The sequence below is a fragment of the Paraburkholderia dipogonis genome (assembly GCF_042680985.1).
Classification (GTDB): Bacteria; Pseudomonadota; Gammaproteobacteria; order Burkholderiales; family Burkholderiaceae; genus Paraburkholderia; species Paraburkholderia phytofirmans.
In genome coordinates this window covers 90,500-148,170 of the sequence record NZ_JBHUFR010000004.1, presented here as the reverse complement: position 1 = coordinate 148,170, position 57,671 = coordinate 90,500, and the positions used below count along the sequence as shown (strand labels likewise).

The 57,671-nt window shown below is 56.2% G+C and carries 46 protein-coding genes, 8 pseudogenes and 1 other annotated feature (1 of these 55 cut by a window edge); of the genes and pseudogenes, 10 read left to right on the top strand and 44 right to left on the bottom strand.

The window, feature by feature from the left end:
* The 10 genes and pseudogenes from ACFSNN_RS04150 to ACFSNN_RS04105 form a co-directional block, all read right to left on the bottom strand.
* Positions 1 to 536 (bottom strand): annotated as a pseudogene (locus ACFSNN_RS04150) (transposase); it reaches 334 nt to the left of the window's first position.
* Positions 139 to 255: a sequence feature (AL1L pseudoknot), on the bottom strand. It overlaps the preceding pseudogene by 117 nt.
* 225 nt (positions 537 to 761) lie before the next feature.
* A pseudogene (locus ACFSNN_RS04145) lies at positions 762 to 1,531 on the bottom strand (enoyl-CoA hydratase).
* A 108-nt stretch (positions 1,532 to 1,639) separates the two neighbouring features.
* Positions 1,640 to 2,519 (bottom strand): annotated as a pseudogene (mmsB, locus tag ACFSNN_RS04140) (3-hydroxyisobutyrate dehydrogenase).
* 16 nt (positions 2,520 to 2,535) lie between these two features.
* Complete coding sequence (locus tag ACFSNN_RS04135) at positions 2,536 to 4,041, bottom strand: CoA-acylating methylmalonate-semialdehyde dehydrogenase (protein WP_134466022.1); 1,506 nt, start codon at positions 4,039 to 4,041, stop codon at positions 2,536 to 2,538.
* Between the two features lie 38 nt (positions 4,042 to 4,079).
* Positions 4,080 to 5,543: an NAD(P)(+) transhydrogenase (Re/Si-specific) subunit beta gene (locus tag ACFSNN_RS04130; RefSeq protein ID WP_134466023.1), complete on the bottom strand. Its 1,464-nt coding sequence runs from the start codon at positions 5,541 to 5,543 to the stop codon at positions 4,080 to 4,082.
* On the bottom strand, positions 5,540 to 5,845 hold the full coding sequence (locus ACFSNN_RS04125; protein WP_134466024.1) for an NAD(P) transhydrogenase subunit alpha part 2: 306 nt from the start codon (positions 5,843 to 5,845) through the stop codon (positions 5,540 to 5,542). The genes ACFSNN_RS04130 and ACFSNN_RS04125 overlap by 4 nt, the downstream gene beginning before the upstream one ends.
* 13 nt (positions 5,846 to 5,858) lie before the next feature.
* Entirely contained in the window at positions 5,859 to 7,016 is a 1,158-nt protein-coding gene (locus ACFSNN_RS04120) for a Re/Si-specific NAD(P)(+) transhydrogenase subunit alpha (protein WP_134466439.1), read from the bottom strand.
* Positions 7,016 to 8,092: a phosphotransferase gene (locus tag ACFSNN_RS04115; protein ID WP_134466025.1), complete on the bottom strand. Its 1,077-nt coding sequence runs from the start codon at positions 8,090 to 8,092 to the stop codon at positions 7,016 to 7,018. The genes ACFSNN_RS04120 and ACFSNN_RS04115 overlap by 1 nt, the downstream gene beginning before the upstream one ends.
* Positions 8,085 to 9,287 (bottom strand): acyl-CoA dehydrogenase family protein, encoded by a 1,203-nt coding sequence (locus tag ACFSNN_RS04110; protein WP_134466440.1) that lies wholly within the window; start codon positions 9,285 to 9,287, stop codon positions 8,085 to 8,087. The genes ACFSNN_RS04115 and ACFSNN_RS04110 overlap by 8 nt, the downstream gene beginning before the upstream one ends.
* Before the next feature lie 25 nt (positions 9,288 to 9,312).
* Positions 9,313 to 10,062 (bottom strand): SDR family NAD(P)-dependent oxidoreductase, encoded by a 750-nt coding sequence (locus ACFSNN_RS04105; RefSeq protein ID WP_134466026.1) that lies wholly within the window; start codon positions 10,060 to 10,062, stop codon positions 9,313 to 9,315.
* A gap of 83 nt (positions 10,063 to 10,145) precedes the next feature.
* Here ACFSNN_RS04105 and ACFSNN_RS04100 point away from each other — a divergent pair, with 83 nt between their 5' ends.
* On the top strand, positions 10,146 to 10,829 hold the full coding sequence (locus ACFSNN_RS04100; protein WP_244323226.1) for a GntR family transcriptional regulator: 684 nt from the start codon (positions 10,146 to 10,148) through the stop codon (positions 10,827 to 10,829).
* Between the two features lie 132 nt (positions 10,830 to 10,961).
* Positions 10,962 to 11,171, top strand: a pseudogene (locus ACFSNN_RS04095) (IS6 family transposase); the annotation flags it as partial.
* Between the two features lie 46 nt (positions 11,172 to 11,217).
* Here ACFSNN_RS04095 and ACFSNN_RS04090 read toward each other — a convergent pair.
* The 4 genes and pseudogenes from ACFSNN_RS04090 to ACFSNN_RS04075 form a co-directional block, all read right to left on the bottom strand.
* Positions 11,218 to 11,589, bottom strand: a pseudogene (locus tag ACFSNN_RS04090) (DDE-type integrase/transposase/recombinase); the annotation flags it as partial.
* Positions 11,590 to 11,764: 175 nt separating this feature from the next.
* Positions 11,765 to 12,502: an IS6 family transposase gene (locus ACFSNN_RS04085; protein WP_166799447.1), complete on the bottom strand. Its 738-nt coding sequence runs from the start codon at positions 12,500 to 12,502 to the stop codon at positions 11,765 to 11,767.
* Positions 12,499 to 12,783, bottom strand: coding sequence for a hypothetical protein (locus ACFSNN_RS04080; RefSeq protein ID WP_377688927.1), 285 nt, complete (start codon positions 12,781 to 12,783; stop codon positions 12,499 to 12,501). The genes ACFSNN_RS04085 and ACFSNN_RS04080 overlap by 4 nt, the downstream gene beginning before the upstream one ends.
* Before the next feature lie 183 nt (positions 12,784 to 12,966).
* Positions 12,967 to 13,092, bottom strand: a pseudogene (locus ACFSNN_RS04075) (peroxiredoxin); the annotation flags it as partial.
* A 176-nt stretch (positions 13,093 to 13,268) separates the two neighbouring features.
* Between ACFSNN_RS04075 and ACFSNN_RS04070 the strand changes: the two are divergent.
* Positions 13,269 to 13,622 (top strand): transposase, encoded by a 354-nt coding sequence (locus ACFSNN_RS04070; protein WP_134466027.1) that lies wholly within the window; start codon positions 13,269 to 13,271, stop codon positions 13,620 to 13,622.
* On the opposite strand, the gene ACFSNN_RS04065 is transcribed toward ACFSNN_RS04070, so the two are convergent.
* Both ACFSNN_RS04065 and ACFSNN_RS04060 read right to left on the bottom strand, forming a co-directional pair.
* Positions 13,594 to 14,331 (bottom strand): IS6 family transposase, encoded by a 738-nt coding sequence (locus tag ACFSNN_RS04065; protein ID WP_134466028.1) that lies wholly within the window; start codon positions 14,329 to 14,331, stop codon positions 13,594 to 13,596. The genes ACFSNN_RS04070 and ACFSNN_RS04065 overlap by 29 nt on opposite strands.
* 854 nt (positions 14,332 to 15,185) lie before the next feature.
* Positions 15,186 to 15,392, bottom strand: a complete 207-nt coding sequence (locus ACFSNN_RS04060; protein WP_166799430.1) for a hypothetical protein — start codon at positions 15,390 to 15,392, stop codon at positions 15,186 to 15,188.
* On the opposite strand from ACFSNN_RS04060, the pseudogene ACFSNN_RS04055 reads away from it, so the two are divergent.
* Positions 15,379 to 15,597 (top strand): annotated as a pseudogene (locus ACFSNN_RS04055) (phage integrase N-terminal SAM-like domain-containing protein); the annotation flags it as partial. The gene ACFSNN_RS04060 and the pseudogene ACFSNN_RS04055 overlap by 14 nt on opposite strands.
* Positions 15,598 to 15,664: 67 nt before the next feature.
* On the opposite strand, the gene ACFSNN_RS04050 reads toward ACFSNN_RS04055, so the two are convergent.
* The 5 genes from ACFSNN_RS04050 to ACFSNN_RS04030 form a co-directional block, all read right to left on the bottom strand.
* Complete coding sequence (locus tag ACFSNN_RS04050) at positions 15,665 to 16,717, bottom strand: NADP-dependent oxidoreductase (RefSeq protein ID WP_134466029.1); 1,053 nt, start codon at positions 16,715 to 16,717, stop codon at positions 15,665 to 15,667.
* 279 nt (positions 16,718 to 16,996) lie between these two features.
* Positions 16,997 to 18,028, bottom strand: a complete 1,032-nt coding sequence (locus tag ACFSNN_RS04045) for a flavin reductase family protein (RefSeq protein ID WP_134466030.1) — start codon at positions 18,026 to 18,028, stop codon at positions 16,997 to 16,999.
* Positions 18,025 to 19,272, bottom strand: a complete 1,248-nt coding sequence (locus ACFSNN_RS04040) for an aromatic ring-hydroxylating oxygenase subunit alpha (protein ID WP_166799448.1) — start codon at positions 19,270 to 19,272, stop codon at positions 18,025 to 18,027. Before ACFSNN_RS04040 ends, ACFSNN_RS04045 begins: the two co-directional genes overlap by 4 nt.
* Positions 19,273 to 19,423: 151 nt before the next feature.
* Positions 19,424 to 21,100, bottom strand: coding sequence for an electron transfer flavoprotein-ubiquinone oxidoreductase (locus tag ACFSNN_RS04035; RefSeq protein WP_377688926.1), 1,677 nt, complete (start codon positions 21,098 to 21,100; stop codon positions 19,424 to 19,426).
* Positions 21,101 to 21,232: 132 nt separating this feature from the next.
* Positions 21,233 to 22,378 (bottom strand): porin, encoded by a 1,146-nt coding sequence (locus ACFSNN_RS04030; RefSeq protein WP_134466032.1) that lies wholly within the window; start codon positions 22,376 to 22,378, stop codon positions 21,233 to 21,235.
* A gap of 400 nt (positions 22,379 to 22,778) precedes the next feature.
* On the opposite strand from ACFSNN_RS04030, the gene ACFSNN_RS04025 reads away from it, so the two are divergent.
* The 5 genes from ACFSNN_RS04025 (at position 22,779) to ACFSNN_RS04005 (ending at position 25,119) form a co-directional block, all read left to right on the top strand.
* Positions 22,779 to 22,967 carry a hemerythrin domain-containing protein gene (locus ACFSNN_RS04025; RefSeq protein WP_134466033.1) on the top strand — a complete coding sequence of 63 codons (189 nt, stop codon included), beginning with the start codon at positions 22,779 to 22,781 and terminating at the stop codon, positions 22,965 to 22,967.
* Between the two features lie 247 nt (positions 22,968 to 23,214).
* Positions 23,215 to 24,270 carry a Rieske 2Fe-2S domain-containing protein gene (locus ACFSNN_RS04020; protein WP_377747698.1) on the top strand — a complete coding sequence of 352 codons (1,056 nt, stop codon included), beginning with the start codon at positions 23,215 to 23,217 and terminating at the stop codon, positions 24,268 to 24,270.
* The gene (locus tag ACFSNN_RS04015) at positions 24,231 to 24,629 is read left to right on the top strand and encodes an SRPBCC family protein (protein ID WP_244323229.1); all 399 of its coding nucleotides are present in this window, start codon (positions 24,231 to 24,233) and stop codon (positions 24,627 to 24,629) included. Before ACFSNN_RS04020 ends, ACFSNN_RS04015 begins: the two co-directional genes overlap by 40 nt.
* Positions 24,626 to 24,832 carry an aromatic-ring-hydroxylating dioxygenase subunit beta gene (locus ACFSNN_RS04010; RefSeq protein WP_279631202.1) on the top strand — a complete coding sequence of 69 codons (207 nt, stop codon included), beginning with the start codon at positions 24,626 to 24,628 and terminating at the stop codon, positions 24,830 to 24,832. Before ACFSNN_RS04015 ends, ACFSNN_RS04010 begins: the two co-directional genes overlap by 4 nt.
* Positions 24,833 to 24,942: 110 nt before the next feature.
* Entirely contained in the window at positions 24,943 to 25,119 is a 177-nt protein-coding gene (locus ACFSNN_RS04005; RefSeq protein ID WP_279631204.1) for an aromatic-ring-hydroxylating dioxygenase subunit beta, read from the top strand.
* A 27-nt stretch (positions 25,120 to 25,146) separates the two neighbouring features.
* Here ACFSNN_RS04005 and ACFSNN_RS04000 read toward each other — a convergent pair whose 3' ends face one another.
* From ACFSNN_RS04000 to ACFSNN_RS03925, 16 genes and pseudogenes are all read right to left on the bottom strand, one after another.
* On the bottom strand, positions 25,147 to 25,461 hold the full coding sequence (locus tag ACFSNN_RS04000; protein ID WP_134466034.1) for a helix-turn-helix domain-containing protein: 315 nt from the start codon (positions 25,459 to 25,461) through the stop codon (positions 25,147 to 25,149).
* 14 nt (positions 25,462 to 25,475) lie between these two features.
* A protein-coding gene (locus tag ACFSNN_RS03995) for an IS3 family transposase (protein ID WP_208949645.1) occupies positions 25,476 to 26,653 on the bottom strand; the annotation gives its coding sequence in 2 pieces (ribosomal slippage) (positions 25,476 to 26,386 and positions 26,386 to 26,653; 1,179 coding nt in all).
* A 270-nt stretch (positions 26,654 to 26,923) separates the two neighbouring features.
* Positions 26,924 to 27,412: a cupin domain-containing protein gene (locus ACFSNN_RS03990; RefSeq protein WP_134466035.1), complete on the bottom strand. Its 489-nt coding sequence runs from the start codon at positions 27,410 to 27,412 to the stop codon at positions 26,924 to 26,926.
* A 744-nt stretch (positions 27,413 to 28,156) separates the two neighbouring features.
* A pseudogene (locus ACFSNN_RS03985) lies at positions 28,157 to 28,536 on the bottom strand (DUF3579 domain-containing protein).
* A gap of 76 nt (positions 28,537 to 28,612) precedes the next feature.
* Entirely contained in the window at positions 28,613 to 29,515 is a 903-nt protein-coding gene (folD, locus tag ACFSNN_RS03980; RefSeq protein WP_134466036.1) for a bifunctional methylenetetrahydrofolate dehydrogenase/methenyltetrahydrofolate cyclohydrolase FolD, read from the bottom strand.
* A 146-nt stretch (positions 29,516 to 29,661) separates the two neighbouring features.
* Positions 29,662 to 30,255, bottom strand: coding sequence for a sarcosine oxidase subunit gamma (locus ACFSNN_RS03975; protein ID WP_134466037.1), 594 nt, complete (start codon positions 30,253 to 30,255; stop codon positions 29,662 to 29,664).
* Positions 30,248 to 33,247, bottom strand: a complete 3,000-nt coding sequence (locus ACFSNN_RS03970; RefSeq protein ID WP_134466038.1) for a sarcosine oxidase subunit alpha family protein — start codon at positions 33,245 to 33,247, stop codon at positions 30,248 to 30,250. The genes ACFSNN_RS03975 and ACFSNN_RS03970 overlap by 8 nt, the downstream gene beginning before the upstream one ends.
* Positions 33,234 to 33,554: a sarcosine oxidase subunit delta gene (locus ACFSNN_RS03965; protein WP_134466039.1), complete on the bottom strand. Its 321-nt coding sequence runs from the start codon at positions 33,552 to 33,554 to the stop codon at positions 33,234 to 33,236. The genes ACFSNN_RS03970 and ACFSNN_RS03965 overlap by 14 nt, the downstream gene beginning before the upstream one ends.
* A gap of 12 nt (positions 33,555 to 33,566) precedes the next feature.
* Complete coding sequence (locus ACFSNN_RS03960; protein ID WP_134466040.1) at positions 33,567 to 34,817, bottom strand: sarcosine oxidase subunit beta family protein; 1,251 nt, start codon at positions 34,815 to 34,817, stop codon at positions 33,567 to 33,569.
* Positions 34,818 to 34,845: 28 nt separating this feature from the next.
* Positions 34,846 to 35,718 carry a formyltetrahydrofolate deformylase gene (purU, locus tag ACFSNN_RS03955; protein WP_134466041.1) on the bottom strand — a complete coding sequence of 291 codons (873 nt, stop codon included), beginning with the start codon at positions 35,716 to 35,718 and terminating at the stop codon, positions 34,846 to 34,848.
* Between the two features lie 274 nt (positions 35,719 to 35,992).
* Positions 35,993 to 36,823, bottom strand: a complete 831-nt coding sequence (locus ACFSNN_RS03950) for a betaine/proline/choline family ABC transporter ATP-binding protein (protein ID WP_134466042.1) — start codon at positions 36,821 to 36,823, stop codon at positions 35,993 to 35,995.
* Positions 36,820 to 37,746 carry an ABC transporter permease gene (locus ACFSNN_RS03945; RefSeq protein ID WP_134466043.1) on the bottom strand — a complete coding sequence of 309 codons (927 nt, stop codon included), beginning with the start codon at positions 37,744 to 37,746 and terminating at the stop codon, positions 36,820 to 36,822. Before ACFSNN_RS03945 ends, ACFSNN_RS03950 begins: the two co-directional genes overlap by 4 nt.
* A 53-nt stretch (positions 37,747 to 37,799) precedes the next feature.
* Complete coding sequence (locus ACFSNN_RS03940; RefSeq protein WP_134466044.1) at positions 37,800 to 38,843, bottom strand: glycine betaine ABC transporter substrate-binding protein; 1,044 nt, start codon at positions 38,841 to 38,843, stop codon at positions 37,800 to 37,802.
* Positions 38,844 to 38,907: 64 nt separating this feature from the next.
* Positions 38,908 to 39,852 carry an electron transfer flavoprotein subunit alpha/FixB family protein gene (locus tag ACFSNN_RS03935; RefSeq protein WP_134466045.1) on the bottom strand — a complete coding sequence of 315 codons (945 nt, stop codon included), beginning with the start codon at positions 39,850 to 39,852 and terminating at the stop codon, positions 38,908 to 38,910.
* Between the two features lie 12 nt (positions 39,853 to 39,864).
* Entirely contained in the window at positions 39,865 to 40,614 is a 750-nt protein-coding gene (locus ACFSNN_RS03930) for an electron transfer flavoprotein subunit beta/FixA family protein (RefSeq protein ID WP_134466046.1), read from the bottom strand.
* A gap of 15 nt (positions 40,615 to 40,629) precedes the next feature.
* Positions 40,630 to 43,098, bottom strand: a complete 2,469-nt coding sequence (locus ACFSNN_RS03925; RefSeq protein WP_208949646.1) for a GcvT family protein — start codon at positions 43,096 to 43,098, stop codon at positions 40,630 to 40,632.
* 342 nt (positions 43,099 to 43,440) lie between these two features.
* Between ACFSNN_RS03925 and ACFSNN_RS03920 the strand changes: the two genes are divergently transcribed.
* A complete protein-coding gene (locus ACFSNN_RS03920) occupies positions 43,441 to 44,316 on the top strand; it encodes a LysR substrate-binding domain-containing protein (RefSeq protein ID WP_166799449.1) in 876 nt (291 codons plus the stop codon).
* Between the two features lie 1,473 nt (positions 44,317 to 45,789).
* Here ACFSNN_RS03920 and fdhA read toward each other — a convergent pair.
* The 7 genes from fdhA to ACFSNN_RS03885 form a co-directional block, all read right to left on the bottom strand.
* Entirely contained in the window at positions 45,790 to 46,992 is a 1,203-nt protein-coding gene (gene fdhA, locus ACFSNN_RS03915) for a formaldehyde dehydrogenase, glutathione-independent (RefSeq protein WP_377688925.1), read from the bottom strand.
* Between the two features lie 332 nt (positions 46,993 to 47,324).
* Complete coding sequence (locus ACFSNN_RS03910) at positions 47,325 to 49,340, bottom strand: CocE/NonD family hydrolase (protein ID WP_134466050.1); 2,016 nt, start codon at positions 49,338 to 49,340, stop codon at positions 47,325 to 47,327.
* Positions 49,341 to 49,374: 34 nt separating this feature from the next.
* A complete protein-coding gene (locus tag ACFSNN_RS03905; protein ID WP_134466051.1) occupies positions 49,375 to 50,574 on the bottom strand; it encodes an MFS transporter in 1,200 nt (399 codons plus the stop codon).
* A 15-nt stretch (positions 50,575 to 50,589) separates the two neighbouring features.
* Complete coding sequence (locus ACFSNN_RS03900; RefSeq protein WP_377779162.1) at positions 50,590 to 51,582, bottom strand: WD40/YVTN/BNR-like repeat-containing protein; 993 nt, start codon at positions 51,580 to 51,582, stop codon at positions 50,590 to 50,592.
* Positions 51,583 to 51,590: 8 nt separating this feature from the next.
* Positions 51,591 to 53,954, bottom strand: coding sequence for an efflux RND transporter permease subunit (locus ACFSNN_RS03895; protein ID WP_208949647.1), 2,364 nt, complete (start codon positions 53,952 to 53,954; stop codon positions 51,591 to 51,593).
* Between the two features lie 51 nt (positions 53,955 to 54,005).
* Positions 54,006 to 55,802 carry a DUF1302 domain-containing protein gene (locus tag ACFSNN_RS03890; protein WP_377688931.1) on the bottom strand — a complete coding sequence of 599 codons (1,797 nt, stop codon included), beginning with the start codon at positions 55,800 to 55,802 and terminating at the stop codon, positions 54,006 to 54,008.
* Positions 55,803 to 55,868: 66 nt separating this feature from the next.
* Positions 55,869 to 57,221: a DUF1329 domain-containing protein gene (locus tag ACFSNN_RS03885; RefSeq protein WP_134466053.1), complete on the bottom strand. Its 1,353-nt coding sequence runs from the start codon at positions 57,219 to 57,221 to the stop codon at positions 55,869 to 55,871.
* Between the last annotated feature and the right edge of the window lie 450 nt (positions 57,222 to 57,671).

Sequence of the window (57,671 nt, the reverse complement as noted above, 5' to 3'; positions counted from 1 at the left end):
GACTTTATCGGCGCCGTAGACCTGCATGTTGGCCCGCCACACACGCTCGATCTCCGGCCGCAGACGTTCATCGCGTATCGCACGAGCGCAGCGCCGCGACGGATCACGAAGCTGCGCGGCATGGCGTCGGTAGCCCGACGGGGCAATCCGCAAGACCTTGCAGATCGGCTCGACCCCGAAGATGTCGCGATGCTGATCGATAAAGGCCTTCAGGACTTGAAACGGCGGTCGAGCTCCGCCTGGGCGAAAAACGCGCTCGCGACCTTGAGAATCTCGTTGGCACGACGCAACTCCTTGACTTCGCGCTCCAAGGCCTTGAGGCGCTCGCGCTCGTCTGAGGTCACGCCATCGCGCTCACCGTGGTCGACCTGGTCGCGCTTGACCCACTCGTGCAGTGTCTGCGGTGTGCAGCCGATCATCGGCGCAATCGATTCGACCGCCGCCCACATCGACGGATGTTCGCTACGCTGCTCGCGCACCAGACGCACTGCGCGCTCCCGGACTTCCGGGGAAAACTTTGTTACCTTCTTGTTCATCGCTCCATTCTCTCAAGAGTTGGAGCCTCCACAAAATCCGGGGCGGTTCAGCGGAGATAACGAGCACTGTATCGTGTGACAACACATTCAAGGAATCTGAACGATTCATCGAAATGATCGCTACACGATTGACCAACCGAAACAGGACAGCGGGCGCTTCAGTGACTTTTCTGTAAGAAAATACAGGCAGCATCGCGTTCAGCTCATTCTATTAGGTGAAATGTATTACGACCAAACCGGTGGACGCTTTTCGAGGAAAGCGTTGACGCCTTCGACCTGATTCGGATGCGAGAACAGGTCGACGAAGCGCTCTCGTTCGACGGACAGTGCCCCAGCACGCGGTACCCCATTGCGTGCCTGATGAATCAGTGCCATGGAGTACCCTACGCCTTGCGGGCTCAGGTTGAGCACACGCACGGCCATAGTCATGGCGGCTTCCAGCGACTTACCCTGGTCTACCACTTCTTCCACCAGACCAATACGCTGTGCCGTTTCCGCATTCACGCGTTCGCCCGTGAGAATCATGCGCTTAGCCCAGCCTTCTCCCACGAGCCACGGCAGTGTCTGTGTGCCACAGCCGGCCGGCAGCAAGCCAACGCCAGGCTCGGGCAGCGCCATTTGTGCATGCTGTTCTGCGATGCGGATATCGCAAGAGAGGACGCATTCAAGCCCCCCACCCATCGCATAGCCATTGATAGCTGCGATCACGACAGGACGTGCGTTTTGAAGCGCTTCGAAAGCGGAGCCGAAGGCGGCCGCTGCGCGCACAGCCGATTCCTTCGAATTCGTTGTAAACTGGTTCAGGTCCGCGCCGGCAGAGAAGAACTTCGCCCCTGCCCCGTGATAACCAGCGCGCGAACCTTTTGGTTGCGGTTCAGATCGCTGATCGTTTCGCGGAGTACGTCGAGGCCTTCAGGAGTGAAAGCGTTTGCAGGAGGACGGCTGAGCGTTATTTGACCAATAGCGCCATCATTGTGAAACGACAGTTCGATCATGGCTAAAGACCGTTAGATAGGATGTAAGCGCTGTAGAAAGCTCCCTGGAATCGTGCGCAGATTCCGGAGCATAGTCACATAGCAACTGAGTAACAGAAGCGCTTTTACTCAATCGTAAAGCTTAACCACTGCCGAGAAGTCGAGCACGCCTCGGCCTTGAGCGCTCAGAGCTTGATACAGCTGCTGTGCCAAGGCTCCCATGAATGCATGGTTGCTTAACGGACTTCGCTGCGTCAGTCGCGAGACCCAGATCTTTGAGCATTAAGTCGGCACCGAAGCCGCCCGAGTATTCGCGCGAAGCTGGTGCTGTTGAGACAACGCCGGGGTACGGGTTACACACCTCCGACGACCACGAACGACCGGTCGAAGTGTTTATGATCGAGCCGAGCACGTGGGGATCGATACCGAGCTTGGCGCCGAGCGCCATTGCCTCCGCCGTACCCGCCATCGTGATACCGAGCACGAGATTGTTGCAGATCCTTGCGACCTGACCCGTACCTACACCGCCGCAGTGGACGATGTTCTTGCCCATGGCCTTCAGCACCGGCATAATCCGGTCGTACTGTTCCTGGGTGCTACCCACCATGAACGTCAGGGTACCTGCCTGCGCACCACCGGTGCCGCCCGAGACGGGAGCGTCTACGACAGAAACGCCAAGCAGTTGTCCTGCTTTTGCGAGTTCGCGGATCGTCTGCGGATCGATAGTCGAACTGTCGATGACCGTCGCCCCTCGAGCGAGATTCGATAACACGCCATCTTTAGCTGTCAGTACCGAGCGCACGTGAGCCGAGGCGGGAAGCATGGCCACGACAATCTCCGCGCGACGGGCAGCAGCACCGATAGAGATTGCGAGCGTAGCGCCTTGCTCGCCAAGCTTGTTCATGGCTTTGGCATTCGAATCGAACACGGTGACATCGTGACCCGCTTTGAGCAGATTCGTAGCCATGTGCGAACCCATATGACCCAGACCGATAAAACCGATTTTCATGTTCGAGCTCTCTTTATTACTTGAGCGAAATGGTCGTGTTCACGCCGTCGTTGACGGTCGAGTCATCGAACCAACGGGCCGTGACGGTCTTCGTCTGCGTGTAAAACTGCACCACTTGCTTGCCGTAAGGGCCGAGGTCGCCCAGTTTGGAACCGCGCGAGCCCGTAAACGAGAAGTACGGGACCGGCACGGGAATCGGAATGTTGATGCCGACCTGACCGACGTCGATTTCGTTCTGGAATTTGCGAGCGGCTGCACCCGACTGGGTAAAGACACCCGTGCCATTACCAAAGGGATTCGCGTTGACCAACGCAATCGCCTCGTCCAGCGTATCCACGGTCAGGACCACGAGCACGGGCCCGAATATCTCCTGTGTGTAGATATCCATGTCAGTCTTGACGTCCGAGAAGATCGTCGGGCCGACAAAGTTGCCCCGCTCGTAGCCCGGCACAACCACGTTGCGGCCGTCGAGGAGGAGCGTGGCACCTTGAGCAACACCGGAGTCAATCAGACGCGTCACGCGATCTTTCGCGGCTTTGCTAACGACGGGACCAACGTCCGCACCCGCTTCGTGACCAGCGTTGACCTTGAGTGTCTTCGCCTTCTCAACAAGCTCGGGCAGCCATTCCTTCGACTGGCCAACGAGGACAACGACCGAGGTTGCCATGCAGCGTTGACCAGCGGCACCAAAGCCGGCCCCAGTCAGTGCGTTCGCCGTCTGTTCGCGATTCGCATCGGGCAGAACCACTGCATGATTCTTTGCACCCATCATGCACTGGGCGCGCTTGCCGTTCTGCGAAGCCAGGTTGTACACGTGTGTGCCGACAGCCGTCGAGCCGACGAACGACACTGCTTTGACGTGCTGGTGCATACACAGTGCGTCTACTGCCGTCTTGCCGCCGTGAATCACGTTCAGCACTCCCTTCGGCACACCGGCCTTGATAGCCAGCTCAACCAGCATCATCGTCGACAGCGGATCTTGCTCCGAGGGCTTGAGAACGAACGTGTTGCCGCACACGATTGCCATCGGGAACATCCACAGCGGAATCATTGCCGGGAAGTTGAATGGTGTGATTCCAGCGCAGACGCCAATTGGTTGTTGCAGCGTGTATGTGTCAACACTGCCAGCGACGTTTTCGGCGAAGCCGCCTTGTTGGAGCGTGCCGACCGACGCCGCATGCTCAACGACTTCGAGGCCGCGGAAGATATCGCCTTCAGCGTCCGGCAAGGTCTTACCTTGCTCTGCGGTCAGGGTCTTTGCGATCTCCGACATCTTCTCGCGAATCAAGGCCTGGAACTTGAGCATGATACGCATGCGCGCACCGATTGCCGTGCTCTTCCACGTCTGGAATGCAGTGTAAGCCGACTCGATCGCTGCATTGATTTCATCTTCAGTTGCAAACGGAACGCGTGCCAATACCTGTTGCGTAGCTGGGTTCACGACGTCACGGAATTCGGTAGTCCGCGATTCAACAAATTCGCCGTTGATCAGGAGTTTCACTGTCGGGATTGCATTGCTCATTCTGTATACTCCATGTCTAATGAGTTGTACTTTTGATTTTAGTGAACGGAGCCGGACACGGACTTCACCATGTCTTCAATCACTTTCTTTGCGTCACCGAACACCATCATCGTCTTGTCCATGTGGAACAGTTCGTTCTCGAGGCCCGCGTAGCCGGAAGCCATCGAACGCTTGTTCACGATGACAGTACGTGCCTTGTAGGCTTCGATGATCGGCATGCCGGCAATCGGCGATTTCGGATCTGTCTTTGCAGCTGGGTTGACAACGTCATTGGCACCGAGAACCAATACTATGTCCGTAGACCCAAACTCGTTATTGATATCGTCCATCTCGTAGACTAAATCGTATGGCACCTCAGCTTCAGCGAGCAGAACATTCATGTGCCCAGGCATACGACCCGCAACGGGGTGAATAGCATAGCGAACTTGTACACCCTGCTCGACCAGTTTGTCGGTCAGTTCTTTGAGTGCGTGCTGAGCGCGAGCGACCGCGAGGCCGTATCCCGGAACGATCACAACGGACTCAGCATTCGAGAGCATGAACGTTGCGTCGTCAGCCGAACCTGACTTGACAGGACGTTGCTCTTTCGAACCGCCATCTGCTGCGCTTCCAGCCTCGGCACCGAAACCGCCGAGAATGACGGAGATGAACGAGCGATTCATTGCCTTACACATGATGTACGATAGGATTGCGCCTGACGAGCCTACGAGTGAGCCCGCGATAATGAGCATCGCATTGTTGAGCGAAAAGCCGATACCGGCCGCGGCCCACCCGGAGTACGAGTTCAGCATTGACACCACAACAGGCATGTCCGCACCGCCAATGGGAATAATGATCAGAACGCCGAGGACAAATGCGATCGCAGTCATGATCAGGAACGACGTCCATTCCTGCGTCAAATAGAACATGGCGCCGAACCCGAGCATTACCAGAGCGAGGATAAGATTCGTCAGGTGCTGACCCGGATAAACGACGGGAGCACCTTGAAAGAGGCGAAATTTATACTTGCCGCTGAGCTTGCCGAACGCGATAACCGAACCAGAGAAAGTTATAGCACCGACAAAGGTACCAATCACGAGTTCAATACGATTCCCGAAAGGCAGGAATCCCTTCGGCATTGATTCCGACGCGAGACCGAATGCTTGAGGTTCCGAGACAACGGCGTAGGCGATACACACTGCCGCGAGACCGATCAGCGAGTGCATGGCAGCGACGAGTTCTGGCATCTTTGTCATTTCGACACGCCTGGCCAGAATAGCACCGATAGTCCCGCCGACAACGAGTGCGGCAAGGAGAAGTGAAAAACCCGTTTGAAGATCCGAGCCGAGGTCCTGCGCTTGCTTGAAAATCAGCGACATCGTAGTGCAGACCGCGACGATCATGCCTGCGATACCGAATGCATTGCCCGCGCGTGCAGAACGCGGATTCGAAAGGCCTTTGAGTGCCTGAATGAAACACACAGAAGCCAGCAGGTACAACAGAGTAACGAGATTTATACTCATTTTTCACCCGCCTTCTTCTTGGCCTTAAACATTTCTAGCATACGGCGCGTGACCAGGAATCCGCCAAACACATTGATGGAAGCGAGGAACACAGCAGTTGTGCCGAAGGCCTTGCCTTGATTGCCGAGAGTCAAGCCCGTAGCAAGCATGGCGCCGACGATAACGATCGCACTAATCGCGTTCGTGACTGCCATCAGAGGTGTGTGCAACGCTGGTGTGACGTTCCATACCACGTGATAACCAACGTAGATCGCGAGGACAAAGATGGTCAAGTTAATGACCGTCTGATTAATCAGTTCCATTTCAAGTCCTCGATCAAGCAGCTCGCAAAGCTGACGAGACACCGTTAGTCAACAATGTGGCGGCCACTATATCGTCATCCATATTGACTTCGAATTTTCCTTCCTTGTTGATTACGATCTTCATGAAATCGAGAACATTTCGCGCATACAAGGCTGACGCATCAGCGGAAACCAATGAAGCCATGTTCGTATAGCCGCAGATCTGTACGCCGCTCTCAGTCACGACGACTTCATCAGCTTCCGCGAGCGGGCAATTTCCGCCGCGACGACCCGTAGCCTGATCGACTACAGGACCACGACCCGCTGCGAGGTCGATGACAACTGAACCCGGTTTCATTGCTAATACGGTCTCTGCAGACAACAAAGTGGGAGCGTCACGGCCCGGAATGAGTGCCGTCGAGATAACGATATCCGCAGCCTTTGCTCGTTCATGCACGAGCTTCGACTGTCGCTCAAGCCACGACTGAGGCATGGAACGCGCATAGCCGCCGGACCCTGCCGCATACTCGCGCTCTTCATCCGTCTCGTAGGGCACGTCGAGAAACTTTGCGCCTAGCGATTCGATCTGCTCTTTCACAGCGGGACGGACGTCCGAGGCTTCAATCACGCAACCAAGACGCTTGGCCGTAGCAATAGCCTGTAAGCCCGCGACACCAGCGCCGAGAATCAAGACCCGTGCTGCTTTGACCGTACCAGCGGCCGTCATGAGCATAGGCATGAAGCGCGGGTACAAGTCTGCCGCGATCAAAACAGCTTTATACCCAGCGATGTTGGCCTGCGAAGACAATACGTCTAGCGACTGCGCACGAGTCGTACGCGGGGCCGCTTCGAGAGCAAACGCCGTGATACCCGCGTTAGCGAGAACAGAAGCACGCTCTTTGTTAGATGGGTCGAGCATGCCCACGAGGAATGAACCAGCTTTCATAAGCTTCAGTTCATCATCGGTTGGAGCTTGTACTTTCAGTACCGCGTCAGATGCGAAAGCTTGCTCCGCACTGCCGATCGTTGATCCCGCTGCAGTGTACTGTTCGTCGGCAAACGAAGCACGCGTCCCCGCGCCCTTTTCGACCGTAACAGAATGACCTTGATCCACATATTTTTTGACCGTCTCAGGCGTCGCTGCTACACGCTGCTCGCGCGCTAGTGTTTCTTTCGGAATTCCGATCTTCATCATTTTCTCGTTGAGGGCGAACGTTGGGCTGCGGCCCATGCGAGTTGCGCAACCTTTACAAAACGATTGCCAACCGTGGCTGCCTCCGCGGACGCAGCGTTACCACGAACCGCTCGCGCCTTTACACCGTGCAAAATCGCAGCAAACTTGAACATGTTGAATACGACGTAGTAGTCGAAGTTCGGTATGTCAGTACGTCTGGTGTCGATGCAATAGTGAGCGACGTATTCGTTTTCATTGGGCAAACCCAACGCCTTCAGATCGAATTCAGCGATACCACCCAGAATGTCGGACGGCAGTCGATACATCATTGCGTTATAGGAAAAGTCAGCAATCGGGTCTCCCAAGGTCGACAGTTCCCAGTCGAGTACTGCGAGCACGCGGGGTTCTTCTGGATGGAAAATCAGATTATCGACACGGAAGTCGCCGTGGATAATAGAAGTCTCATCTCGCTCAGGCAGGTTTTCCTTGAGCCAGAGGATCACGAGATCCATTGCTTGTTCAGAACCTGCATCCGCAGAGTCTTTCTGATATTGAGCCGCCCAGCGGGCAATAGTACGCGAAACAAATCCACCTTCACGACCATAGTCACGGAGTCCTAAGGAAATGAAATCAACTTTATGGAGTCGTGCGAGAACCGTGTTCATCTCCTCCATGTAGAGGTGACGATGTTCATTATCGACGCCTTCAAAAGTCGCGCTCCAGAAAATGCGGCCCTTAACGAGTTCCATGATGAAGAACTCGGATCCAATCACCGAAGCGTCGTCACACTCAGCGTAGATCGTCGGGACCGGGAATCCCGTCTGGCGCAGTGCTTTCATAATCCGCGCTTCACGCTCTACGGCGTGCGCGCCCTTGAGTAGCGTGCCGGGTGGTTTGCGGCGCAGAACGTACTCGTGATTCGGTGTAATCAGGCGGTAAGTCGGATTACTCTGACCGCCCTTGAATTGCTCCACCTTGAGCGGACCCGCGAATTCCGGCACATGCTGTTCCATCCAACGATTTAGAGCAGTGGCATCGAATTTGTGTGCCTCGCGTACAGGGCCAGTACCTCCGAACTTGTTCGCGTCAGACATGAGATTCCCCTTGCGCTGCGAGTACGCTGTGCTTGACCTTCTTAGCCAACGACCACTTGTGAACTTCAGTTGGGCCGTCATAGATACGGAACGCACGAATCTCGCGGAAGAATCGCTCGACGATTGAGTCACGGCTTACACCCGAGCCACCCATGACCTGGACACAGCGATCTGCGACACGGAACAGAGCATCGGAAACGGCAACCTTTGCCATCGAACTTTCGGACGTGCCCAAGCTACCGGTATCGAGTACGCCTGCACACCAGTCGACCATGAGAGCGGCCTGCTGAAGATCGATCACGTTTTCGGCGAGCATGAAACCCACGCCTTCGTGGTCGATCAGCCGTTTGCCGAAGGCATGACGGTTTGTCGCATAGGTAGCCGCAACTTGCTGGGCTCTGATGCCCAGGCCAAGCCAGCGCATGCAGTGCGAGAGGCGCGCGGGACTCAAACGCACTTGCGCGTATTTGAACCCTTCATGTATTTCACCCAGCACGTGATCCGCAGATACACGTAAATCGGTAATCTTGATGCGCGAGTGACCGCCTGGCATGGACATATCAATCGTATCGAGAACTTTGACGACTTGGATCGCCGGATCGGGCAAGTTGACGAGGAACATCGTGGCCTGCACGCGGTCCGTACCGTCGTCAGTCCGAGCCATGACGATGCCTACACGCGCGCCCAGAGCCCCTGTGATAAACGTTTTTTCGCCGTTAATCACCCAGTCCGCGCCATCCTTGACGGCAACCGTTTTCAACATCGACGGGTCCGAACCCGCTCCCTCGGTATCCGCAGGCTCTGTCATGAAAAAGGCGGAGCGCGACTCACCAGTTAGTAGCTGGTCGAGAAACCGCGTTTTCTGTTCCGGGGTCGCGACCTTCCCGAGCAAATACATATTGCCTTCGTCCGGAGCCATCGTATTCACAGCGGTAGATCCGAGGAAGGAGTAGCCCGAAGCTTTGAGTACCGCAGCCGTCTCCAGTTGCGTCAAATGCTCACCCGAGGGCAGCACGTGGGGAGTCATTACTCCGTGCTCACGAGCAAGAGCGCGTAGTTCTGCAACGAGTTCTTCGTCGGGACCGTGAGCACCCTGGCGAGTGTCGGACTCGTAAGGGATAACCACGTCACGTACAAATTTGCTTACTCGCTCCGCTATGGCGCGGCTGCGTTCGGTAGGATAAGGAGTCAACAGCATGGTTTATCGCTCTATTCGTTGGTCAAAGGCTACTTGTCACGTGGCCGCCGTCTACGACGATCACCGAGCCCGTCATGTACGCAGAGGCGTCAGAAGCGAGAAGAAGGACTGGTCCATCGAGATCCTGGAGGCGTCCAAGACGGCGTTGCGGGATGCGCTTGATCATCGCTAGCCCAGCTGGGGTAGACCAAAACTCGGAGTTCAGCTCTGTTTCGATATAACCTGGTGCCAAGGCGTTGACGCGTACGCCGTAGCGCGCCCATTCGAGTGCCAGTACCTTGGTCAACTGAATGACGCCAGCCTTGGATACCGCATAGGGCATGACCGATCCCGCCTGTCTCAGACCCAGGATCGATGCGATGTTGATCACCGTGCCGGATCGCGCTTTGAGGCCTTCCAGCATCTCCTGCGCCAGAAAGAACATCGACTTGAGATTCGTATCGATTACGGAATCCCAATCTGCTTCTGTCTGGGCCGTAGCGGGCTTATCGATCACGATGCCTGCGTTGTTAACCAGTACGTCGATCTCGCCCGCGGTCCGTGCTATGTGCTTGCGTGACTCACTATCGTTGACGTCAGCGACGATGTATGACGCGTTAACGCCGTCATTAACAAAGCCTCTCACCTGTTCTTCGAGCAGAGCTTCACGTCGTCCAGTCAAAATCACCGACGCGCCTTGACGAGCAAATACAGATGCAAAGTGAGCGCCCAGCCCGCTTGTAGCTCCTGTGATCAAGATTCGACGTCCTTGAAAACTGCTGTCTATGCTCATGATGTCGCCTGATATTGTTCATCGAATTTGTAGGGCAATCATAGAGGATAAAATTGTTGCGTTCAACTGCTATGATTCGAGCAATGAACACAGAAGAACAGACCAGCCTAGGGTCCGTACCTATGGACAAACCATCGCGAGCCGCCAGCGACACCGTGTTTTATGGTGTTCTCAGTTGTCTGGAGAAGCAGACCTTCGTCCCCGGACAACGGCTGATAGAAGCAGATTTAGCTACTGCATTTGGTGTGAGCCGAAACTCAATACGCGAAGCACTTCAGCGACTTGTTGCCGAAGGCGTAATCGAACTGCTGAAGCACAAAGGTGCAGTGATTCGGGTACTGGGTTTCAAAGAGACTATGGCCGTGCTAGACGTCGCAGAGTTAATGTCTGGATTGCTCTTGCGTTCGGCGTCAATGAATCGGGAAGCGCAAAAGCCTCGCGATGTATTGGAGCAGAGCCTGCAGGAAATGGTTGATGCGGACACTGTGCGCGATGACCTATCGTTTAATCGCTCTCGACGTCAGTTCTATCGCGCTCTTCTCGACTTGGCTGATAATCGCGAACTGCGCCGCCTATTCCCGATGATCGGCATGCCACTCGTGTATGCGCAATATCGTTTGCCGAGCTTGCAGCAGATACGTATTCAAGACTACAGATTATTTTTAGACGTCGTTCTCCACAACCGGGTAGATGTTGCAGAAGACATCGGACGTCGGCACGTACAAAACGTGCGAGCCTGTATATGCGAAAACTACAGTCGACGTTAATCGACACGGCCACAAGGGGTGCGCATTGCTCTGATGTAATGGACGACTCCCGCCCTTCGGGGGCGGCCTGTGCCGAAGTGGAGAAGTCGTGACGGCATTCAAGTTGAAGGCGGCGCTGGGTAGATTGGTTGGATGAAAAAGAACCCATCGCCGTATCACGGCTTCCGTTTTCCAGCCGCAGACATCAGTTGCGCGGTACGCTGGTACCACCGCTTCAACCTGAGCTTGCGTGACATCGAAGAATTGCTGTTCGAACGCGGGGTCGTGGCCAGCTACGAGTCGGTGCACAACTGGTGCGACCGGTTCGGTGCGATGTTTGCCTACAAGGTGAAAGGGCGTCGTCACGTTGCCCATAGCGAGACAAAGTTTCGGCAGGCGGGGCCACCACTCAGAAAACCGCGAACGGATTTTGGGTGACTTCCGTGAATTTGCGCCAAGCCGTGAATCGAGCTGCGAGATGTTTGCGATAGAGCGAAGCGCGCAGCAGATGCCGCTTCAGCACGAAGTGCTGTCGGATCGGGCCGAAGCTCGCGAGGAAAGCTTGTGTACGATCGCGGTCGCGAAAGCCCCGCATGCGCCGCTCGCGTTCTCGTGTGGGCTGGTGGCTGTTCTCGGCCCGGTTGTTCACGCGAGCGCTGGCTTTGACGAACACGTGCTTGACGTTCGCCAGTTCCGGGATGTCCGCTTTCGCGGCCGGGTAGCTGCGTAGCTGGTCCGTGACGATCTTACGCGGCATCGGACTGGAGCGCAGTCCCCGCCGTTTCGCTCGGGCAATCATCTGCGTGCGACTCATGCCTGCCCAGCAATCCGCGATGAACAGCGTCACAATCACGGGCAGCGACTCATGCGCGACGCCCTCTGGAAGGGTCAGTCCGGCGAGCGGCGCTGTCACGTTGCCGGTCTCGGGACAAAAGATCGGCAGGCGGGGCAATTACTCAGAAAGCGGTGGACGGATTTTGGGTGACGCCGGTGAATTCGCGCCATGCTTCGAATCGCGCAGCGAGCTGTTTGCGATAGAGCGAAGCGCGAAGCAAGTGACGCTTGAGCGCGAAGTGCTGACGGATCGGCCCGAGGCACGACAGGAAAGCTTGCGTGCGCTCGGGCAATCGAAACCCCTTCATGCGCCGCTCGCGTTCACGCGTCGGTTGATGGCTGTTTTCTGCGCGGTTGTTCACGCGTGCGCAGGCCTTGACGAATACATGCTTCACGTGCGCCAGCTCCGGGAGCTCTGCCTTGGCGGCCGGGTAACTGAGTAGTTGGTCGGTGACGATCTTCTTCGGTACTTCGTGGCAGGCTGCCAGTACCCGTTTGAAGAAGCGTTTCGCGGCAGCTTTGTCGCGTCGCTTCTGCAACAGGATGTCGAGTTCGGTGCCGTGCTGGTCAACCGCACGCCACAGCACGTAAGGCTCGCCGCGCAGCGTCACCAACATTTCGTCAAGATGCCATGTCGTACCGCTCTTGCGGCGGGCGGCCTTGACCCGATGCGCGAAACCGGCGCCGAACTTGTCAGTCCACCGGCGAATCGACTCGTGGCTGACGATTACTCCGCGCTCGAACAGCAGTTCCTCAATGTCGCGAAGGCTGAGTTGAAAGCGAAAATACCATCGAACGGCGTGGCTGATGATCGATGCCGGAAACCGGTGACCGTGATAAAGCGATTTCATTTTCTTCATCGCGGCATCTTAGCCCAGTCGCCAACGTGACACAGCCCCGTGCGGGCCTGACGGGAAGATCCGCCGTGCGACTGTTTCACTTGCAGCCGAGTCCCCGTTTCCTGTTGGTAGGCCGCAACAAACTGGGCGTTGAGGGCACGGTACAACTCCCGGGTGGGGTCGTACGAAACGTTCAGCAGTTCATGAGCCGTCGTGCCGTGAACATTTTTCACCGTGATCAGCGTCACGGCAATCACGACTCCCGCCACGGCGGCAAGATTGAGCAACGGCAGACGTTTCATTGTTTCTCCGGCGGGCCCGGCCAACCGGGTCCGTTGCAGGACTGAGGCATTCCGGCAAAGGCGGCGCTTTGCGCACCGTCATCCGGAAACGATTGTCTGCCCGGAACGGACCGTCGAAAACCAATTTCTTGTGATATGCAAAGCGTCGCCGTGATTAGTCGTTGGCTTATCGAAAGCCGATGGTCAGAGTTTCCCCACCAGATCGAGTGAGGGCGTCAGCGTTTCGGCGCCGGGAGTCCATTTCGCCGGGCAAACTTCGCCAGGATGCGAGGCAACGTATTGCGCGGCCTGCACCTTGCGCAGCAGTTCCTTAGGTAGAGTCAGGTTAGTCGGTAGACTGCGTTCCTGTAAACCAAACCGGACCCGTGTTCGCCCCGCAATGTGCTCATCGCCTGCTGTCACAAACCTCAATCGCCTGCCACGGATTCATTGTAAGCGACTCGCGCTGGCCGTCGTAGACGGCCACGAGGATCGGCATCAAAGTGATGTCCATCATTTTCGAAGTGGTGGACACCATTTTGTCAGAGCCAGCACAGAGGCCCGGTAGCCGTAAAGGTCGCCCGAACCATAATCCCGAATTCCGGCATCGCCTGGCGATGGCAGCTTGCGAACCAGGGGTGTCGATCGCCAGGCTGGCCCGTGAGAACGGCTTGAACGCGAACCTCGTGTTCGCGTGGCGGCGTCGGTATCTGGCGGAACAGCAAGCCGAGGCGGTGCAACTCGTTCCGGTGGCGATCCTGAACGAGGCGTCATCGGGGCTCTGTCACGTTGCCGACCGTGTGACGAGATATGGACGAAGACTGCGATGTCTCAGGAAACGGCGGACGGAACTTGGGTAACGCTGGTGAAAAGGCGCCATGCATCAAATCGTGCGGCGAGTTGTTTGCGGTAGAGCGATGCACGTAGCAGGTGCCGCTTGAGCGCGAAGTGTTGCCGGATCGGACCGAAGCACGACAGGAAAACTTGCGTGCGCCCGGGCAGTCGAAAGCCTCGCATCCGGCGCTCGCGTTCGCGCGTAGGCTGATGGCTGTTTTCGGCCCTGTTGTTCACGCGCGCGCAGGCCTTGACGAATACGTGCTTCACGTTAGCGAACTCCGGGAACTCTGTTTTTGCGGCTGGGTAACTGCGTAGCTGGTCGGTGACGATCTTCTTCGGTAGCGCGAGACAGCCTGCCAGCAGGCGTTTGAAAAAGCGCTTTGCTGCAGCCTGGTCGCGTCGATTCTGTAGCAGGATGTCGAGTTCAATGCCGTGCTCGTCGACTACACGCCACAGCACATACGGTTCGCCACGCAGCTTCACGAACATCTCGTCGAGGTGCCACGTTGAACCGGGCTTGCGACGGGCGGCCTTGACCTGACGGGCGAAGCGCGGGCCGAATTTGTCCGTCCACCGACGGATCGATTCATGGCTGACAGTCACGCCGCGCTCGAACAGCAACTCTTCAATGTCGCGCAGGCTCAGTTGAAAACGGAAGAACCAGCGCACTGCCTGGCTGATAACTGCCGCCGGAAAGCGGTGGCCGTGATAGATCGATTTCGCTTTTTTCATCGCGGCATCTTAGTCCACCGGTTCGCCAACGTGACAGAGCCGTCGCCGTTGGCGACGACATGCAGCCCGACGGAACCCGCAATGGTGTGCACCGGAACTGGCGGAGCCAATGCTGCTATTTTTTGACTGAGACTGGGAGCGCCTGCCGGGCTTCTGGAACGAGCAGCGCACGACTGGCGTCAAGCGTCTTGCGCCGCGTGACCGGGAAAGCGACATGACATCCATGTTCGACGCGATCGATGAGGTCACTCCCGCTTGACTTCCGCACTCGAAAAAGATCCTTCGTTGCCCGCTCCATCGCGTCAGTCGCTTCCATGCAGACGCGCTACCTGTCAGAAGCTCCGAGGCCGGCACCCCTACAATCTAATATACATAGTATTACGAAATAAAAGGTGATAATTTTTTATGTCAAATTACGTCGGCATACTAAGTAATTAAAGTTAAAACCGTTGGTTTGCATGATTTTGTTCCCAGCACCTTAAGCGAGTAAAAACGAAGCTGCCCAGCTTACGCCGTTCCCGACTTGATCTGCTTTTGCATCGTCCTACAATGCAGACCGAATGCGCCAGCGGGTTCATCCCGAGCGCGCGAACAGCCCGACCAACGGCTACCAATGCGATTGAAGCACTTGAGGGTTGAGCGACATGACTCCGTTAGACAGCGCTGGGGGTCATCCACAGTCCGGCCCGGGCGTCGGCAAGCCTGCAAAATCGCTTCAATAGTCCGTTAAAGGAACAATTTCATGCAACATCTCTTGAAGCAAATTTGTTCTCACCACGGGTTCGAGCCGGCATTTGTCGATGCCGCAGGAGGAACAAAATGATGAAAACCAACGAAGGCGGTCGTTCGGTTGCTTACGGGCGAACTTCGACGAACGGCCGATGAACGAAACCGCTCGCGCGGTAGAGGGCTGCGCTCCGACGCTGGAGGTCAAAGAGGGGCCGGTCGCGCGGTTTATGTTGGCGAATGAGGCAATCCGCCTCGTTCTTCAACAGGAGCCGCATCATCACCTCCTCCCAACCGACCGTCGGCCCGTTGCGCCAGCGCATGATCGACGACATGCTTATGCGCCAGCTTTCCCCGAAGACGCAAGCCAACTATCTGCGCGTCGTCCGCGAGTTCGCCCGATACCTCGGGCGCTCGCCTGATACCGCCACGGTCGAGGACCTGCGAACCTACCAGCTGCATCTGGTCGATCATGGCACGTCACCGATATCACTGAATGCCGCGATCACCGGGCTGAAGTTCTTCTTCGAGACCACGCTCCGGTTCAGACACGACGCAACGAAAGGACTGATCGGATGACGATCAGAAAGACCCCATGCGATCCCAGTCATTCCGGCGACACGCGGACGAAAGACTTGCCGACACCGTCTCCCCGAAAAAGACCGATAAGTGCCGCAGGGCAATTTTCCAACCCTTCGACAATGGTCTCGCGATGCATGAGCCGACCCTGTCTAATCCACCCTACCACTTCCTCCTGAGCAGCAGGATATTCCGCGTGGTAATCGACACAGTAGGTGCCTTTCATTACCGCGCGCTGCAGGCAAATGTTAAAGTAGTTCTTGGGCCCCCAGTTCGGCTTGTCTCCGCTTGCATTGTAGACAGCGGTTGCGCCGCAGAGAAGAACGGTCGCGCCAAGCGAGAGGTTATCAAGGACGGACTCCAAGATTGGGCCGCCGACATTGTCGAAGAATATGTCCACTCCCCCCGGACAAAGTCGCTTCAATTCGGTCGCAGGGTCACTCGCGCGGTAGTTAATGGCGTGATCAAAATTGCACTCGGATGTCAGCCAAGCGCATTTATCATCGGTGCCGGCCAGGCCGATCACCGTGGCACCATCCATTTTGGCGATCTGTCCAGCAATGGAACCAACCGAACCTCCCGCACCCGATACAACATAGTTTCGACCCGGTATCGGCGGCGCGTCCCTCTTCACGCCGAAATAGGCCGTCATCGTTGAGACCCCCAGGATGCCAATAGGGTAGGTCAGCGGCAACTCCGGATCATGACCGCGAATGGGCATGACCTGGTCGCCATACGGGAGCTGATCAAGCAAGATCGTTTGTCCGTCGGTGATGGCGTAATTTTGCCAGCCGTACATGCCCGAGACGATGCTACCTGCCGCGATTCCGGGACTTCGAGAGTCCACGACGCGTCCCACGCCCATTGCGGGGATGAGCGCACCAGGAGCCATCGGCACGAACCCGAACCAGTTCACCATCCAGCCGCGAATGATCGGATCGATCAGCGTGTAGAGAACTTCGATTAGCGCTTGCCCCTCCTTGAGAGGGGGTACCGCCTCCTCGATCAATCTAAAATCCGCCGCCTTCAGCATTCCTGCCGGAAGTTGGGCCATTATTACTCGTCGATTTTTCATCACCATTGATCTTCTCGGTCGAGAGCCAAGCAAAGTGGTAGAGCGTAATGCGGCCACCGCGCAGCAGGTGAAAGCGAACCACGCGAGCGTCCCGAAAATGCTCGCGAGATGATGGCGACACCTCGAACGGTCCACGTCATAACGTCAGCGTTCCTGTCTCGGCGTCGGTCGCCTGTCCCGTGCATGTGAACCGCACCGGGATCGCGGTGAGATACGAGTAGATGAACGCATAGCTTAGGCAAGAGGATTTATCACCACAGCAACTTGTCACGAATGGCGACTCACTCAGTATTCGACGGTGACGTCAGACAAAGGAATGGAACAACACGTGAGTACGAAGCCGTCCTCAATCTCTTCGTCGGTAATGCCGCCGTTATGATGCATCTCCACCGATCCATCGAGCTTTCTGAGCTTGCAGGTTCCGCAGACCCCGGAACGGCATGCGTTGGGAATCCTGGGCCCATTCGGCAACGCGTGAACGGCGTCAAGAATTGTCGTTCCCGGGTCGCATTTGACGTCCAATCCGGACTCAGACAAACGGACTCTGGTTACCCCAACGCACGGAGGGACATGTACAGGCGCTTGTTCGGGTAGCTCAAAGCTCTCTTGATGGAAGCGCTCCGGACGCGCACCAGTCTCCAGGAAAGAAAGACGCATCGCCGCCATGAATGACTCGGGACCGCAACAAAACACTCGTCGAGAGGTCCAATCCGGCACCGCGCGATCAAGCAAGTCCCGACAAAGTCGCCCCTTCGTGACGACAGCGTTATCGCCTATCGACGTGAAAAAGTGTGGGGTGATACCAGGAGATGAGCGCGCGATTTCCAGCAACTCGTTCCGAAATAGAATGTCGCTAGGCGTTCGCGCGAACTGAAGGAACTGGATGTCAGAACTTAGCCTCCGAGCACGGATCGCGCGAGCCATCGAAATAAGTGGGGTGATGCCCACCCCACCTGCGACGAATAGTAAGGCTTCCGACTCTTGCTTCGGCAACGTAAAGTCGCCGGTCGGGTGTGAAACCTCAATTGTTGCGCCGACTGTAATGTTTTCGTGAAGCCAGGTCGAAACGGTACCGCCGGGCGAATGCTTAACCGTGATTTCAAACTGCTCTTCCTGCGGACATTGCGGCGCTGAGGATACCGTGTAGCAACGGTATGCTTTCTCGCCCGCGATCTCGAATCCCAAGGTAACGTACTGGCCCGCAGTGAAACTGAACGGATCATGAGGCCGCGCTAACGAAAACTGGAATGTCTTAACGTTCCAGTTCTCAGAGGTGATACGAGTGCAGGTTGCCTCGGTGAAAGCGCTACCGCTCATGCTTGAAGGCACTCCAACGGAATGAACTTCGCCGCGGCATTCAACTCTTCTTTCAGCGTGGTCAAGTACCAATCGAGAAACTCCGTCACGCCACGTTCGACCAAAGGAGAATAAGGACCTGGACGATATCCCTTTGAGTTAATCCCCTGCTGATTGGTCTCGACGAGCCGTTGGTCCTGCGCATTTGTCGCCTTCCAAACGGCGGTCAAATTGTCGAGATCGTAGTCTTCTCCTTCGACTGCATCGCCGTTTACCAACCACCATGTCGTGACCTGCGTCTCGGTAGCGCTCAGTGGCAAGACTCGGAATGCAATCGCGTGGTCAGAAAGCACGTGGTTCCACGTGTTAGGGAAACGCAACAAGCGAAGAGAACCGACGTCCTGATCCTCGATTGAACCCAAGAGCTTCTTGCAAGCGAGCTCTCCACTCATCGTAAACGATAGACCTCGCTCCATCGCGACACGAACCATGCGATAGCCCTCATCGGTCTCTATCGGTTTGAAGGGCAAACCAGCCGCTTCCCAACGTGCCTCGTCCGCCGCGCATTTTTCAGCGTATTCGCCGCCGAAGCGGGGATCCGTCGGGCCGTCGAACTCAGAGATCGTGCGAAGAAGCTCCGGATGGCTTCCCGTGCAGTGGTAGCACTCCCGGTTATTCTCGAGGACAAGTTTCCAGTTGCCCTTCTCGACAATGGTCGACTCGAACGCAATCTTTGCGTTCCCCAGTCCATGAGGTTTGATATACGGCGACACTTGTTCTCGGAAGTGATCGAACGGGGCGGGCTTCTCTGCAAGGGAAATGAAAATATAGCCGTCAAGCGACTCACAATGCACAGGGTTCAAAGAGAACTCGGCGGTATCAAACGCCTCGCCCATTTCCTTCGCAAAAAGCAACTTCCCGTCGAGCCCGTATGTCCATTGGTGGTAAGGACAAACCAGAGTCGCCGAAGCACCCTTTTCACCCGAGCAAAGTCTGGAGCCGCGATGACGGCATGTGTTGTAAAAGGCTCGAATCGCTTTCGTCTTGTCGCGAATGACCACAATAGAGCTGCGCCCAACCTCTACGGTGAACCAGTTGCCCACGTTGGGGATTTGCGCAGCAACGCCGGCGAAAAGCCATTGTTTTTCCCAAATGAGCTCCAAATCGCGCTCAAAAACAGCCGGGTCATTGTAAAACGGCTGCGGCAGCGAACGTCCCGGCTGGCGGGACTTGATGAGGGACTCGAGTTGATTGTTCGGGAGCATGATGTGTCTCAAGTGTTTTGGGCTACGCCAAAAGAGATGGCGACGTTGTGATTTGAAACTCTTCGATGCCTCCACGCAAGCCACGATATCTAATGGCGTGCATGAATTTATGGATGTCATGCTCATTCGAGCTAGCTTCAGCGATGTTGCGTCACATCGCGCTGTAATTCGGCCCTCCGCCCCCCTCTGGAGGGGTCCAGACAATGTTCTGGCTGGGATCCTTGATGTCACACGTCTTGCAATGGACACAGTTCTGGGCGTTGATATGGAGTTTTTCCCGTCCTTTCTTGTCCTTCAGATATTCATACACCGCAGCCGGGCAATAGCGCGCTTCGGGACCCGCGAACGTCGCGAGGTTCAGCTTCTGTGGAACCTCTGCGTCTTTCAACGTCAGATGGGGAGGTTGGCTCTCGGCATGATTCACGTTCGCGATGAAGACCGACGAGAGACGGTCAAATGTAATCTTGTTGTCAGGCTTGGGATAGTCGATCGGACTGTAATTGGCGGCGGCCTGGAGCCTTCGGTGATCTTCGCCCGAGTGTTGAATGGTCCAAGGGAATCTTCCGCCCATGAGCTTTTGCTCAAGCGCTACCATCGCACCACCCAGGTACAGGCCCTTGCTCATCCATTGCTTGAAGTTGCGAGCCCTATGCAGTTCATCCTTCAGCCACGAGCGCCCAAAAGCCGCCGGATAGCTGGTGAGTTCATCCAAGGACCGACCGGCACAAATGGCTTCAAAAGCGGCCTCCGCCGCCAGCATTCCAGTCTTGATTGCGGCATGGCTGCCTTTGATCCGGGACGCATTTAGGAACCCAGCCTCGCAGCCGGCCAATGCGCCACCAGGGAAAGTCAGTTTTGGCAGTGAACACAGGCCACCGGCGGCTATCGCCCTTGCGCCATAGGACACGCGCTTGCCGCCCTCGAGGAACCACCGGATGGCTGGATGAGTCTTGTATTGCTGTAATTCTTGGAAAGGCGATAAATAGGGATTGGCGTAGCCCAGGCCCACGACAAATCCGACCGCAACGAGGTTGTCCTCCAGGTGATAAAGAAACGATCCCCCGTATGTTTTGGAATCAAGCGGCCAACCGGCAGTGTGGACGACGAGCCCCGCTTTATGCACTGTCGGGTTAACCTCCCAGAGCTCCTTTATACCGAGACCGTACACCTGTGGCTGAGAGGCCGCCCTGAGATTGAATTTCTCCTCTAGTTGCCGGCCAAGACTCCCCCGAGCTCCCTCACAAAACAGCGTATATTTCGCACTCAGTTCCATTCCCAACTGGAACCCGGCAGTCGGAAAACCGTCCTTTCCCAAACCGACATTGCCCGTCGCAACACCCTTCACAGCGCCGTCTTCGTCATAAAGAATCTCGGCAGCCGCATATCCTGGAAAAACGTCGACGCCCAGCTGAACTGCTTGCTCTCCGAGCCATCTTGCCACCTTTCCAAGACTGATCACGTAATTGCCGTCATTCTTGAAGCAACCGGGCAAAAGTGCGTGCGGCACGCGAAACGCTTTCTCCCGCGATAAAAACAGGAATCTATCCTCCGTAACCTCGACCTCGAGGGGAGCACCCAGCGCTTTCCAATTGGGTATCAACTCTGACAAAGCGCGCGGATCCATGACCGCGCCGGACAAAATATGCGCCCCGATCTCGGAACCTTTCTCGAGGACGCAAACGCTGATTTCTTGATTCGCCTCTTTTGCTAACTGCTTCAAACGAATTGCTGCCGCCAGTCCAGCCGGACCGCCCCCAACGATGACGATATCGTAATCCATCGATTCGCGCGGGCCGAACCTTGAGACAAGATCTTCATATACTTCCATCTGATTTCCACCACATTTAGCGAGGCAAAAACAAAGCAGTTCCCCCGTTTAAAGAGGAACTGCCGAACTCGGCAAATCCTGCGCTGTCCGCTGGCTCGTATGACGGCGCCGCAGTCCGCAGAAGCCGGCAGCTTAGAAAAGATGTTTCATACCAATACGCGCGACAAATTGCTTATTCGTTGAAGACGAATTATCCGCTCCCGAAATGTACGCATTATCGAGAAACGTTCCCGTCGAAGCTGAGACTTTCTGATACACGATCTGCGCATAGACATCCGTGCGTTTCGAGAGATAATAATCCGCCACCAAGCCCGCCATGTGCCATTTCGGCTTCGAATTTTCGTTACTGGCGTCATATCGCCCGTTGGTATACGTGTACATCGCACCAGCAAAGAAACTAGGAGTAAAAAAATACTGTGCATTGACCTCGAAATTATTGAATGTAAGCGAATTAACCGTGATTCCAGCGGGGAAATTTGACGGGGTTATATATCCGTTTCCCAGTGGACTTTCAATTTTGGAGTGAGTGTAGGTGAAGCCGAGCGACGCCAACCCGATCTTGTAGTTAATGCCGACCCCGAATTCCCGTTGGCTCGAAGCAAAGAAGCTGGCGTCATTAGCCGCAACGGCTCCTGTGGCTCCGATCCCGATATTGTCGACGTCTATATAGGCCACACCAATGGTGAACGGCCCTCCGGAATAACTCGCGCCTACGCTCATCGCACGGTTGTTGGAGAACTGCCCCGCCGTGTTACTAAAGCCGTACAAACCGCCGAACTTGAATCCTCCTATGTTCGGACTCGTGTATTTGACGGAATTGCTTAAGCGAAACGAATTGTCGGTGTTGTCGTTATCGAACGGATGCGCGAAAAGGTAACCAGCCCAGTTGCCATTCGCGGTCGTTGGTGCGACATAGTCGACAACTGAGTCGTATTGCCGGCCAAGCGTAATCGAGCCATAAGAGTCTTGCGCGACGCCAACGAACGCTTGACGTCCAAACATCCGTCCACCTTGATTGGCACGGCCGCTATTGAGATCGAAGCCGTTTTCGAGGACGAAGTTCGTCTTGACCCCCGCGCCGAGATCTTCCGAACCCTTGAGGCCCCAACGACTCCCGTACCCATACCCGGACGCCATCTCGAAGTTGTGGTGACCGCCGGTGTTGTTCGTATAGTTGAGGCCTTCGTCGATGACCCCATACAAGGTCACGCTCGACTGGGCGTAGGCCGCCGACATCCATACGGTCGTCAAGGCAAGAGCAAGCAGGGACTTCTTCATCTCAACCTCCAAATACACCCGTCCACGTCATTGTTTTGTTAACTTCCGGCTGACCGCGTCGCCTGAAGTCCCTTGATGTAATGCAATCGGGAGCCTAAGAAGCCGAAAAATCTTCTGCAAACGAAAGAATGTCATGTCTTGCATTCCAAAAAACATCCAAGGGGCTAGGGTTTCGATAAACATGAGGCGTGACGGTAATTGGACGCGTCTGGGTTGTCGATTTATGCGGATCGGGTTTTTGTGCGACGAAGCAACACCACGGCCTCAGATGGGACTAAAGGGGATTCGGGGAGTTTGTCGCGAACATTGTCAGTTCGATCGCAATCCTTAGCGCTTTACTTCCACGCCGACCTGTCATCGTGATTTTTTGTCAATAAAAAAAGCTGCCCTCGTGCATGCGATGCTCCACGCTAACGATGAGCCGATCCCTGCGATCATGGAAAAGCTCTCGCATCACGTCGAGAGCCACTTCGCGCTCGAGGCGCGACTCATGAAGCAATACGCGTTTCCGGCTCGTGAATGCCACATCGAGGAACATGAGAACGTGCTCGCATCGGTACGGGAAGTGAGTGTTCTGGTTGCAGCGTGAGACACGGGGGTGGCGGTTGCGCTCGCAGAAGCGCTCGCCGACTGGTTTCCTGGTCACTCCGATTACATGGATTCGGCCCTCGCCGCGTGGGTCTTAAAAAAGACAGCGGGCGGCGCCCCTCTGGTGCTGCGTCGAATGAGATCGCACGCCGCGCAGGTGCGCCTCGCATAAATCCCCGGTGAACCATCAATCAATTGCATAAAGACCGACAGTCGCGGTGCGATCGTCGAAGCTGAAAGGAGAGACCATGTCTATCAAACGAACGGAACAACAGTGGCGCGAGTTCGCCACCGGTTGCCTTGACTTCCGCCCGGAAGAAAACGTCTACCGAGTAGCGGGGGCGATGTTTACCGAGCCCGAACTCTTCGATCTCGAGATGGAGATGATCTTGGAGAAGAACTGGATCTACGCTTGCCACGAGAGTGAAATCAGCCGACCGAACGACTACGTCACAATGCAGGCGAGTCGTCAACCCCTCATCATCACGTGTGACGCCAAAGCCCAGTTGAATGCGCTCGTCAATGCCTGCGCACACCGGGGCGCAACGCTCACGCGCCTTTCGCGCGGGCATCAGTCGACCTTTGTATGCTCATTTCACGCATGGACGTTCCGCTCCGATGGCAAGCTTCTGAAGGTCAAGGCGCCCTCAGAGTATCCATCGGGATTCGACATTACGCACCGCGACCTGAAGAAGGCGCGCGTTGCAAGCTACAGGGGCTTCGTGTTCGTCAATCTTGATACCGAAGGCACACATTCGCTCGAGGATTGTCTGGGTGACGCAAGGATGTTTCTCGACCTGATGGTGGCGCAGTCGCCCACGGGTGAGCTCGAAGTACTGCCCGGCAAAGGTCACTACACGTATCAAGGGAACTGGAAACTACAGAACGAGAACGGTCTCGACGGCTATCACGTGAGCACCGTCCGCTACAACTACGTCGCGACCGTCACGCACCGCATGGAGATTAACGCGAAAGAGGGCTCGGATGTCAACAACTCACTTGACTACCGCAAGCTTGGCGCGGGCGACTCAAACACGGACGACGGTTGGTTCTCGTTTAAAAACGGCCACAGCGTTCTGTTCAGCGATATGCCGAACCCCGAAGTGCGTCCGGGCTACGCGACCATCATGCCGCGTCTGGTCGAGGAGCACGGTGAAAAGAAGGCCTCGTGGATGATGAAACGGCTGCGCAATCTGAATCTCTATCCGAGCCTCTTCTTCATGGATCAGATCAGCTCGCAGTTGCGTATCATCCGGCCTGTCGCGTGGACAAGACGGAAATCATCAGTCAGTGCATCGGCGTAAAGGGGGAGTCCGACAAGGATCGCGAAAGCCGGATCCGCCAATTTGAGGATTTCTTCAACGTGTCGGGCATGGGCACGCCTGACGACCTCTCCGAATTCCGCGAAGCACAGCGCGGCTTCCAAGGCCGAATGGAAGAGTGGAACGATATCTCACGTGGTTGCGACAGATGGATCACGGGGAGCACGCCGAACGCCGAAACACTCGGCATCAGCCCTGTCCTTACGGGCGCCGAATTGACGCACGAGGGTCTATACGTCAATCAGCACGGTGCATGGCGCGATGCACTCGTGATGGGACTTGATGCGCGAATCGAAAATGCACGAGGCATTGCGCAGGCGAATGAAGGAGAGCAGCAATGACGGTGGACGTTCTCAAAAGCGTGGAGCAGTTCCTGTACCGCAAAGCGGACTTGTGCGACAAGCGGCAGTGGGTTGACTATCTTGAACTGTTCGACCCAAAGTCGGAGTTCCATATTCCGCAGTGGGAATCGGAACATGTCTACACGACCGATCCGAAGCGCAGTATGTCGCTCATTCACTACGCGACGCGAGCGGGGTCTTGAAGACGGCGTATTCCGCCTTGGGACAGGCAAGTCAGCCGCCTCGTCCCCGATGCCGCGCACGCTGCATCAGGTGATGCAATGTAATTGTACGACCGCTCGACGACGGCGAGTTGGAAGCCACTGCCAAGTGGGCGACACATGGTTATCGGTTCGGGACATCGTCGTACTTCTTCGGTGATTCGACCCATCGCCTGAAGCCTTCGGGTTCGAGTTGGATCATCATGAAGAAACATATTGTGTTGCTTAACGACAAGATCGACTCGGTCCTTGACTTCTATCACGTGTAGTCAGATCAGGAAGGGGCGCGATCAGGCTCAGCTTTCTCGCCTTCTCCGCGTGTCCCGGGGAAGTTCTTGGAATCGTGAGAAGAAGTACGCCGAGAACCGCCCCAAATGCCCGAATCCCAGAGCAAGTGCTGTGTCCGTGATGCTTGCCGAGGCGTCCCCCAAAAGTCGCGCACGCGCGGCGTCAAGTCGCAAATTGCGAAGCAATTTCATTGGCGGCACACCGTGATGGCGATGGCAAAGTATGTTGAGCGCGCGGGAGCTCATGCTTGCGGCACGTGCAAGATCTTCCAGCGAGATGGGCGCACACAGCCTTGAATCGATGTAGGCAAGCACGGCGTCCATCTCCCGTGTAGTGGTCAAGTTATTTTGGACAGGCCGATAGGTTCTTTCACTATCGGTTTCGCCTCGTAGGCAGCGGGCGACAGATAGCCCAAGGTCGAATGTAGACGTACGGCATTGTAGAAGCCGACGATGTACTGGTTGATGTCGCGCCGTGCCTCGTCGTGGTTGGCGTACTGACGCTGCCACACGCGCTCCATTTTCAGGTTCAGGAAGAACCGTTCCATCACCGAGTTGTCCCAGCAATTTCCCTTTCGACTCATGCTACAAACCACGTGATGCCGCTTCAGCAAGGCTTGGTACTCGTCACTCGCATATTGACTGCCCCTGTCCGAATGTAGGACCAGGCCCGGCGCTGGCCGGCGTTGCTGCAACGCCATTGTCAGTGCCGACATGACCAGTCCGGCCGGCATGTTGGGCGACATGGCCCAGCCGACGACCTTGCGTGAGAACAGGTCCAGCACGACCGCCAGATACAGCCAGCCCTGCGCCGTGCGGATATACGTGATATCAGAAACCCACGCACGATTAGGCTCGTCCACGTCAAACCGCCGGTCGAGCACGTTTGCGGCCACAGCTAGCGTATGCCTGCTGTCGGTCGTCGAGACGAACTTGCGCTTCCAGCTCGTGCGCAGGCCCGCTTCGCGCATCAGTGCACGCACGCGATAGCGACCAATATGCAGCCCTTGCTGCCGCAGCGCATGCATCACACGCCGGCTGCCATAGCTCGCGCCGCTGGCGGCGAATGCTGCCTTGACGTGGGTCCGCTCCTGCAGACTCTTTGCACTCGGCTTTGCGCGCCGGTGTGCATAGTAGCCAGAGCGGCTCACCTGCAAAACCCGGCAGGCGTGACTGACCGATACGGCCTCCTGTTGCAAGTGATTTACCACGCGGTAAGTCACTTCAGTTCCCGGGCAAAGAAGGCCGACGCTTTTTTTAGCAGCGCGTTGTCCTCTCGCAATTGCCGGTTCTCAGCTTCAAGTTGCCGGATGCGCTGCTGTTCCGCAGTCAGCGGTTTGCCCTCACCGGGGCCACCGGCACGTTCCGCATCGTACTGCGCCACCCACCGCCGTACGGCCGTCTCAACAAGGTCCATCGACCGGCTGACTTCACTGACCGATAAACCCTGGTCTCGTACCATCCGTACCACTTCCAGCTTGAAGCTGGCGTCAAATTGTCGGCGCCTTCTTGTCATCTATTGTTTTTCCTCGTCGATTCAGGATTGTCCTCCTATCGACCTGCCCGAGGAAATTAGACCATCACACCGAAGACCGTTCGCTCGAATGCCCCCATGCAGAGGAGGCTGGCCCGATGGGCGGGTCTCAACCACAAGCGGCTTCGGCTCGGCCCGATGTGCGAGCAGGAAGAACGCGAGGTTGCGCTCGAAGTGATCGAGCCATACAGAATGCAAGCCGCCGTCGTCTGGCATCGATAGGTTGTTAAGAAGCGACTGGATGATGAAGTCCTACTGCGAGCCGAGCGAGCGAGGAAGTAGCCCCGCCATTAAATCTACCTTCTCGTCCGGCAGCAGGCTTCTCACATCGCCCAACAATTTGTCAGGCACGCGCACGATAAGCTGCTGCGTACCAGCGAGCCAGCGAAGCCGGCAGTTTTGCCTGGGTGCGAGCACTGCCGTGCGGCCTTCAGGCACGCGGATTGAGCGACCATCGCACTCGAACTCGGCTTCGCCTGAAAGCGACGTATGCACCAAAGTAAAGCCGTCAAACGAGCACGGTGTGATTTCAATCTGCGCGCCATAGGACAAGGAATAGACCTTTAACTGATTGAGCTCACCTTTGAACAGCGCGGCGTTCGGTGCGCCCTGCTTCCAGTTAAAAACGTGCTCGGAGAACTCTCGGGCGACGTGCTCGTGCGCTTCAGCGCGCGAATCGGACCGAAAGACGCAATTCCGGTAAAGCCCGGAAAGCACCTTCGCTTTTGGGGAGAGGGACATCGTTTCTCCAGGTGCGGCTCTTTTACATCACCGGCCGCCTCTAGCATTCATCATATGACGCGTTGCAAATCCGCCCGGTTAAGAGCATGAGCCGATAGGTGTGCGGCGCCGCTAAAAGATTGAGCACGAATTCTGTTGTTGAGGCTCACCCCACTGTACTTTTTCGTCAAAGCCAAAACCTAAAACGTCATCACTTTAGCGCCAACTTTCACCGCTTCTTTCCGAACACAGCCCCGAGTTCTTGGCTCAGGCGTAACGAGACAGACAACATTTCGGTGAACAAGGACCGAGATGCAACGGCGGTTCGCTTCCCATGCCGATGTTCCTCGAGTGTTCGGGATCCACCTGCGATGGAATCTGAATCGCCGCCCCGTTCATGCTCGTCAAACATGTGCAAATGCTCGACCGTTTTGACAAAGATCATCTTCGGGTTTGCGCAACCCTTGCCGGCGTGAATCCTCGGATTTGCCGCGCGAGTTCATCATGCAAGAAGCGTGCTCGCGATGCGCATTTTCGTCCGCGAGTGAGAAGATGCGTCAGTCAATAGTTCGTTGCGATTGCATCGCCCGTACGAGCTTCGTACCGCGAGGGTCATTGCGATGTCCACGCGGCCATCGCAGCAGCAGAGGAGCATTGGTCACACCTAGGACAGGCCGTGTTCCGCGGCGTGGAACCGTGATTCAGGCGACCGCCGTACGCACCGGCGTGGCCCCGAAATCCCGGCGGCGCACCAAACTAAGATGACTACCCAAGCAAGTCTGCGCACAAATCGCGAACCGTTCCCCGTGGGAGAACTTCGCTTCGTGTCTCCATGGCGAAATGCAGCGGCAGTTCGCACGCCTCGGTCACCACGAGGTCATTTTCCTTCGCAAATTTCAGCGCAAAGTCGAAGGCCATCGCCTCAATTTCGCGCAGCCGTTAATCCCGGATCAAGGCCTTGATGCCACCGATTATCGTCGGACGCGCTTACAAGGAATACTGCATGTTGGCGTTCGGCCACTCGCCTTGGCACCGAACCCGGACATCACACCGCACAGACGCTCTGACCAGTCGCGTGGTCGAGACTTGCTCTCACTTTTAGTGATGCGTTGAATGAAGTACTCAATAGGAGAAGATACGGCCATGTCTTTTGTCTAGTTGGCGGCGGGCGCATGCACAGGCGAATGTACACGCGTGGCGCTCGGGGCCACAAGAGATGACTTACGCCTTGACCGCTTCCGAATGAACCAAGGCGACATCATCCGGACCCGGGTGAGCGCTTCGCTCAGCGGATTCTAGTGTATTGACGAGCAGCATTGTGATCGTCATCGGCCCTACTCCACCCGGAACGGGTGTGACGTAGCCGGCCACTTTGCTAACAGATGCGAAGTCGACATCGCCGCAAAGCTTGCCCTCGTCCGTTTTGTTCATGCCGACGTCGATAATCGTGGCACATGGCTTGACCATATCGCCTGTCAGTATGTTGCGCTTACCAACCGCAGCGACAACGATATCCGCGTTCCGAGTGTGATAGGCCAAGTCCGCCGTTTTGCTGTGACATACGGTGACGGTCGCACCGGCTTCCAGGAGGAGCAGCGCCATCGGCTTTCCGACGATGTTCGAGCGGCCAATTACGACTGCATTTTTTCCAGTGATCGCAATCTGATACGCCTCAAGCATTTTCATTACGCCATATGGGGTACACGGCCGAAACTGGGGCATCCCGGTCATCAGCGAGCCAGCATTTGCGACGTGAAATCCGTCCACGTCCTTTGACGCCGAGATTGTCTCAATGACGTTGTGGCTGTTAATGTGGCGAGGCAGCGGAAGCTGAACAAGAATGCCGTGGATATTCGGGTCCGCGTTCAGTTCTTCAATTCGCGCCAGAAGCTGCGCCTCTCTGACATCGGCCGGCAAGCGTTCGAGGTTGGAAGACAGACCGTTCTGCTCGCACGCTTTCACCTTGTTGCGAACATAGACAGCACTGGCGGGGTCATCGCCGACCAGAATAACGGCGAGACCCGGCGTGGTGCCTTTCGCTTTCAGCACACGGGCGCGACGTGCCACTTCCTCACGCAGCGCCTTCGACACCGCAAGCCCATCGATGATCTTTGCTTGATTCATATTCGACTCAACACGTGATGAATAAACTCTAAAAGTGTGTACGCCCTAGTGTCCGAATGAGAGTAATTGGATGCGACGAAACCGCACCTGGTTTACGCTAGGTCGCGCCTCGTCTTACACTAGGGACCGGGTGCCTGGTCGGCGCCCTACGCGGCGACGTGCCTGTACTCGTTTGACTCAGCTACTAGCCACTTCAAAATGTATTCCACATAGCCGATATCGACGTACAAGATATATTCTCGCGTGGCTCGATGGATCAGGATTGCGGGCAGGCTCGCAAATCTCGTAGTCACCGCGTGCCCAATCGGAAAGCTACCTGTGTCCATGTCGATCGAACAGCCTTGAGCGATAAACGCGGCTGCGTTCGATCCGGAGACGCGTACACCGAACCGGCTATCGGATACAAGCGTGACCGCGGCAAACTTCCCCTCCAGCGCGCTCTTCAACGCATTCTCGTACTGCGCTTCATTCTCCAACGCACAGAAGCAGAGATACTCGTTCGGCCCGGCCCATATCACGGTGACATCTCCGTTGGAAACTGTCCTGGAGGGTGCAGGCAGCTGCACACCCAGATTCTCCCCCGCCGTAGAAACGAAAGCTGCATCCGACTGGCGGCCCTGCACTCGCAAAATGCCAGAGAGAGGCAACTCGGTGATCTGCAGCGTCGATGTTTGAATCGGAAACACACATTTATCGACGTACTCATGGGAAAAAGTCGATCTTGCGTTGAACTTAACCATTGAGACGTTCTCCCTTTGGATCAAAATGCGCCGTCGGAACAACGCGAGCGATGGTCATCTTTCCCTTTGCATAGATATTCACAGTCTCACCGAGCCTCGATGCACCGTTGCGTAAGATGCCCATCCCAATCGATTTGTGCAGCGTCGGGCTGAGACACGATGACGTGACGTAACCTTGCGACGGGCTCGGCATCTTCGGATTTGCTTCATTCACAAAATGACCACCGACGGGCAGCTTGATGTTCGGGTCAAGCGACTCAAGTCCGACGTACTCTAGGCGATCTGTACCCCTGTCCGCTGGCCGCTGAAGAGACCTGCGTCCAATGAAGTCATCAGCCTTTTTCTCTATGATCTTCGCCCAACCGATGTCCAGTGGATTCGAATTTCCGTCAGTATCGGCGCCAATGTGTATATAGCCTTTCTCAGTTCGAAGTACTTCGAGCGCCTCAATGCCGTAGGGCGTAATGCCATAGCGCTCTCCGACCTCAGCAATCGCGTCCCAAAGTGACTTGCCGTATCGGTTGGCGATGGAGATTTCGTACGTGACCTCGCCCGTGAAACTCGCGCGCAGAATCCGAACCGGAACTCCGGCAAGCGTTCCAACCCGGAAATGCATATGCGGGAAGTTTTGGGCATCGAAATCGATGTTCGAATTCAGGTCCTGCATGACCACTCGCGCCATCGGGCCGGAGACGGTCACGTTGGCCCATTGAGACGTGACGTTATTCACGAAGACACGAAGTTCAGGCCACTCACACTGCAGCAACTCCTCCATCAGCAGGAAGACCCTACCGACAGCCGCGCTAGTCGCGTGGACAAGGAAGTGATCGTTAGCAAGACGGACGACCACGCCGTCGTCGATGAGCACGCCGTTTTCGTTCGTGAGCATCGCGTAGCGAGCAGCGCCTACCTTCAGCGTCGCAAGATTGTTTACGTACATCCGGTTCAGAAACGTCGCCGCGTCAGGCCCCTTCACTTCGAGCTTACCTAACGGAGAGCCGTCAAACATGCCGACGCCGTTGCGCACCGCGAGCGCTTCACGCTTTGTTGCCGCAGCCACATCTTCGTTGCCACGGAGGTAGCACTCGGGACGCCGCCAGCCATAGTCAGCGAAGCTCGCACGAGCTGCGACGTGGGATGAAGAAGCGTGCAGGGCCTGCCATGGCGCATACAGCTCGCCACGGGTGTTACCAGCGAACGCGCCAATCGTCACCGGTTGGTAAGGCGGGCGAAAACGGGTCGTACCAACTTTCTCGATGGGCTGTTCGCTCAACTCGGCCATCACCGCCAAAATGTTGAAGTTGCTCGACTTTCCTTGGTCAATGCTCATACCCCCTGTGGTGTATCGCTTGACATGCTCCACCGATCGGAAGTTTTCCCGCATGGCCAAATCGACGTCCGAGACCTTCACGTCATACTGGAAGTCCAGCCACTGCTTGTCCATCGGCGCACTACGTGTGTACCAATAGGGCTCGATCCTAAGCGATTCCTCCGCTACCGCGTGCGTCCTCAGCGGAAGCTGACTTGCGGCGACCTTGCTCCCGAGTCGCTCGACAACCGCTTCGCCGGCTTGGATGCCTTGCTGGATGCACAGCGGGAGAGGGAACGTGCCGTTCGCTGCGCCGATCACTTGCACGTCCTGCGAACACGCACTCGGCACCAGGCATGCAAGCGCCTCATCATATGTGAGTGCGCCACCCGCCTGGCTGAAAAGGTGAATAGTCGGAGTCCATCCGCTTGACATGGCGACCAGATCGCACTGGATGGTCGTTGTTTCTCTATCAAGCTTTCCTCCGCCCCTGTGAGCCGCTATCTTCAACGCCCTCACCCTGCGCGTTCCGACCACATCGCGGATGCCGTGGCCGACGTAGTGACGAATGCCCAGCTTCGTCAGATCGCGCACGAGTTCGTCGGCGACCTTCGCTCGCGTATCTACCACGCAAACCTTCTTCACACCAACTTTGCTTAAATCGAGCGCGGTTCGATACGCGTCGTCGTTGTTCGTCGCAATAACGACATTCTTTCCGGGAACAACACCAAAGCGGTTCACGTACATACGCACCGCTGAGGCGAGCATAATTCCCGGACGATCGTTGTTCGCAAACACCAGCGGCCGCTCGATTGCACCGGTCGCGAGAATCACAGTCTTCGTGCGAATTCGCCAAAGGCGCTCGCGGAGGCGCCCTTCCTGTCCCTTCGGTCCCAGATGATTGGCCACGCGCTGCGCGGCCGCAAGGAAATTGCCCTCGTAGTAGCCGCTCACGTTCGTGCGGGGAAGCAACTGAACGTTGGGGAGTGCCTCAAGCTGAGCAACGGTAGCTTGAACCCATTTAGCTCCCGGTTGACCGTCGATGCGAAAACGCTCTCCGAGTAGCGAGCCACCAAACTGATCCCGGTCATCGGCAACGATGACGCGGAGGCCGGCTTGACCTGCAATCAGGGCAGCCACAAGGCCGGCGGGGCCGCCACCAACGATCAGCAGATCGCAATGAACGTTCTGTTTCAGGTACTCCTGCGCATCAGGCTCCTTCGGCGCTTTGCCCAGGCCAGCAATCGGCCGAACAAAGCGCTCGTAGAAATGCCAGTTCGGCCACATCATCGATTTGTAGTAGAACGAGGCCGGCAGCACTTTCGAGAATTTGTCCATCACACTCAGCACATCGTGCTGCGCGCTCGGCCATGCGTTCTGGCTCGAAGCCTTAAGGCCCGGATAAAGCGGCATCATCGTCGATCGAACATTGGGTTCGTCGAATTGGCCTGATTCGAGCTGCATAAGACCGTTGGTTTCCTCAACCCAACCACCCATGATTCCGCGAGGTCTGTGCAGTTTGAAACTGCGACCCACAATCGCAACTCCATTCGAAAGCAACGCCGCAGCGAGCGTATCGCCTTCCAGCCCCTCATAGGACTTCCCGTCGAACGTGAACTGCACTTTGCGCTGTTGCTCACCTGCGAGTTTTCCGAAAGGGGTAACACGCTCAAGCGGCTTCATGAACGCCTCCCGCGACCCGCTTTTCGCTATCCGAGTGGCGAGGCACTTCAGCGAAGGTAAAAACTCGAATCAGGCTGTGAGTGACGGTATCACGTTCGACTCCGAACCACTGCCGGCAGCCGAACGTGTGTCGCCAGCGCTCGAGGGAGGCGCCGCGAATGTTCTCGCGCGTGAAGAGGTAGCCAGCCCATTGCGAATCGTTGAGTTCATGCGGAGCGCTCGGACGAACTCGCTCATAAGGTCCGCCGAAGGTGAACTCGTCTTCGTCTCGGGTGCTGCCGCAGTGAGGACACAGAATGCGTAACATGGTTTCTCTAATTTAGTGATCGACGCCGGCTGCTGCGGCCTCATTGACAAAGCGACCAGTCTGGAAGCGTTCTATACCGAAAGGTTCAATGAGCGGATGGGGTTGGTCGTTAGCAACTGTGTAGGCCAGCGTTTCTCCGCCAACAGGAATCGCTTTGAAACCACCCGTACCCCAACCCGTACTGATATACAACGCCGTAACCGGAGTCTTCCCGATGATCGGGCTAGTGTCCGGCGAGATGTCGACGATGCCCGCCCACTGGCGCATGAGCTTGAGCCGACTGAAGGCGGGAAACAGATTTAGCGTCGAACTCAATGTGTCTTCCAGCGCTGGAAGCGTCCCCCGCTGACCGTACGATGGATAAGCATCCGCGCGACCACCTATGAGGATTTCGCCACGATCTGACTGACTGACGTAGCAATGAACAAGAGGTGACACAACCAGGCCATCTAGAACTGGCTTGATCGGCTCACTCACCATCGCTTGTAAAGCCACGCTCGTGATGGGCAAAGTGATGCCCGCCATCTTCGCCAATACTGTCGAATGACCTGCAACCGCAAAGACCACCTTGTCGGCCTCAATCGAACCACGGTTCGTTTCAACGCCACGAACGCGATTGCCAGCCATTCGTACGCCGGAGACCTCGCAGTTCTGGATTATGTCGACCCCAAGCGCATCGGCACCTCGTGCGTATCCCCACGCAACTGCGTCATGTCGCGCTACCCCTGCCCGTCGTTGTATAAAACCGCCGTAGATTGGAAACCGAGCGCTCCGACTCGTGTCCAGAGGGGACATGAATTCTTTGACCTGGTGAACATCGAGCATCTCCGCATCGATCCCCTGAAGCTGAATCGAGTTCGACCAACGTTCCAAGCCATCCATCTGGCCCGGGCTGTGAGCAAGGGTCACAGCACCATGCTGGCTCAGCATGACGTTGTAGTTCAACTCCTTGCTCAAGCCCTCGTAGAGGTCCAACGACCGGTCGAAGAAATCCGTGCTCTCCCGATAGAAGTAGTTCGACCGGATTGCAGTCGTGTTACGACCGGTGTTGCCTCCGCCGAGCCAGCCCTTCTCGAGGACTGCGACATCGGTAATGCCGTGATTCTTTGCCAGGTAATAGGCAGTTGCGAGACCTTGACCGCCGCCGCCCACGATAACGACGTCATAACGCGATTTCGGCTCGCGGGAGCGCCACGCCTGGGGCCAGTTGCGGTGCCCCGAGAGTGCATGCTTCGCGAGTGACCAGAATGAGTAATGTTCCAAGCGCGACCTCGTCGTCTAAATTGGATGGTCACAGAACAACCGTACGATGGCCGTTCAGGAAGATTCGACCTTCGCTGAACAGCCGAACCGCATGCGCGAGCGCAACGGCCTCAGTATCGTGGCCGACCAGGACCATGTCGTCTGCCGAGTACGTGTGGTCGATCTGTTTCACTTCTTGAGCGATGATCGGACCCTCATCCAGATCGCTTGTTACAAAGTGAGCAGTGGCGCCTATCACTTTCACGCCGCGTTCGTGCGCTTGGTGATATGGACGCGCGCCTTTGAACCCGGGCAGGAAAGAATGATGAATGTTGATTGCGCGACCTTCGAGTCGGCGACTCATGTCATCGGAGAGAATCTGCATATAGCGAGCGAGGACCAACAGTTCACTTTTGGTCTCTGCGAAGAGTTCGAGGATCTGAGCCTCCTGCTGGGGCTTCGTCTGCGCCGTGATTGGGAAATGATGGAACGGAATGCGGTACCATTCGACGAGGCTTCGGCAATCGTCGTGGTTTGAGACTACACCGACGATATCGATTGCCAAGGCGCCCGCCCGCCACTTTGTCAGGATCAGGTTGAGACAGTGGTCGTACTTCGAAACTGCGATCAAGACTTTGGGCCGGTAATTCGCTGGCCGCAGTGTGAACGTCATCTCGAGTTCTTTGGCGATACGGTTGATCTTCTCGCGAACTTCGCCGAGCGGAGCCTTCATCGCGTGGTCGTTGAAGACCATCCGCGCGAAGAATTTCTTCGTCTCGGGGTCTCCATAGTGAAATGACTCGGTAACAAAAACTCCTTGTTCATAGAGCAGCCCCGCCACCTTGGCCAATATGCCCAGGCGGTCGGGACATTCAAACGAGAAGAGATAATTCGAGTGCTTATGCTCTGCTGCGGTAGACATGGACGATCCCAGAATCGAAATGATGAAAACTGTTTTTCAGCAGGTCGCCGCGCGGCCCTGTTTTGCATAGTTGCCCCCACGTTGCCCGGGCAGGTTTTCTTTGGCACGGCGAATAGGGTTGGGTGGACCAACAAAGGCCGCCCAGACCACCGAGGACTGGGCGCGAACGTCTTCGGTATCGGCCAGAAGGACGAACCGAAGCACTGAGAGACTGCACCCACCCGTTACCGCTTCACACATTGGAAAGTGGCCAGCGCCGGCAAGACGGCGACCATTACGCCGCGTTGCTCTTTGTGAAGAAGCGGCGCACATACTCGTTCGCCGGACGACTGCGAATCTCGTCCGGACTCCCGACTTGCACGACCTCTCCGTCCTTCATGATGGCGATACGAGAACCGAGCTTCATCGCCTCATCAATATCATGTGTGATGAAGATGATGGTTTTTTTCAGATCCGACTGCATTTCCAGCAGCAGGTCCTGAAGATCGCAACGGATGAGTGGATCAAGGGCCGAGAACGCCTCGTCCATAAGCAACACGTCCGGATCTGACACCAGTGCGCGTGCAAGTCCCACGCGCTGACGCATGCCTCCCGACAGTTCGTCAGGAAACTTGTCTGCGTAGCCCTTGAGGCCCATACGGCCATCCAGCCATTTATTCGCGTCTTCGATTGAATCCGACTTCGTATCACCGCGCAGCAGACGTCCGAAGATGATGTTCTCCATGACGGTCTTGTGGGGCAACAACGCAAAGCTCTGAAACACCATTCCTACTCTGTGCCGGCGGACCGAACGCAGTTCCACTCGCGACAATTTAAGGATGTCTCTTTCTCGGAACAAGAGCTGTCCGGAAGTCGGTTCGATCAACCGGTTGAAATGCCGTACGAGCGTTGACTTTCCGGACCCCGAGAGACCCATGATCACAAAGATCTCGCCTTCGACGATGTCCAGTGAAACATCCCGCACAGCCACAGTGCAGTGTGTTTTCTCAAGGATATCCTGCCGCGAGGATCCTCCTTTCGCCGCCTCGTGAGCGGACCGAACGCTTCGCTCGTCGCGACCGAAGATTTTGTACAGATTTCGCAGTTCGAGAATAGTTGCGCTCATGCCCGCACCTCATGCCCGTGCTCACCGGAAGTGGATGATTTCGCCTTCCTCGCCGAGCTTGCTTTAGCAACGCGCAGACGCTCGCGACGCGATCTACCGTAGGCTTGCGTTACCCGGTCAAACACCACAGCGAGCATCACAATGGCGAGCCCTGCCTGCACGCCCTGCCCCATGTCCAGATTGTTGATGCTCGACAGCACGTCTTCACCGAGGCCTTTTGCTCCGATCATCGAAGCAATCACAACCATAGCGAGCGACATCATCACCGCCTGATTCAGACCAGCCATGATCGAGGGCCGGGCAAGCGGCAATTCGACGCTAAAGAGCTGTTGCAGGGGGGTCGCTCCAAACGCTTGCGACGCCTCCAGAACGTCTTCCGGCAGTTGCCGCAGCCCCAGCTCTGTTAGCCTCATAAGAGGAGGCAGAGCATACACCGTCGTGGCAAGGACAGCCGGCACGCGACCCAACCCAAACAGCATCAGCACGGGAATGAGGTACACGAATGAGGGAAGCGTTTGCATCATGTCGAGAATCGGGTTCATGGCTCGACGCAACGTTTTCGATTTCCCCATCGCAATGCCCGTCGGCACACCAATCATGACAGTCACGAGCACGGATACGAGCATTATGGACACGGTTGCCATCAGCTTGTCCCACAAGCCTAGACAACCGATGGCATACGTCAGCGCCATCATGACAAGAGTGGTCCCAATTCTTCGACTGCCAATCCACGTCAGGGCTCCCAGCAGCAGCAGCACAACTAGTGGGGGCAACGCCAAGAGGGTGTGCTCTACCGGATTCAAAACCCACGAGAGAAGCCATACACTCACCTGATGGAACTGGTCGGCATACTTTTGCACGATCTGTGTGAACCCGCGATTGATTGCGTCTGCGAGGTTCACTGGAATAAAAATGTCCTTCACTGCGCTGCCTCCACTTTCCACTGGCCACAGCAACGTGGCCAGCAGAGCTACGCTTATTTCGAAATTGACGCTTCAACCTTTTGCGCTACGCTTGCAGGAACCCAGGTAGCAAGTTCCTGAGGATTCGATTTTATGTATTGAACCGCCAACGTCCTGGGATCAACCTTGGAAGAACCCATGCTCGACAGCGCCTGACTAACTGCTGACATCGGCAACGACATTTTGCTTAAGAAGTCGGTGATCGAGGGGTCACCATTGGCGAATGGTGTCGAGACGAGAATCTTGAGATTTGTTATAGGAGACGCGCTAGGACACGGGTTTGCGTCCTTGCTATTGTTGATAGTCTTCCAACATGCTTCGTTGAACGCCGGCTCATCAAGCCGAATCGACGGATAACGAGCGAGCAACGTCGAGGGCTGGAAGTAATAGTAAAGAATGGGTTTGCCTCGCTCGTAGGCCGACGAGATGGTCGCATCCATGGCGGCGCCCGTTCCAGGGTGCGTATTCGAATACTCCTTGTCAAGCTGATACGCTTTCAGCTTTTGGGTATTGTCGGACTCGCATTGCCATCCAATCGGACAGTTCAAGAAGCTGCCCTTTGATGGATCCTCGGGGTCGATAAAAATCTTACTGTAGCTCTGCAATTGCGATACGGACTTGAGGTCCGCCGCGATGGGCTTGAGGCCTCGCTTCGGATCCCCCTTGACGACATACTCGGGAACGTAGAACCCCTCCACACTACCTCCCTTCACCAAGTCGCCAATGACTTTGATCTTTCCCTCCTTCGCAGCCGCTTCGATCGCAGACGTGCGCCCGTTCCAGTACTCGACGAACACTTGCAAATCATTTGTTGCGACAGCGCCCGTCGTGATCGAGTTCGAGCCTCCAACCGTCTCAGTCTTGCATCCATACCCCTTCTCGACGACGTACCTAGCGATTTCGGTGAAGAATTTTCCGCTATCCCAGCCAACTTCAGCAAATCGAATCGGTTTGCCCGAGCTACACCAGGCGGATGTGGTGGCCGCGGACGCGGAAAAGGAAACCCCGGCCAAGCCTAACGTGACCGCAGCACAAACCAGCAGCTTCTGACAGTTCATAGATGCCTCGTGTGTTTCAACTGACTATTTCCAACCAACCTGCTACCGGCATTCGTCTTTCCCATTAAGCCGTGGCGAGCCACTGGGGAATCACCTCGAACAGATCGCCGACAAGACCGACGTCTGCTACGCCGAAGATAGGTGCGTCCGGATCGGAGTTCACGGCGACGATAAGTTTTGAATCGCGCATTCCCGCAAGGTGTTGAATCGCTCCGGACAAACCGATCGCGACATAGACGTCGGGCGCAACGATCTTTCCCGTTTGTCCGACCTGATGGTCGTTGGGCGCGAAGCCCGAATCCACGGCGGCACGAGAGGCGCCGAGGGCAGCGCCCAGTTTGTCTGCTAGCGGGTTGAGTACTGTTTCGTAATTTTCCTTGCTACCCAATCCGCGCCCCCCGGACACGATGATCTTGGCCGAAGCGAGATCGGGCCGGTCGGACGTGTCGGTAAAGCGCTCCTTGACACGACTTCTGTTCGGGTGCTCGACAGCCGGGCTTGCTTGGATTTCAACTTCAGTTTCCGATGCTGGCGCAGGCGCAAAGGCTGCAGAACGAACGGTCAGCACCTTCACTTTGTCGTGTGCTTCGACGCGTAAAATCACGTTACCTGCATATGTCGGTCGTTCGAACGTTGACTCACCACACACGGCGGTCACATCTGAAAACTGCGCGACGTCAAGCTTTGCCGCGACGCGCGGAGCCACGCTTTTGCCGAAGTTGCTGGAACTGAAGAGATAGTGCGTATATTCGTTCGGCTCCGGTGCCAGAATGGTCGCTGCCACACTCTCCGGATTCCGGTCCGCGAGACAGTCGGACGAAGCGACAAAAACACGCTCACATCCGGTTCTCGAGGCCGCCTCCAGACTGGAATCGAACTGATGCCCCGCCAAAAACAGGTGCACCTCGCAGTTGGCGTGAGCCGCAATCTGGCGCGCCGCCGTGATGGCATTGAAGGTTGAAGGAAGCAATACGTCGTCGGCCACGTCCGCGACTACAAGAATTGACATGGTATGTCTCCTTTAGTTTGATGCCGTCTCTTGACGCAGGCGCGCAACTAGGGCCGCCACGTCCAAGACAATCTCACCTGGCTTTCTGGCGGGCGGCTCTTCGACATTGACCGTCGTGAATTTAGGTGCGATGTCTACGCCGAGGCTCGCCGCATCCAGCGTGTCGAGCGGCTTCTTCTTCGCTTTCATAAGGTTGGGCAGCGTGACGTATCGAGGCTCGTTCAATCGCAAGTCTGCGGTGATTACGGCCGGAAGGGACACTTCGACCGTCTCACGACCATCGTCCGTTTCGCGGGTGACCAGCATCCGGTCCCCGTCTCGCTCAATTGCCGATGCGCACGTCGCTTGCGGGACGTCCAGGAGCGCTGCCAGCAACTGCCCCGTCTGGTTAGCGTCGTCGTCGATCGCCTGCTTACCGAGCATAACGACCTCGGGGGACTCTTTCCCGACAATCGATTTGACGAGCTTTGCAACGGCGAGTGGTTGCAGTTCCGCATCCGTCTGCACAAGAATTCCCCGGTCGGCGCCCATTGCAAGCGCGGTGCGCAACGCATCCTGAGAAGCAACCGGGCCGCACGAGACGACAACGACTTCAGTGGCGACACCTCGCTCTTTCAAGCGGATGGCCGCTTCGACAGCAATCTCGTCGAACGGGTTGATCGTCATCTTGATGTTCGAGAGGTCAACGCCAGTCTTATCGCTCCGCACGCGAACCTTCACGTTTGGGTCAGCGACCCGTTTCACACAGACCAAAATCTTCATCGGATTCTCCTTCCCTTACTTCGGCGCGCGCATACGTGCGCCAGTCGGATCGTATGGGATCTCAGGCAGGAGACATGCTCGCCGCTTTTCCCCGAGAACGTGGATTTCATATTTCGCATTGGGATCGATTTCCGAAGTCTCGATGTAGCCCATAGCGAGGCTCTTCTTGACCGTGTGGCCATATCCACCGGACGTGGTGAACCCCACGACTTTCTCATCGAGCCAGATAGGCTCAAAGCCGGTTGCGTCAGCGTCAGTAGCCGCCACCTCGAGCAAAACCAGCTTGTGCGGAGGTTGCTCGTCTTTGGCACGCAAGGCCACCTCGCGACCAATGAATTCCGCCTTGCCAAAGTCGACAAAATGCGCAAGGTCGTTCATGAAAGGGCTGTATTCCGGCGCGAACTCTCTCGACCAGATTCCAAATCCCTTCTCAAGACGCATGGATAGCAAAGCCCAGACGCCATATTCACGAAGACCGAGGTCCGCTCCCAGTGCGAAGAGCTCTTGGTACAGGCTGCGGACATAGGAAGTCTCGCAGTAGAGTTCATAGCCGTACTCACCAGTCAACGAGATGCGCGCCATCGTCACCGGAACGACGACCGCTTCCGCAGATGTGACGGAAAGGAACGGCTTCGACCTTTCAAATGCGTCTGTGCCGACCAAACGCTTAATAAGTGCAGGCGCATTCGGCCCCGCAACTGCCAGCATTGAGAGCGCATCACTACGGTTCTGAACAGATACCGACCCATCAGAGGGCAGATGGTCTTCAAACCATCTCATGTGCCATTCTTGCAGGTACCCCGAGCCGGTGATCAAGAAGGTGTCTTCGGCCGGCCTCAGAATAGTGAGATCGCCCATGAGACGTCCCGATTCGGCAAGCATGGGCGCCAATCGAGCCCGCCCCACCGCCGGAATCTTCGATGCAAACATGCGGTCGAGCCATGCGAGTGCACCGGGTCCCGTCACCTCATATTTCGCATATGCGCTCGCATCAAACAGACCCACGTTGTTGCGAACGTTGGCACACTCTGCGGCAACGACATCGAACGCATTCGAGCGCTTGAACGTCGGCGTTTCGTATGGTGGCTCGCCGGGTGACGCGAACCACAGCGGAGTCTCAAGTCCGTAGCTGACGCCGAACACGGCGTTTTTCTGCTTCTGAAGGTCGAAGAGCGGCGTCGTCTTCATCGGACGCCCAGCCGGCCACTGCTCGTTCGGGCGCGCGAGGTAGAACCGGTGTTCGTAAAATTCTTTGGCTTTGGCCGTCACGTAGTTTTGCGTCAGCTTCGGAAAGCGCGCTACGTCGAACCCATAGACGTTGTCTTGCGGCTCGCCGTGAATCATCCACTGCGCGAGTGCGAGTCCCATGCCGCCGCCTTGACTGAAGCCAGCCATACAGCCACAGGCCGCCCAGTAATTGCGCTTGCCACGCACGGGGCCCACCAGCGGATTACCGTCAGGCGTAAAAGTGAACGGGCCGTTCACGATGCGCTTAATTCCTGCATTTCCTACGCTTGGGAAACGCTCGAACCCCTTGATGAGTTCGTTTTCGAGCTTCTCCAAGTTTGGTTGAAGCAGGTCAGTCTCGCCATAGTCCCAAGGCGTTCCGGCGAGCGACCATGGAGTCGCATTCTTCTCGTACACCCCGAAGAGGACCCCGTTGTGCTCTTGGCGCATGTAGATCTCGCCGTCCAGATCGACGACGACGGGGATTTCCTTCCCGAATTGCTGGAGTTCGGGAATCGCCTCGGTAATCAGGTAGTGATGCTCCATCGGAATAAGAGGCAGTTTCACGCCCGCCATCATCCCAACCTCGCGCGCCCATAGACCTGCCGCGTTGACTACATGCTCGGCGTGGATTACGCCTTTATCCGTGTAGACATCCCAAGAACTATCTGGGCGCTGCTCCAACCGTTCGACCTTGGTCTGTTGGTGAATCTCGGCGCCTTGTTTCTTTGCCGCCCGCGCGTAAGCGTGAGTCGCGCCGTACGGGTCAAGATGCCCGTCGTCGGGCATCCAAAGTCCGCCGACGACGTCCGTCGTATCAATGAGCGGACAAAGCGAGGCAATCTCGGACGGCGTAATCAGTTCGCTGTTGATGCCCATGAAACGATGCCGCGACCATTCCGTTCGCAGAAAGTCCCAGCGCTCGGGCGTCGCGGCGATCGTAATGCCACCCGGCACATGCAGTCCGACATCCTGATCACCTGCTTGCTGGATTTCCTTGTACAGCGCGATCGTGTACGCCTGCAGTCGCACTACGTTCGGATCACTGTTAATCGCGTGAAAGCCTGCCGCAGCATGCCACGTAGATCCAGCGGTCAAAACCTTACGTTCGAGCAAGGCGACGTCTTTCCAGCCGAACTTCGTGAGGTGATAGAGAACGGAGCAGCCAACTACGCCACCGCCGATCACGACAGCCTGATAGTGAGATTTCATTTTTCCGCCACGATGGAACAGTTTGACATCCTCGACCTGCAACACCGTGTGTCGCCTCCTGCCACGACAGGTGCAAGCCGCAATAGCGCTAACTTAGGCAGCCAGAAATGATGGGGAAACCCAAAAGAGTTGAGTCTTTGGATGCAAATATTCATGCAACAGCGCTTTGCCAACCAAGGCCCTGATATGTCGGGGAATTTCCAAGTGCCCTGCCGACCTTGAATCGGAGCAGCTTAGGGTATGCCCTTATCCACGAGTTGGCGCAGTTTCTAGCCCGCAAATTTTGAATGCATTAAATTAAGGTTGCTGGCGCAGTAGGCCAGCGATTCGAATGCAGAAACTCCTGGAGAACACGAGGTGCCCACGCCGCGCAAACGACTACCGCCGTTGAATACGATCTCTGCCTTCGAGGCGTCCGCGCGTCTGCTGAGCTTCACGAAGGCGGCCGAAGAACTCCACCTCTCACAGGGCGCTGTGAGCCGGCAAATTCAGGTACTGGAAGAGCGGATGGGGGTGCCGCTCTTCAATCGAAGGCATAAGGAAATTCAGCTGACGCGTGCCGGACTGATCTTTCAGCAGGCCATCGCTCAGAGCCTGAACACCATCCGGCGCGCAGTGACGATGATCGAGGCGTTGGACACCAGTTCCGTAACGATCGCAGCAAGCAATGCAATGGCGAACTTTTGGTTGATGCCGGCCATTTTTGAGTTCCGCAGTCAGCATCCCACGATTGATATCCGCGTCCTGGCCAGCAACACACCTGTCGACCCATGGCAGGAACCGGTCGATCTCGCGATCAGATATGGCGACGGGCACTGGCCGAACCTCATGAAAGTCAGGCTTTTCGAGGAGGAAATTTTTCCTGTCTGCGCCCCGTCCTACGCGCAGCGGCATGAAATCAAAAGCCTCCAGGACTTAGTTTCTTGCGAGCTGATTGAATACGATTCCGACACTGCTGAGTCGAACTCGTGGGACACTTGGCTCGAGAAATCCGGCGTAAAACCTAGCGCAGTGCGGAAAAACCTGACCCTGTCGAACTATGACCTGGTCTATCGGGCAGCTTGCAGCGGGAAAGGTATTGCTCTGGCATGGGCCTACGGCGTTCCCCAAGAAGACCGCGAAAATCTCCTCGTGCGCCCGCTCGACGTCTCAGTGAAAACTGGATTGAGCGAATACATCATCTACGCGGAGGAGCTCAGCCGACCGGCTCAGACCTTCCTAGAATGGCTAATCGACTTTGGGAAGCGAAGCATCTGGACATGACGCGTCAAGCGTCGCTCACTGAATGGCGGTGTTGAACGCCCGGGCGGCGCGGCACTGCGCATGGTTCTAAGCGGCGCCCAGTCGGTGGCGATGCCGTCGAGCTTCAGTTGTGGTTTTCGTGTCATTCTACGCAATGACCACGTGACGCGATATGTTAGCGCGATACCGCCGCACAAACGGGCCTCCCGCGGCTCGATGTGTGCTTCGATAACGAATCCGCGATAACGCCCGACAATGTGATGTTCCATCGATTGACTCCACCGTTTTTCGAGCAGTGGTCTCTGCAGCTCGGAACTGCAGATCTCCAATCCTTTCAAGAACGCCTGAATCGATCGGGTGGATCCGATCCGGATCGCCTTCAGGCATCTGTTCGTTGGTACAGAGTCCGGCGGCGAGCGTGCGGACACGATTCACGGCGTCGTTGGCACCGCAAAACTCCTCGGTCTCGTCCGCGAGGCGTATCTGCGCTACGTGCTCGTATTGCCGACCATGCGTATAATCTCATCGATGAACTCACACCATGGGTCGTCGTCAATCGGCTCCGCGCCCCAGTGTGAAGATCGCAATCTCCAGTCAAGCCGTTGCTGGCGCTACGCTTGCCAATTAACAAGAATCCGGGATCCCCATCGCGGGTCTTTCGGGTTCTGGTGGAAAGATGCACCAGTTTCCATCTCGATGACGATAAAAGAACATCGCCTTCGAGCCTGTGCCATTGTCTGCGACAACACAAGCGTACCGTCCAATCCTGGATCGTCCATAGTGGCTGACTCTGAAGCCTCGCTCAGGGTCTGGCGACAGCCAATCTCGGACCATTACCCTCAACGATCGTTCTGCTCTTTCCATTACCCTTCTCCACCTATCTCGACTTCATCGTGCTTTTAGAAACGGCTCTAAGGGAGTAGTAGGCGTTGTTCATCCGCAACGCAGCCGACCGGCGGCGCGACCACTTCAAATAACGGCACATCCTCCATGCGTGAAGTATCCCCAACAGCACTGTCCGTCGATGATCCGCCACCGCAGTCCCGGCGGAAAAGTCGGTTGATACAGTCGTCCACTGTTGCGTCCAGCATTCACTTGCTGTGCACTAAACTAGCCAGCCTGAACGACGACATCTACGCGGTGACGAGGACGCGCTTACTGATGAGCCGGAATGTCCAGCGAAACGCAGCGCTGGTGGAGGAGATCGCTGCGACGTCCAGCGCTCCGAGCGCAAGGACGCGAACATTACTTGACGGTAAGTTTTTTGACTCGTTCGCTCATTGCTTCCACCCTTTGACGTCCGGGCCGGCTGGCACCTTTTTTTCTTCCTCGCCGACTGAGAAGGGCTCACGTTATCAACCGTCCGTTTGCGGCGTGCGCCCGGCGAGGCGACTCTACGGGCCGAGTATGATGAAACGAAACGGGGCCGGCCTTTCGACCGGCCCAGAGGCCCGCTACCGTATCCCTTTGCCGGCTATCGGTGCCGTCAATGGATCAGGCAGCGTCTCTCAGGCCGCCGTGCGGATCGATGACGAACTTCTTTGGTACGCCGGAATCGAATTCGGCGTAGCCACTAGGTGCCTGATCTAACGCAATGACGGTCACGTTCACGACCTCGGCAATATTCAGCCGATCCCACAGAATCGCTTGCATAAGATTTTTGTTGTACTTCATGACCGGGGTCTGGCCAGTGAAGAACGAGTGTGACTTTGCCCAGCCGAGACCGAAGCGCACTGACAGGCTTCCGTGCTTCGCTTCGGCATCGACCGCGCCGGGGTCGTCCGTTACATACAGGCCAGGGATGCCGATCTTGCCGGCCGCACGGGTGACTTCCATGAGCGAATTTAGAACAGTAGCAGGTGCTTCGACTTGCGAACCTGAATGTCCATGGCCGCGCGCTTCGAAGCCAACGCAGTCAATCGCGCAGTCGACCTCCGGCTCTCCGAGCAACGTCGCGATCTGGTCTGCGAGGGAGGCGTCTTCGGAAAGGTCTACGGTCTCGAACCCCACGCGCCGTGCGTGCTCGAGCCGCGCCGGATTAACGTCGCCAACAATGGTGACGGCGGCCCCCAGCAGCCGTGCAGAGGCTGCAGCAGCCAGCCCGACCGGGCCGGCGCCGGCGACATATACAGTCGATCCGGGCTCGACGCCGGCGGTTACCGCACCGTGATAGCCGGTCGGCAAGATGTCCGACAGGCAAGTGAGGTCTCGAATCTTGGCCATCGCACGATCGCGGTCGGGGAATTTAAGCAAGTTGAAGTCGGCATACGGCACCATCACATACTCGGACTGACCTCCAATCCAGCCACCCATGTCAACATATCCGTAAGCGCCCCCCGCGCGCGCGGGATTCACGCCGAGACACACACCAGTGTTTTGCGCCTTGCACATAGGACAACGGCCGCATGCTACGTTGAACGGGACGGAAACCAGATCACCTTTCTTCAAAGTCAGAACATCGGATCCGACTTCAAGTACCTCACCCGTGATCTCATGCCCGAGAACGAGTCCAGCAGGAGCGGTCGTTCGACCGCGAACCATGTGCTGATCGGATCCACAGATATTGGTGGCAATCACCCGAAGAATGACGCCGTGGCTGGCTTTGCGACCAGCGGGATCGACGAGCTCCGGAAAAGCGATACTGCGAACCTCGACTTTTCCCGGCCCGATATAAACAACTCCACGATTACCTGACATGCTGTCTCCCAATGTCATGCGGTTAGAACAGAGCGGTCAGATCGACGCGCCGTAAGTCACACGTAATAAGTCATCACGCCGCGTAAGTGATACCCCCATCCTCGGACTTTACTTTCAATGCGGCGATTCCCGGCCCTTGGTGCCTTTGACCAACCTATATCCAAATCTTGGTGCCGCCACGGTTTGCAGCGGACGCAATCAGTGCGATGCTAGACCGCTGGCTACTTGCCGACTTGTCAACGCCAACGACTGCGACTAATACATATGTCGGTAAGAAACACACAGTCGCTCCTACAAATACCAAAAACGCTCTACACGAAAATTGTCTTTCCCTATGCGGATGTCCTCGGAACGCGTCGATGCCAGTTTCGTCGGTGAACTTCCTCGTCACCAAGCTTCGCAACTTGTGACGCATCGATCATGAAGTTTTCAGCATCGCTTGAAAGAGACAAGGATGTGTTCACTTCAATTTTCCAGTCGCCACGACTTAGCCTGTTCGTGGACGAAAGCCTTGCCTCAACCGATTGAGGGTCGTCATGAAGTGCCGCGTACGACTCCTGGACAAGCTGATCGGTACACAAGCCATGATCAGTGAAGACCGTCTGACCAAGATCGTTACGTATCTCTACCGTAACGCGGCCGGCCCCCATGTCCTCACTTATTGTTCGAGTTAGGCTCGGCGCGCGAACGCCTTCCATGTCGACCTCTGAAAAAGCAGGCGCATCTTCGAATGGACAAGTGATGGCTCCGCCGATGAATACCGGTAAATGCAGATGCTGCCGACCTGGTCGCAGCGTCACCGCTGAGCAAGTGGAATTCGGCCACAACAGCGGAAAGCTGCCCGTCGATAGTGCGAGCCGCAGTTTGTACCCCATTGGAATAGTTACTCCGACGTCATCCATCGCCAAAAGAATGTCAGTGCCTTGCTCAGTGTCGAGACTTTCCCGGTCACTCTTCTCTAAGCTGGGTCGTACGCGTGTCGCACCGTACGTGAGCAGTGTTGCCGCGCCATCCGGAGCTACCGCGCTTAATTTAGCCACAAGCTGCGCGGACTGCTGACTCGCTGCGATTCGTAATTCGAGCATCACTGCGCCGGCCAAGGTGAGCGCCTCAGCCAGAACAGGCGTATCGAAGCACATTGATACGGCGTCGTCGCGACGCTGATCAGCGTGTCCCTCCGGACCGCCGAACACCACGCAAAACTTTCCTAGTTGCGTGCCAGTCGTGACAGGCGTCTGGACGCGAATCTCCGAAGCGAGCTCCTGCTCACCTAGGGTCATCACACCTGCTTGGGTCAACGAGAATGTCATGCAGGTGTTTTCCGCCGGAGGGAAAGTTGAAGCCCTTGTCCAAAACCCTGGCCGGCTACTGTAGGCCGGCGCCGGCGCAAGTACGTCTGGTATGTAGAAGGTCGCCTTCGGCTCGTCCATGATGCCGTTGTCTAGGTCTTTCAGCCAGTAGTCCCACCAACGCACCATTTCCAGCACAAAGTCAATCGCCGGAGCCGGAGTGCCCAGATGTGGGTACGCATGAATCCAAGGGCCGATGAGCGCCTTGGTGGGACAACCTAGATTCGCCAGCATCTTGGCGATACTATTTCTGTAACCATCGCCCCACCCGCCAACGCAGTAGACAGCGGCCTTGATCGATTGGTAATCTTCAGAGACTGAGCCGTGCTTCCAGTAGTCATCGCGGTTTTGATGACCGAGCCAGTTCTCAAGCATCAGTGGAACGTTATTTAGTCGATCCAACCACTGTTCCTGCCATCCGTCGCCCACGAGGAGCGGGTCCGCTGGCATGGCCAAATAGCTCATCATCATGCCGCCGTAGGCAACGTTCTCGAGCAGCAGATTTCCACCCTTGAAATGCACATCTTCCGCGTAACGATCGACGGTGGAGCAGACCGTCACAATTGCACTGAGCCCTATCGGCTGACGCGCCGCCACCTGTAACGCACTGAACCCACCCCATGACATGCCCAGCATTCCGACGCGACCGGTGCACCACTCTTGAGTGCGAATCCATTCAATGACTTCGAGCGCGTCGTCTTGCTCCTGTACAAGGTACTCGTCCAAAAGATGCCCATCCGACTCACCGGTTCCTCGTATGTCGACCCGCAAGCAAGCGTAACCGTGCGAGGCCAATAGCGGATGGGTCTGTTCGTCCACGAATGCAGTCCCATCTCGCTTTCGGTACGGAAGATATTCGAGGATAGAGGGCACCGGTTGTAGGTGCGCATTTTCTGGCAACCACATTCGTGCCGATAGACGCGTTCCATCGCTTAGCGTAATCCAGAAGTGGGGTACTTCCCGGACAAAGCAGAATCGTTTGCCTGCAGCATTATTCATCACGTTTTCCGGATTTCTTTCGATTATCAGCAATCTACGACTTTAAAGCTTTCACTTCTCGCGGGATACCGGCTAACGCGTCTCGCGAAGATCTGAAATCTTGTGATCGCCTATCTGCAACCATAAGTGCGGGCACAACAATCACGGCACCGGCAATATTGATCAGCAGGCATACCAACCCTACATTTCCCATCGAGAGGTGCGTCGTTAGCGTGCCTATCAGCCCTGCGCCCAAGGCGTAAGGAATAAGTGAGTATCCTTGAAGGGCCGCCACAACCCTACCCTGCGGATCTAAGGCTGCAGCAGCGCCGTATGCATACGAATTGAAGAACATCGTCACAGCGCCGTAAAGCACCATACCAGCGCCGTAACCCGTGACACCGTGACTCGCGAGGATCAGATAGTCCGCAGTCCCTGCGAGGACAGTCCCAGTTACCAATGGCACCGTCCGCCCCGCAGTTGTCCCAAGTGCGACCGCCAGCAGCGCGCCCACGGTAGCCGCTGCGGTCGACAATGCGAAGACCCAGCCTATTCCGCTGGAAGACAGTCCTATTGTCACAGCCGCTTGTTCCGAATAGGCGTAACAGCCACCAAACATCGCGTACACGAGCGTCATAGAAACAAAGAGGCAGCCAATTGGCACACGCCGATCGCGCAAACTCTCATTTACTGCGGTGTCAGCAACGACTTTCGTCCTCGGAAGCGCAGTAACAGCCAATGTCATCGCGAAAACTGTCAACGCAATCGCCGAAAACAGCGAATCGCTTCCAAACCTCTCTTGCACCAGCGGTAATGCATAGAGAATTGCCGCAAATGCAAGCGACATGATTGTATAGACGCGTCCGTAGATGCGCTCTGAGTCGCCGGTTCCAGCAACGACCGCCGATACTACGGTCAGCATGCAGCCGCCGCCAATGCCTGCGCCGATTTGATAGGCGATCAATGCGGCCGGTCGCGTCTCGAGGCCGCACATGCCCCAGCAAATTCCCGCAAGCATTCCGCCTGCTATAGCCGTGCCTCTCCACGGAATCCGCTTCAATAGGAAAGAGGTTAAGCATGCCGCCATTGCAATCGCCCATATATGGATTCCTCCGATCCACCCTGCGCCTGCTAGCGGCAGTCCTGGTTTCTTCGCCAGCGCGCCGACAACATACGGAAGAGCATAGGCGCCCATCAACGCGGTCATCATGCTAGCCGTCAAGGAGATAAGGCCACCATTGTGAAGTTTTTGCACGACGAGTCTCCTTGACTAGTTCCGTTGCGATTCCTGCAATCCGTCCTTACTGAACAGGACCGCTTTCCCATTCTTATCGAACACCGCAGCGGTAAAACTCGATCGAGACGGCGAACGCGTTACTGTAAAAATGCAGTCACCACCTGACGAGGTAATAACGGTACCGTCCAGTCCGACACCAACGATTTTCGTCCCGTCGGCGACGAGTCGTGTGATCGATGAATTAGTCGAACTACTACAGCGCCGCCACGACTCTCCCGAATCTCGCGACTGGTAAACCGATCCTCTCAGCCCGGCAACGTAGTATGTCCCGGACGGTGACGCGAGCCCAGTCCATAGGCTGCCCGTATAGCCCGTCTGTTGCCGCTTCCACGTTTCACCAGCATCAGAGGAAACGAATACCACCCCCTGCTCTGCGGTCACAAGGAGGCCCCGTTGAGATCCTGTGCCGGCAACGCTATAAAGATTCAGGCGATCCTGATTTTTTCCGGGACCGGACGGCAGCGCAAAATTGGTCCAGTGTGCGCCGCCGTCGTCTGTACGCAATGCAAGCGACCACAGTCCAACGGCAATGCCATGCCTCGAATCGATGAACGCAACAGAAAAGAGCGGTTGATCCGTCGTTGTATCCACGCGCTGACGCAACCATGTCTCGCCGCCATCGTTGGTGTGCAGGACTATACCCTCATGTCCGACCGCCCACCCTTCTCGCGCGTTCACGAACGCGACGTCGTTCAACGTCGCGCGAGTGGGAACGACGCGCGCCTGGCGGAAAGTCCTTCCCTCGTCATCGGAAAGTAGAATGATGCCGTGTTCCCCAACTGTCACAATTCGCGTTTCTGCCCGAGTGGCTCCTAGTATCACCGAATGCCCCGGGTCGACCCACGCGCGAGCTTGTTGCAATGGGTATTCCGGCAGTACGCCCGTCGAATGAGCTTTCGGAAGCAACGTCATCGCACACAGCGCGAGCGAAACCCGAAGCAAAACCCTGTGAATTTTTCCGTACATGATCGTTTTCAATGAATTAGGATCCCCGGGACGCGAACTGGCTTGCGTCTCGGGAACATTCGTTCGAGCGTGACGACCAACGCCGGCAGGACAGTCATCGCCATGCCGGCATTGACCACGAACATGAATGCCATCAACTGCCCCATGTCAGCTTGGAACTTCAGGGACGAGAAGCTCCAAGTGATCACCCCCGCAGCAAGTGTGAGGGCTGTAAATACAGTCGCGACTCCCACCTCCAGTATGGAGGATTCGACTGCGGTGACGATGTCGTCCCCTGCTGCAAGATGAAGCTGGAGCCGGTTGTAGATGTAGAAGGCGTAATCAACACCGATTCCGACGGCGAGCACCATCACAGGAAGCGTCGCCTCCGTTAGACCAATCTGCGCCTCCTTCATGAACCAATAGCCAACGAAGGTTGCAACGGTCAGAGGAGCGCAACAGGCAATCATTGCACGCCAGTCCCGGTAGGCCAGGAAAACGAGCACGAGAATCGCAGCGTAGACATACAGCATCATCGGCAATTCGGCCTTGCTGACGGCATCATTTGCCGCCGCAATCACTCCGATATTTCCTCCCGCGAGACGGATTGACACATTGCTCAGATGGTTCTGATGACGATATCTCTCGACGGCCGCGATAACATTGTTAATCGTTGACGCCTTGTGATCACTTAGATACAGATGGACGGCAGTCATCGAGCAGTCTTTCGTCATATACCCACGACTGCGGTTGATCTCGGCGCTTAGCGCAGCGTAGTTGTCCGCCGCAAGCGGGACCACAGACATCTTCGGATATCCCTCGTTATACCCCTCGCTGTAGCTCTTCAACATCTGGGCATAAGAGTCGGTTGAGACCACCCCTGGGACCCGTTGCATCTGTGCGGTAAAGTCATCTTCAAACAGACCCACGTTAGCGTTCGAGCAGGCATCAGGTCGCGGTTCCTCAAAAACGACGCTCATCCAGTCGAGACCGACAGCGTAGTTTGAGGCAATCGACACCGCATCACGGTTGAATCTCGACGACTCTCTCAGTTCAGGCGCGCCGGGCTGCAGGGTCCCTACGATTCGATCTCTGCTTTCCCACGCGGAAAGTCCGAGCAACCCGACAGCGAGAAGAACCGTTATGAATGCGTTGCGCGGACGCGCAACTCGCGCGATACCTCGGAGCCACCCGGATCGCCTTTCTCGAGCCGCGAGCGCTGCTTTCGCAAACTGCGTGCTGAAAGCGCAGTATGAGGCGGCCACAGGAAGCATCACCAGATTCGTCACGATCTTGAACGCCACGCCGATCGATGCCGTCACAGCGAGTTCCCTGACGACCGGTATGGGCACGAACAAAAGCGTGATGAAGGAAACAAAAGCCGTGCTTAGCGCCAACGTCCCCGGAATCAAGAGGCCCTTGAAACTATGCTGGGAGGCGGCGAGCGTGGTCTGTCCTTCAGAGACTTCCCTAATGATGAAATTGATTTGCTGGATGCCGTGGGACACGCCGATCGCAAACACAAGAAACGGCACCAGAACGCCTAGCGGGTCAAGTCCATATCCCAGCAGTTGCAAGCTGCCGAACTGCCATACCAACGAAGTAAGCGAGCATCCGATTGCTAACAGCGTGAAACGAAGCGAGTGGCAATACCAATAAACCGACACTGCCGTCAAAATAAGGGCTATCGCGCAAAATAGCACCACCGCCGATGCACCGTCCGCAATGTCACCGGTCTGCTTTGCGAAGCCGATGATCTGGATTTCATATTGCGAATCCTCGAATGGCTGTCGGATCTTTTTCTCCAACAACCGGTTGAAGTCGATGTAGTCGAGAGATCCTCCCTGCACGTTCGTTTCGTTGATGTCGGCTGTCACCATTGCGCTAGACCCGTCCCGGGAAACGAGGACTCCATCGAACCCGCCGTTTGTGGTCGATGTCCGGATCTGCGAGATAATGCGCGCAGTCAAGCGATTCGGAGTAACCGTCCCACTGATTAGCGGTTCGGCCCGAAACCCCTCCTCATCGATCTCGTTGACAAAGGTGTTGGGCGTCCACAAGGATCGAACACTGCCCCGATCTACTCCCGGGAGGAAGGCTACCGCCTGAGTCACCCGATAAAGACGTTCGAGTCCCGAAGTCGTCCAAATAAGGCCTTTGCGATTTCTGACAACCACCGTGACTCGGTTCGCACCAAAAAGGTCGTTTCGGTACTTCTTGAACGTCAGGATGTACTCGTGATTCAGCGGCATCTGTTTATCGAAGCCCGCATCCATCTTGAGTTGAACCGCAAAGGACGCCATGAACACAGAAAGGGCAGCAATTACCAGCAAGACCGCTTTGCGGTTCTCAAATACAAGATGCTCAAGGAAGCTAACCACTTTGTTTAACACCTGATCGTCTCCTGATCAACATTCTGAGGCTTTTGCCCTATCAAGAGCGAACTAGAAGTTTCTTGTCGCGAAGAGTCCAACAAAGTTTCGGTCCGCATAAGGTTGCCCAACCGTGTTGTGTCCGCCCCAAAACGCTGTGTAGTTCAATCCTGCTTGCCAGATTGTGGGATTCTGATTGAAGAGTATGTAGAGGTTTGCAGATTTCGCCCCTTGGGAGTAATTCGCACTCAACGACGGTGTGTATCCGTATACTCCGTACGTAAAGGTGACGCCTGGAGTGACCTGCCAACCCGGAATCACGGTGCCGTCGTACGTAAGGTTAAAATCCAGTGTGACGCCACCCGAGTTTGCGGTTCCTTTTCCGGTGAGAACCTGATAGCCCAATGCCTGATTCTGTGTCAGCCACGTCCAGTATCCAGCTGCCGGAACCTGAATCACAGGAATGCCGTTGATTGTGTTCGAGATTTGACCGTCCGAGCTCACACCCGGGTAATAAATCCACGAAGCTTCAGCGGTCAACAAAGCGGCGTCGGCACCGATAAGCTTCAGGAAAGGATAAGCACTACGAGTCAGACTTAGCTGTCCATTAATCGTATACTGGAAGCGCTTCTTGTCGACCCAGCCGTTGCATGCAATACCCCCAACAGCGTTCGTGTTCGCGTCGAGCGGCCCTCCAGCGCCGAAGCATCCAGTGAGTGCCACTGCGTCATGCGGACGGAAAGACAACTCGTTCCCAATCGCCCAATCGCCCAGCGCGAAGTTAGCACTTAAGCCGAACAGCTGCCTGTTGTTCAGGTACGAAAATTTCCCTGTACCGTCAGCTTGCGATGAAAAGACCGGGTTCTTGTCGGTATAGTTTTCGTAATAAAAGCCGAAATTGATGTCAACACTTCTTGGCTGGTAGCTCAATTTGAAGCCAAACTGGGGGCGATACTTGTTAGGCAGTTCAGTGTTTACCGGGATACCGATCGAGTTATAAGGAGGTCCCGCGTAGGTCCCGTTCACGAGCCCCTGGTTAACATTATTGACGGTGTTCGTATCTTGAGAGGAACCTCCGGCGATCGTTCCGGCGTTGATGCCTCCAGCATTGAAATTATTCGTATTGGCCGTCGCCGGCCATGCCCCTCTGCCGAAGCTATTTGACGTCGACCAGTAGCTACCAACGGGCGGGAATTTATTGCTATTCCATTGAAACTGATAGTAGGCTTCCGTGGCGAATCCAGCCGGCAAATTAGAAGCGAAGCTGATCATCGGGGCCGGTAGAAGCGCTTGCTTCAATTGCGTGCCCGGTATTAAAAGCTTCTGCACGTCCAGTGAGTTGGTTGCGTTGATGCCCCCAAAGGCGAAATAACTTTCGCCCCAGTTGATAACCTGGTTGCCCACGCGGATATGCGCAGACTGGTCTCCGATCCTGAAGTCCTTTTCTGCCCAAAGGTCGAGAATCTGCGCGTTCTGAACGATCTGTCCTTTCGCATCAGCACTAAGTGCGGTTCGTTGCGTGCTGCTCGCGAGAAAATCGTACATGCCTGTACCTCGAAGCATGAACTTATACCCTTCCGCCGGCATCGTGAGCAATAGCTCACTAGTCGCACTGACGTATCCAGTATACGCCTGCCCCTTTCGGTAGTTCAGATCTCCGGCGTCGCCATTCGCCCACTGTGCGACATTAGCGGCGCTACCGCATCCGTTCGCTGTCGGGTCTCCGGTGAGGGAGCAGCTCGGGCTCTTTGTTCGTATGCCTAATCCAGCCGTCAGATTGGTGACCCACGAGCCCTGAAGATCACTCAATCCAGTGTCAAAGTTGTATGCGCTCGCGGATACACTTGTGAGCCCGGCGAGGCAACCCATGATCATCCTGGTGGGCCGAGAACGGATTTTCATTTTAATTTCCCGCGTAGTGGGTGGCGACGTGGCTTATCGTTCACTGATGTTCTTCAGATTGTCCGACGTATAGAAATCGTCCTTGAATTTTGGGTCGTCGGACTCAGCAAACCAATGCGTGTCGGAGCCCGATCCAATTGTCGAGACGTCCGACACGTAGCGGCCGTTTGCGATGTCGTATTGGACGAAAGCCTCGGTGTCGCATGTTCCGCCAAGCTCCCATACAGGAATCGAATAACCCTCCTTCACCTTCCACAGCTTTCCTTGAGCGTCGTAATCCTCGCCCGCCAGAATTAGGCCGGAATCCTCATCGATGTAAAAAACCTTCTTCACTGCAAGATGTCGTGCGTCCGGCTTAAGCGTTGCTTCAACAATAAAGACCCGATGCATCTCGTAACGGCGCGAGCCGGGGTCTACCCCCTCCGGCTTGAATACGGCCTCATACTTCGCGGCGAAGTTATACATCCCGAAGTTGTTATACGGGACGATCAGTTCTTTTTTCCCAACCAGTTTCCAATTGAATCGATCAAGCCCGCCGGTAAAGAGGGAAGTCTCGTCGATCGTGTACTCGTTTTCGAAACCGATCTGGGGCGCGTCGTAAGAGTATGACGGCATCCGTCGAACGCGGCGTTGCCCGGTGAAGTAATAGTATGTGTCGTTAGGCTTATCGAAATAGTAGCGTTGCACCAGCCCCTGACCTGCAAGCGCCGCAGGCGTATTATACTGAGAGAAGAGCCCGTATTGCATGTCCACCTTGTCCGCCGGAGTGGCGCCCTTCTTTCCCCACGGGTAGTACACGCTGTCCTTCGATTCCGCGATAATCCATTGAGAACTACCCGGTCGTGGCGATACGGCGGTGATCATCTTTTGCCAGCTCATACCCACGCCGCGATAACGCATTAGGTGATTCCATATTGCCTGAGCCCCATTCTTAGGGTCGGGAAACGGCAGTCCCGGCAACGTGGCCGATTGCAGATACTCGCCATTTTTGTCGAGCGTTGCGTTCGATGCATTGGTCTTCATGTTCGCCTGCATCCACTCCGGAAAACCGCACTCGCGGTGACTGGGATAGACGTCCATGCGATAGCCCGGCCTGGTTTTGAAGAGCTCTACCTGTCCGGGTGAAAGACTAGCCACATATTTATCCACATTGCCGGATGTCACCGTGTAGAGCGGTTTCTCATCTTTATGTGCCCAGAACTGCTCCCGCACCTTGCCGTACGACCAGCCTGCCGGAGGGGGCTGAATACCGGAAAATGCGGGCACTAGCCCGTCGGAACTCGCCCCTTTTTCAGCGCCTGCTGTTTGAGCCTGGGCACAGTTAGAGAGCGCGGCGACGCCAAACAGTGCCACGGAGATGACGCTTAATACCTTTGAGACTTTCATCGACTACCACTCCCTTGAAATTTGGACCTCGTAGGACCGGCCTCGCTCCGACCATCTACTCCATTTTTTTATAATTTCACGACGTCAAAAGTGCCTCTGCAACGCAGTTTTTCTGGTTCTTAGCATGAGAAAATTCATGCAGGCAAGCGCTAACGCCTCAGGCGTCTTCCCGATAGGGGACATCCCGTAGACGTTCGCCAGCAGCGAACGTGTGAACTTGAGCGCTCTACAGACTATCCCTTAGTCTGCTCGGAACGTTCGTAAGGTTTTTGCATGCATCACTGACTCAAGCCACGGGGCCTCTGCCTGCGCGAACTACCGCACTTGCGAGCGCAGTTGCTTGCATGCTGAAAAAATCACCTTGTATTCTTGCCGCGAAATGTCGGCGCGTCGGGATCCGATGCCGAGCCCACATGCGCCATGTACACGCTCACGGCGCAATAGAGCCAA

Coding starts and splice junctions, on each gene's coding strand:
- ACFSNN_RS03940 (WP_134466044.1), bottom strand. CDS start 38,843: ATGAACTGTCAGAAGCTGCTGGTTTGTGCTGCGGTCACGTTAGGCTTG.
- ACFSNN_RS04025 (WP_134466033.1), top strand. CDS start 22,779: ATGCTCCACGCTAACGATGAGCCGATCCCTGCGATCATGGAAAAGCTC.
- ACFSNN_RS04040 (WP_166799448.1), bottom strand. CDS start 19,272: ATGCTCCCGAACAATCAACTCGAGTCCCTCATCAAGTCCCGCCAGCCG.
- folD (WP_134466036.1), bottom strand. CDS start 29,515: ATGAATCAAGCAAAGATCATCGATGGGCTTGCGGTGTCGAAGGCGCTG.
- ACFSNN_RS04085 (WP_166799447.1), bottom strand. CDS start 12,502: ATGAAGAAAATGAAATCGCTTTATCACGGTCACCGGTTTCCGGCATCG.
- ACFSNN_RS03965 (WP_134466039.1), bottom strand. CDS start 33,554: ATGTTACGCATTCTGTGTCCTCACTGCGGCAGCACCCGAGACGAAGAC.
- purU (WP_134466041.1), bottom strand. CDS start 35,718: ATGTCTACCGCAGCAGAGCATAAGCACTCGAATTATCTCTTCTCGTTT.
- ACFSNN_RS04125 (WP_134466024.1), bottom strand. CDS start 5,845: ATGGAACTGATTAATCAGACGGTCATTAACTTGACCATCTTTGTCCTC.
- ACFSNN_RS04070 (WP_134466027.1), top strand. CDS start 13,269: ATGTCCATCATTTTCGAAGTGGTGGACACCATTTTGTCAGAGCCAGCA.
- ACFSNN_RS03890 (WP_377688931.1), bottom strand. CDS start 55,802: ATGGGTTGCCTCGCCGGGCTCACAAGTGTATCCGCGAGCGCATACAAC.
- ACFSNN_RS03990 (WP_134466035.1), bottom strand. CDS start 27,412: ATGTCCCTCTCCCCAAAAGCGAAGGTGCTTTCCGGGCTTTACCGGAAT.
- ACFSNN_RS03970 (WP_134466038.1), bottom strand. CDS start 33,247: ATGAAGCCGCTTGAGCGTGTTACCCCTTTCGGAAAACTCGCAGGTGAG.
- ACFSNN_RS03885 (WP_134466053.1), bottom strand. CDS start 57,221: ATGAAAGTCTCAAAGGTATTAAGCGTCATCTCCGTGGCACTGTTTGGC.
- ACFSNN_RS04000 (WP_134466034.1), bottom strand. CDS start 25,461: ATGGACGCCGTGCTTGCCTACATCGATTCAAGGCTGTGTGCGCCCATC.
- ACFSNN_RS04130 (WP_134466023.1), bottom strand. CDS start 5,543: ATGAGTATAAATCTCGTTACTCTGTTGTACCTGCTGGCTTCTGTGTGT.
- ACFSNN_RS04135 (WP_134466022.1), bottom strand. CDS start 4,041: ATGAGCAATGCAATCCCGACAGTGAAACTCCTGATCAACGGCGAATTT.
- ACFSNN_RS04080 (WP_377688927.1), bottom strand. CDS start 12,783: ATGAAACGTCTGCCGTTGCTCAATCTTGCCGCCGTGGCGGGAGTCGTG.
- ACFSNN_RS03950 (WP_134466042.1), bottom strand. CDS start 36,823: ATGAGCGCAACTATTCTCGAACTGCGAAATCTGTACAAAATCTTCGGT.
- ACFSNN_RS04030 (WP_134466032.1), bottom strand. CDS start 22,378: ATGAAGAAGTCCCTGCTTGCTCTTGCCTTGACGACCGTATGGATGTCG.
- ACFSNN_RS04050 (WP_134466029.1), bottom strand. CDS start 16,717: ATGGTGATGAAAAATCGACGAGTAATAATGGCCCAACTTCCGGCAGGA.
- ACFSNN_RS04100 (WP_244323226.1), top strand. CDS start 10,146: ATGAACACAGAAGAACAGACCAGCCTAGGGTCCGTACCTATGGACAAA.
- ACFSNN_RS04045 (WP_134466030.1), bottom strand. CDS start 18,028: ATGAGCGGTAGCGCTTTCACCGAGGCAACCTGCACTCGTATCACCTCT.
- ACFSNN_RS04065 (WP_134466028.1), bottom strand. CDS start 14,331: ATGAAAAAAGCGAAATCGATCTATCACGGCCACCGCTTTCCGGCGGCA.
- ACFSNN_RS03910 (WP_134466050.1), bottom strand. CDS start 49,340: ATGAATAATGCTGCAGGCAAACGATTCTGCTTTGTCCGGGAAGTACCC.
- fdhA (WP_377688925.1), bottom strand. CDS start 46,992: ATGTCAGGTAATCGTGGAGTTGTTTATATCGGGCCGGGAAAAGTCGAG.
- ACFSNN_RS04060 (WP_166799430.1), bottom strand. CDS start 15,392: ATGTCGTCGATCATGCGCTGGCGCAACGGGCCGACGGTCGGTTGGGAG.
- ACFSNN_RS03975 (WP_134466037.1), bottom strand. CDS start 30,255: ATGGTTAAGTTCAACGCAAGATCGACTTTTTCCCATGAGTACGTCGAT.
- ACFSNN_RS04105 (WP_134466026.1), bottom strand. CDS start 10,062: ATGAGCATAGACAGCAGTTTTCAAGGACGTCGAATCTTGATCACAGGA.
- ACFSNN_RS03900 (WP_377779162.1), bottom strand. CDS start 51,582: ATGTACGGAAAAATTCACAGGGTTTTGCTTCGGGTTTCGCTCGCGCTG.
- ACFSNN_RS04035 (WP_377688926.1), bottom strand. CDS start 21,100: ATGGAAGTATATGAAGATCTTGTCTCAAGGTTCGGCCCGCGCGAATCG.
- ACFSNN_RS04120 (WP_134466439.1), bottom strand. CDS start 7,016: ATGAAGATCGGAATTCCGAAAGAAACACTAGCGCGCGAGCAGCGTGTA.
- ACFSNN_RS04115 (WP_134466025.1), bottom strand. CDS start 8,092: ATGTCTGACGCGAACAAGTTCGGAGGTACTGGCCCTGTACGCGAGGCA.
- ACFSNN_RS04020 (WP_377747698.1), top strand. CDS start 23,215: ATGTCTATCAAACGAACGGAACAACAGTGGCGCGAGTTCGCCACCGGT.
- ACFSNN_RS03935 (WP_134466045.1), bottom strand. CDS start 39,852: ATGTCAATTCTTGTAGTCGCGGACGTGGCCGACGACGTATTGCTTCCT.
- ACFSNN_RS03930 (WP_134466046.1), bottom strand. CDS start 40,614: ATGAAGATTTTGGTCTGTGTGAAACGGGTCGCTGACCCAAACGTGAAG.
- ACFSNN_RS04010 (WP_279631202.1), top strand. CDS start 24,626: ATGACGGTGGACGTTCTCAAAAGCGTGGAGCAGTTCCTGTACCGCAAA.